At 69.8% G+C, this 55,998-nt stretch carries 52 protein-coding genes and 1 pseudogene (2 of these 53 running past the window's edge); 22 read left to right on the forward strand and 31 right to left on the reverse strand.

Going from position 1 to position 55,998, the window contains the following annotated elements:
* The 4 genes from D7X30_RS22840 to D7X30_RS22855 all read right to left on the reverse strand — a co-directional run.
* Positions 1–99 carry the start of a deoxyhypusine synthase family protein gene (locus D7X30_RS22840; protein WP_120565058.1) on the reverse strand. 924 nt of this gene lie to the left of the window's left edge, so only the first 99 of its 1,023 coding nucleotides appear in the window; its start codon is at positions 97–99; the stop codon falls past the left edge of the window.
* A 431-nt stretch (positions 100–530) separates the two neighbouring features.
* Complete coding sequence (locus tag D7X30_RS42020) at positions 531–677, reverse strand: hypothetical protein (RefSeq protein WP_158619335.1); 147 nt, start codon at positions 675–677, stop codon at positions 531–533.
* 172 nt (positions 678–849) lie between these two features.
* Complete coding sequence (locus tag D7X30_RS22850; RefSeq protein ID WP_120565060.1) at positions 850–1,404, reverse strand: hypothetical protein; 555 nt, start codon at positions 1,402–1,404, stop codon at positions 850–852.
* Between the two features lie 99 nt (positions 1,405–1,503).
* The gene (locus D7X30_RS22855; protein ID WP_120565061.1) at positions 1,504–2,658 is read right to left on the reverse strand and encodes a hypothetical protein; all 1,155 of its coding nucleotides are present in this window, start codon (positions 2,656–2,658) and stop codon (positions 1,504–1,506) included.
* 246 nt (positions 2,659–2,904) lie between these two features.
* On the opposite strand from D7X30_RS22855, the gene D7X30_RS22860 reads away from it, so the two are divergent.
* Complete coding sequence (locus D7X30_RS22860; RefSeq protein WP_120565062.1) at positions 2,905–3,810, forward strand: SMI1/KNR4 family protein; 906 nt, start codon at positions 2,905–2,907, stop codon at positions 3,808–3,810.
* A gap of 22 nt (positions 3,811–3,832) precedes the next feature.
* Here the strand turns inward: D7X30_RS22860 and D7X30_RS22865 are convergent, their stop codons facing one another.
* Positions 3,833–5,680, reverse strand: coding sequence for a M48 family metallopeptidase (locus tag D7X30_RS22865; RefSeq protein WP_120565063.1), 1,848 nt, complete (start codon positions 5,678–5,680; stop codon positions 3,833–3,835).
* A gap of 123 nt (positions 5,681–5,803) precedes the next feature.
* On the opposite strand from D7X30_RS22865, the gene D7X30_RS22870 reads away from it, so the two are divergent.
* Positions 5,804–6,715, forward strand: a complete 912-nt coding sequence (locus tag D7X30_RS22870) for a GNAT family N-acetyltransferase (protein WP_120565064.1) — start codon at positions 5,804–5,806, stop codon at positions 6,713–6,715.
* A 53-nt stretch (positions 6,716–6,768) separates the two neighbouring features.
* A complete protein-coding gene (locus D7X30_RS22875; RefSeq protein ID WP_233591726.1) occupies positions 6,769–8,199 on the forward strand; it encodes an SH3 domain-containing protein in 1,431 nt (476 codons plus the stop codon).
* 13 nt (positions 8,200–8,212) lie between these two features.
* Here D7X30_RS22875 and D7X30_RS22880 read toward each other — a convergent pair whose 3' ends face one another.
* Positions 8,213–8,995 (reverse strand): AraC family transcriptional regulator, encoded by a 783-nt coding sequence (locus D7X30_RS22880; RefSeq protein WP_120565066.1) that lies wholly within the window; start codon positions 8,993–8,995, stop codon positions 8,213–8,215.
* A gap of 109 nt (positions 8,996–9,104) precedes the next feature.
* On the opposite strand from D7X30_RS22880, the gene D7X30_RS22885 reads away from it, so the two are divergent.
* On the forward strand, positions 9,105–9,866 hold the full coding sequence (locus tag D7X30_RS22885) for an SDR family oxidoreductase (RefSeq protein WP_120565067.1): 762 nt from the start codon (positions 9,105–9,107) through the stop codon (positions 9,864–9,866).
* A 33-nt stretch (positions 9,867–9,899) separates the two neighbouring features.
* On the opposite strand, the gene D7X30_RS22890 is transcribed toward D7X30_RS22885, so the two are convergent.
* The 6 genes from D7X30_RS22890 to D7X30_RS22915 all read right to left on the reverse strand — a co-directional run bounded on the left by D7X30_RS22890 (position 9,900) and on the right by D7X30_RS22915 (position 12,985).
* Positions 9,900–10,346, reverse strand: a complete 447-nt coding sequence (locus D7X30_RS22890) for a hypothetical protein (RefSeq protein ID WP_120565068.1) — start codon at positions 10,344–10,346, stop codon at positions 9,900–9,902.
* Positions 10,347–10,357: 11 nt separating this feature from the next.
* The gene (locus D7X30_RS22895; protein ID WP_120565069.1) at positions 10,358–10,852 is read right to left on the reverse strand and encodes a hypothetical protein; all 495 of its coding nucleotides are present in this window, start codon (positions 10,850–10,852) and stop codon (positions 10,358–10,360) included.
* A 385-nt stretch (positions 10,853–11,237) separates the two neighbouring features.
* A complete protein-coding gene (locus tag D7X30_RS22900; RefSeq protein ID WP_120565070.1) occupies positions 11,238–11,642 on the reverse strand; it encodes a DUF1801 domain-containing protein in 405 nt (134 codons plus the stop codon).
* On the reverse strand, positions 11,635–12,072 hold the full coding sequence (locus D7X30_RS22905; RefSeq protein WP_120565266.1) for a DoxX family protein: 438 nt from the start codon (positions 12,070–12,072) through the stop codon (positions 11,635–11,637). Before D7X30_RS22905 ends, D7X30_RS22900 begins: the two co-directional genes overlap by 8 nt.
* Positions 12,073–12,083: 11 nt before the next feature.
* Entirely contained in the window at positions 12,084–12,650 is a 567-nt protein-coding gene (locus tag D7X30_RS22910; protein WP_120565071.1) for an SRPBCC family protein, read from the reverse strand.
* Complete coding sequence (locus D7X30_RS22915) at positions 12,647–12,985, reverse strand: helix-turn-helix transcriptional regulator (protein ID WP_120565072.1); 339 nt, start codon at positions 12,983–12,985, stop codon at positions 12,647–12,649. Before D7X30_RS22915 ends, D7X30_RS22910 begins: the two co-directional genes overlap by 4 nt.
* Positions 12,986–13,079: 94 nt before the next feature.
* Between D7X30_RS22915 and D7X30_RS22920 the strand changes: the two genes are divergently transcribed.
* Positions 13,080–15,566 carry an Ig-like domain-containing protein gene (locus D7X30_RS22920; RefSeq protein WP_120565073.1) on the forward strand — a complete coding sequence of 829 codons (2,487 nt, stop codon included), beginning with the start codon at positions 13,080–13,082 and terminating at the stop codon, positions 15,564–15,566.
* 4 nt (positions 15,567–15,570) lie between these two features.
* Here D7X30_RS22920 and D7X30_RS22925 read toward each other — a convergent pair whose 3' ends face one another.
* On the reverse strand, positions 15,571–16,176 hold the full coding sequence (locus D7X30_RS22925; RefSeq protein ID WP_120565074.1) for a glutathione S-transferase family protein: 606 nt from the start codon (positions 16,174–16,176) through the stop codon (positions 15,571–15,573).
* Between the two features lie 104 nt (positions 16,177–16,280).
* Between D7X30_RS22925 and D7X30_RS22930 the strand changes: the two genes are divergently transcribed.
* Positions 16,281–17,174, forward strand: coding sequence for a LysR family transcriptional regulator (locus D7X30_RS22930; protein WP_199724505.1), 894 nt, complete (start codon positions 16,281–16,283; stop codon positions 17,172–17,174).
* A gap of 3 nt (positions 17,175–17,177) precedes the next feature.
* Here D7X30_RS22930 and D7X30_RS22935 read toward each other — a convergent pair whose 3' ends face one another.
* From D7X30_RS22935 to D7X30_RS22945, 3 genes are all read right to left on the reverse strand, one after another.
* On the reverse strand, positions 17,178–17,612 hold the full coding sequence (locus tag D7X30_RS22935) for a serine hydrolase (protein WP_120565076.1): 435 nt from the start codon (positions 17,610–17,612) through the stop codon (positions 17,178–17,180).
* Positions 17,613–17,742: 130 nt separating this feature from the next.
* Positions 17,743–18,543, reverse strand: coding sequence for a LytTR family DNA-binding domain-containing protein (locus D7X30_RS22940; RefSeq protein WP_120565077.1), 801 nt, complete (start codon positions 18,541–18,543; stop codon positions 17,743–17,745).
* Positions 18,540–19,679 carry a sensor histidine kinase gene (locus D7X30_RS22945; RefSeq protein ID WP_120565078.1) on the reverse strand — a complete coding sequence of 380 codons (1,140 nt, stop codon included), beginning with the start codon at positions 19,677–19,679 and terminating at the stop codon, positions 18,540–18,542. The genes D7X30_RS22940 and D7X30_RS22945 overlap by 4 nt, the downstream gene beginning before the upstream one ends.
* A 129-nt stretch (positions 19,680–19,808) precedes the next feature.
* Between D7X30_RS22945 and D7X30_RS22950 the strand changes: the two genes are divergently transcribed.
* From D7X30_RS22950 to D7X30_RS22985, 8 genes are all read left to right on the forward strand, one after another.
* Positions 19,809–21,053 carry a hypothetical protein gene (locus tag D7X30_RS22950; RefSeq protein WP_120565079.1) on the forward strand — a complete coding sequence of 415 codons (1,245 nt, stop codon included), beginning with the start codon at positions 19,809–19,811 and terminating at the stop codon, positions 21,051–21,053.
* 173 nt (positions 21,054–21,226) lie between these two features.
* Positions 21,227–21,748: a flagellar hook-length control protein gene (locus tag D7X30_RS22955; RefSeq protein WP_120565080.1), complete on the forward strand. Its 522-nt coding sequence runs from the start codon at positions 21,227–21,229 to the stop codon at positions 21,746–21,748.
* Between the two features lie 56 nt (positions 21,749–21,804).
* Complete coding sequence (locus D7X30_RS22960) at positions 21,805–23,070, forward strand: hypothetical protein (RefSeq protein ID WP_120565081.1); 1,266 nt, start codon at positions 21,805–21,807, stop codon at positions 23,068–23,070.
* Between the two features lie 102 nt (positions 23,071–23,172).
* On the forward strand, positions 23,173–24,048 hold the full coding sequence (locus D7X30_RS22965) for a hypothetical protein (RefSeq protein ID WP_120565082.1): 876 nt from the start codon (positions 23,173–23,175) through the stop codon (positions 24,046–24,048).
* Positions 24,049–24,064: 16 nt separating this feature from the next.
* Positions 24,065–24,388, forward strand: coding sequence for a hypothetical protein (locus D7X30_RS22970; protein ID WP_120565083.1), 324 nt, complete (start codon positions 24,065–24,067; stop codon positions 24,386–24,388).
* An 8-nt stretch (positions 24,389–24,396) separates the two neighbouring features.
* A complete protein-coding gene (locus tag D7X30_RS22975; RefSeq protein WP_233591727.1) occupies positions 24,397–25,539 on the forward strand; it encodes a hypothetical protein in 1,143 nt (380 codons plus the stop codon).
* A 49-nt stretch (positions 25,540–25,588) separates the two neighbouring features.
* A complete protein-coding gene (locus D7X30_RS22980; RefSeq protein WP_370051557.1) occupies positions 25,589–27,811 on the forward strand; it encodes an RCC1 domain-containing protein in 2,223 nt (740 codons plus the stop codon).
* Between the two features lie 14 nt (positions 27,812–27,825).
* Positions 27,826–28,785 carry a VWA domain-containing protein gene (locus D7X30_RS22985; RefSeq protein ID WP_120565086.1) on the forward strand — a complete coding sequence of 320 codons (960 nt, stop codon included), beginning with the start codon at positions 27,826–27,828 and terminating at the stop codon, positions 28,783–28,785.
* Positions 28,786–28,843: 58 nt separating this feature from the next.
* Here D7X30_RS22985 and D7X30_RS43830 read toward each other — a convergent pair whose 3' ends face one another.
* The 4 genes and pseudogenes from D7X30_RS43830 to D7X30_RS23000 all read right to left on the reverse strand — a co-directional run bounded on the left by D7X30_RS43830 (position 28,844) and on the right by D7X30_RS23000 (position 32,495).
* Complete coding sequence (locus tag D7X30_RS43830) at positions 28,844–29,107, reverse strand: dockerin type I domain-containing protein (RefSeq protein WP_370051584.1); 264 nt, start codon at positions 29,105–29,107, stop codon at positions 28,844–28,846.
* A 306-nt stretch (positions 29,108–29,413) separates the two neighbouring features.
* Positions 29,414–29,848 (reverse strand): annotated as a pseudogene (locus tag D7X30_RS43835) (VWA domain-containing protein); the annotation flags it as partial.
* Positions 29,849–29,942: 94 nt separating this feature from the next.
* Complete coding sequence (locus D7X30_RS22995) at positions 29,943–32,090, reverse strand: WD40 repeat domain-containing protein (RefSeq protein WP_120565088.1); 2,148 nt, start codon at positions 32,088–32,090, stop codon at positions 29,943–29,945.
* 36 nt (positions 32,091–32,126) lie between these two features.
* The gene (locus tag D7X30_RS23000; RefSeq protein ID WP_147443279.1) at positions 32,127–32,495 is read right to left on the reverse strand and encodes a hypothetical protein; all 369 of its coding nucleotides are present in this window, start codon (positions 32,493–32,495) and stop codon (positions 32,127–32,129) included.
* A gap of 277 nt (positions 32,496–32,772) precedes the next feature.
* Here D7X30_RS23000 and D7X30_RS23005 point away from each other — a divergent pair, with 277 nt between their 5' ends.
* From D7X30_RS23005 to D7X30_RS23020, 4 genes are all read left to right on the forward strand, one after another.
* A complete protein-coding gene (locus D7X30_RS23005; protein WP_233591742.1) occupies positions 32,773–33,729 on the forward strand; it encodes an SGNH/GDSL hydrolase family protein in 957 nt (318 codons plus the stop codon).
* Between the two features lie 204 nt (positions 33,730–33,933).
* Positions 33,934–34,770 (forward strand): YdiY family protein, encoded by an 837-nt coding sequence (locus D7X30_RS23010; RefSeq protein ID WP_120565090.1) that lies wholly within the window; start codon positions 33,934–33,936, stop codon positions 34,768–34,770.
* 25 nt (positions 34,771–34,795) lie between these two features.
* Positions 34,796–36,385, forward strand: coding sequence for an AbgT family transporter (locus tag D7X30_RS23015; RefSeq protein ID WP_120565091.1), 1,590 nt, complete (start codon positions 34,796–34,798; stop codon positions 36,383–36,385).
* Positions 36,349–37,392 carry a type II asparaginase gene (locus D7X30_RS23020; protein ID WP_255424214.1) on the forward strand — a complete coding sequence of 348 codons (1,044 nt, stop codon included), beginning with the start codon at positions 36,349–36,351 and terminating at the stop codon, positions 37,390–37,392. The genes D7X30_RS23015 and D7X30_RS23020 overlap by 37 nt, the downstream gene beginning before the upstream one ends.
* A 12-nt stretch (positions 37,393–37,404) precedes the next feature.
* Here the strand turns inward: D7X30_RS23020 and D7X30_RS23025 are convergent, their stop codons facing one another.
* The gene (locus D7X30_RS23025; RefSeq protein WP_120565267.1) at positions 37,405–37,965 is read right to left on the reverse strand and encodes a hypothetical protein; all 561 of its coding nucleotides are present in this window, start codon (positions 37,963–37,965) and stop codon (positions 37,405–37,407) included.
* A gap of 143 nt (positions 37,966–38,108) precedes the next feature.
* Here D7X30_RS23025 and D7X30_RS23030 point away from each other — a divergent pair, with 143 nt between their 5' ends.
* On the forward strand, positions 38,109–39,665 hold the full coding sequence (locus D7X30_RS23030; RefSeq protein ID WP_120565093.1) for a leucyl aminopeptidase: 1,557 nt from the start codon (positions 38,109–38,111) through the stop codon (positions 39,663–39,665).
* A gap of 12 nt (positions 39,666–39,677) precedes the next feature.
* Here the strand turns inward: D7X30_RS23030 and D7X30_RS23035 are convergent, their stop codons facing one another.
* The 5 genes from D7X30_RS23035 to D7X30_RS23055 all read right to left on the reverse strand — a co-directional run bounded on the left by D7X30_RS23035 (position 39,678) and on the right by D7X30_RS23055 (position 45,455).
* Positions 39,678–41,021, reverse strand: a complete 1,344-nt coding sequence (locus D7X30_RS23035) for a DUF2254 domain-containing protein (protein WP_120565094.1) — start codon at positions 41,019–41,021, stop codon at positions 39,678–39,680.
* A gap of 31 nt (positions 41,022–41,052) precedes the next feature.
* Positions 41,053–42,534, reverse strand: a complete 1,482-nt coding sequence (locus tag D7X30_RS23040) for an aspartate ammonia-lyase (RefSeq protein ID WP_199724507.1) — start codon at positions 42,532–42,534, stop codon at positions 41,053–41,055.
* An 88-nt stretch (positions 42,535–42,622) separates the two neighbouring features.
* Complete coding sequence (locus D7X30_RS23045) at positions 42,623–44,497, reverse strand: bifunctional UDP-sugar hydrolase/5'-nucleotidase (RefSeq protein ID WP_199724509.1); 1,875 nt, start codon at positions 44,495–44,497, stop codon at positions 42,623–42,625.
* 71 nt (positions 44,498–44,568) lie between these two features.
* Complete coding sequence (locus D7X30_RS23050; protein ID WP_120565095.1) at positions 44,569–45,027, reverse strand: MarR family winged helix-turn-helix transcriptional regulator; 459 nt, start codon at positions 45,025–45,027, stop codon at positions 44,569–44,571.
* The gene (locus D7X30_RS23055; RefSeq protein WP_120565096.1) at positions 45,024–45,455 is read right to left on the reverse strand and encodes a hypothetical protein; all 432 of its coding nucleotides are present in this window, start codon (positions 45,453–45,455) and stop codon (positions 45,024–45,026) included. The genes D7X30_RS23050 and D7X30_RS23055 overlap by 4 nt, the downstream gene beginning before the upstream one ends.
* Before the next feature lie 213 nt (positions 45,456–45,668).
* On the opposite strand from D7X30_RS23055, the gene D7X30_RS23060 reads away from it, so the two are divergent.
* Together D7X30_RS23060 and D7X30_RS23065 are read left to right on the forward strand one after the other, a co-directional pair.
* Positions 45,669–47,093, forward strand: coding sequence for an RtcB family protein (locus D7X30_RS23060; protein ID WP_120565097.1), 1,425 nt, complete (start codon positions 45,669–45,671; stop codon positions 47,091–47,093).
* Between the two features lie 101 nt (positions 47,094–47,194).
* Positions 47,195–47,701 carry a DUF1993 family protein gene (locus D7X30_RS23065; protein ID WP_120565098.1) on the forward strand — a complete coding sequence of 169 codons (507 nt, stop codon included), beginning with the start codon at positions 47,195–47,197 and terminating at the stop codon, positions 47,699–47,701.
* Here D7X30_RS23065 and D7X30_RS23070 read toward each other — a convergent pair.
* On the reverse strand, positions 47,649–49,610 hold the full coding sequence (locus tag D7X30_RS23070; protein WP_120565099.1) for a 2,3-oxidosqualene cyclase: 1,962 nt from the start codon (positions 49,608–49,610) through the stop codon (positions 47,649–47,651). The two genes, D7X30_RS23065 and D7X30_RS23070, sit on opposite strands and share 53 nt — an antisense overlap.
* On the reverse strand, positions 49,610–50,656 hold the full coding sequence (locus D7X30_RS23075; protein ID WP_120565270.1) for a squalene/phytoene synthase family protein: 1,047 nt from the start codon (positions 50,654–50,656) through the stop codon (positions 49,610–49,612). Before D7X30_RS23075 ends, D7X30_RS23070 begins: the two co-directional genes overlap by 1 nt.
* A gap of 86 nt (positions 50,657–50,742) precedes the next feature.
* On the opposite strand from D7X30_RS23075, the gene D7X30_RS23080 reads away from it, so the two are divergent.
* Complete coding sequence (locus tag D7X30_RS23080; protein ID WP_120565100.1) at positions 50,743–52,152, forward strand: FAD-dependent monooxygenase; 1,410 nt, start codon at positions 50,743–50,745, stop codon at positions 52,150–52,152.
* On the opposite strand, the gene D7X30_RS23085 is transcribed toward D7X30_RS23080, so the two are convergent.
* The 3 genes from D7X30_RS23085 to D7X30_RS23095 form a co-directional block, all read right to left on the reverse strand.
* A complete protein-coding gene (locus D7X30_RS23085) occupies positions 52,092–53,282 on the reverse strand; it encodes a glycosyltransferase family 2 protein (protein ID WP_120565101.1) in 1,191 nt (396 codons plus the stop codon). The genes D7X30_RS23080 and D7X30_RS23085 overlap by 61 nt on opposite strands.
* On the reverse strand, positions 53,279–55,552 hold the full coding sequence (locus tag D7X30_RS23090; protein ID WP_120565102.1) for an MMPL family transporter: 2,274 nt from the start codon (positions 55,550–55,552) through the stop codon (positions 53,279–53,281). The genes D7X30_RS23085 and D7X30_RS23090 overlap by 4 nt, the downstream gene beginning before the upstream one ends.
* Positions 55,553–55,658: 106 nt before the next feature.
* Positions 55,659–55,998, reverse strand: partial view of a hypothetical protein gene (locus tag D7X30_RS23095; RefSeq protein WP_147443280.1) — the 3' portion only. The gene runs 1,055 nt beyond the window's last position; 340 of the gene's 1,395 nt are visible here — the last part of the coding sequence; its start codon lies beyond the right edge, outside the window; the stop codon is at positions 55,659–55,661.

Consider the following 55,998-nt stretch of genomic DNA (forward strand, 5'->3'; position numbering starts at 1 on the left):
CTCCCAGTAGGACAGGAGCGCGTCGCGCGTCGCGCGGGCGTTGAAGTTCTTGTAGTTCGTGAGGATGAACTCGAGGACGGGCAGTTCGGACGTGGACATGGGGCCTCCAGAAACAACGGGGTCATGACCCGGGAGGCGCCAGCCGGCGAATGCCACCCGAGGACACCCTACGGTCGCGACGAAACGTCGGACCGCCATCGGAGCGTCAAGTGGCTGCCGGCTGGGTACCACGGCAGGGGGCTCGCGGCTACGGCTTCCACGCAGGCGGCGGCCCACGGCGCCTTGAATTCGACGAGGCCCTTCGCCGCTACGGAAAGACCTGACCTTGCAGCGTGTCATTCGTTCCACCCATCAAAATACATCCATACCCGACCACTTCAGTTGCGCACCCGAGCGTCTTGGATTGTGGGACACACTGGGAGTGCCATCCCAGACGCCTCTCAACCCAAGGAGCATCAGATGCCGCGGACGCTTGTCTCCGGAGTTGCCCTGAGTTTTGCCTTCGTGGTGGGAATGGCTGTTTCCTCTTCTCAGCTTGCCCCGAGCGAGGTCGTGACGAACGACGAGGCCGTGCTCGTCTCGACCGCGCCCAGCAGCGCGGTTCCGGACGAGACCACGGACGAGTCCTCGCGGTTGCTCGGGTGCTGCACGGGTGATGGCTTGTTCTGCATCAACACGGCGGCATGTCAGGCCCGCGGGGCGGGCACCTGCGGCGCGCCCTGTAACTAACCCCCTGTCGCTGGACCGGACCTGAAGCAGGCGCTGGGGGCGTCCACGCGTCGTTGACGACCGTGCCCTGCCCCCAGCCCGTCGTGACATGACTGCCCGTGCGGCACACACTTCCAATGCCTATCTGCGCCGGGCGGTACCCTCGAGGTAGGTCCGGAAGCCGGCACCGCCGGGAGGGGCGATCTCGAACCTGACGTTGAGCGTTCCGTCTGTGTTCAGCAGATACGACAGGCGGAACCGGGGCGCGCCAGACGCCTCGTCGGTGACGAACTCAGCGCTCGCCGGGGAGCTTTCCGCACGGGCTGCGTACTGGATGACGTGCCCTTCGTTGTCGAAGTAGCTCGCACGCACCGCGCCCTGCGCTCCCGGATGGAGGACCATCAGGTCCTCGTGCCGCCCGCCCGGCGTGACGGATTCGTTCCGGCGGATCAGCACATGTCCCTGCACATCCGGCTGGAACGTGAAGGTTCCGGCGGACGCACCGGGCGTACCGCCGCCCTCCGCGTCCCAGGTCCCCATCAGGAAGGAAAAGGGCTTCAAGGCCTCGGTCAGCTCCGCCACGGCAGGGGCGGCAAGCGGCGGCTGCTCGTGACGCTGCGGGCCCGTGGCACAGGCGGAGAGCGCCTGGAGCACGAATGCACCGCGGAGGAGGGTTCGAAGAATGGACGTCGTCATGGGATGGGCAGCGCTCGAAGTACCAGGGGAGCGCAACCTACGAGCTGACCCATGACGACGCCAGGGAGGAACACCCGGACGGGGGGTATGCCCCGCGCATCACTCCCTGCCGAAGGCCTTGGCGAAGAGCTTCTCGATGCCCGACTTCTCCGGCTCGATGGCGATCGCGGGCGCGGGCACGCCCATCGCGCTGCCGAGGGCGGGGCGCAGGCCCGAGGCGATGCCCGGCTTGATGTGGTGACGCAGGTCGACCGCCACGTCCGACTTCACGTGGGTGCCCACGCCCAGGGCGGTGTTCACGTCCGCGGACTGCTTGAGGAAGCCATTCTCCAGGCCGAACTTCCCGCCCGCCTGGGCCGACGCGCCCGCCACCGCGCCCGCGGTGACCGAGCCGTGCACCCGGCCCACGTGCCCGCCCGCCGTGGCGTACGCGCCCGCCGTGGCGCCCGCGCCCACCTGACCGGAGACCATCGCCGTGGCCGTCCTCGGGTCCAAGGTGGCCACGCCCTCGGCGTAGGCGGAGGCGCCGGCCTTCGCCTCACCCTTCACGTAGCCGCCCACGTGCCGGTTGAAGTCGTGGTTCGCGCTCGCCGTGACGCCCACGCCCGTCTCCGCCTTGGCCGTCAGCGCGGCGGTGTAGGCGTGCGAGTTCGTGTCGGCCGACACGCCGGCCTGGGCCTGCGCCTTGAAGGTGTTGGCCTCGCCGGTGACCTGCGCGCTCGACACGCCCATCCGGCCCGCGTGCGACTTCTGCCACTCGTAGGAGGCGTTGGGCCCCTGGACCTCGGCCTGGGCCGAGTAGTGGTGCACGCCACCGCCGCTGTGGCTGGTGGTGGAGGCCTGCATCGACCCCATGTTGCCGCTCACACGGCCACCGCCGAAGGTGTCCTTCTGGTAGGGCGTGGCCGGCTTGTCGATGAACATGGTCTGCTTCGCGGCCGCGGGCGCCGTGAGCTTGTTGTCACCGCCGCTCACCGCCACATCCGTGCCTGAGTTCAGCGACCACGGGCTGTAGGACGGCTGTCCTTCGGGAGCCCCCGCGTGCTTCGGCGGCGTCGCCGTGTTCGCGGCGGGCGTCGTCGCCGTGGGCTTCGTGGCCGTCGCCGTGGGCTTGGTGGCCGTCGTCGCCGTGGGCTTCGCGGCCGTCGTCGAGGCGGGGAGCGTCGACGCGCGCGCCGGCGGCTTGGGCTTGGACGCCGTGGAGGTCGGGAGGGTGGCGGAGCGGGACAGGGACGAACCGATGCGACGGGCCATGGGAGGAACCTCAGGAGTACGTCGAAGGGGGGAGCAGTACAGCGATGCCCTGCCCTACTGCACCCGGCATGCCGAGCCCTGGTCGACCGGCGTGGCCAAAACCGGCCCGTGATTTCAATGAGTTGACGGGAGGGACCTCCCGGGAGGAAGCCGAGGGCTGGTGACAGCGGTCACCAGGAAGATGGCGCCAGTCACCATGGCGCCCGCGCTTGCCGCCCGGCGTGATTGTCCGGAAGCTGCCTGGGAATGATCGACCCACGCTTTCCCGCCAGACTCCTGGAAGACCTCTCCGAGCCGCGCACCATCGCCGGGCCGAAGACGCGCCTCGAGCTCGACAGGTGGGGCGATGAGAGCGAGGAACTGCCCTCCGGTCTGGTTCCCTTCGCCATGGATGGGGGCGGCGGCGTCTGGTACCTCGACGTCGAGGACCGTCTGAAGAAGGGCGTGGGGGCCATCTTCTACCTCCACATGAGCGAGACGTACGGCGATACCCGCTACATCGCGTCGTCCTATGACGAGCTCCTGCAGCGCGTCTCGGAGGGGCTGCATCCGGATGACCTGCCCACCTTCGATGCGCTCGCGTCGCGGCAGGCTCCGAAGGGTGTGCGAGTGCCGGGCATCGAAGGCCTGGTGGACGTCGAGCACATCCACGCGAGCACCGGCCGACCCGCGGTCGTGACCGTGCATGACAACGCGCGCTGCGAGGGAGGCTTCGTGGCCCGGGCGGGCACGTCCGTCTACATGACCGACGCGGGCCGCATCCACTTCGTCACCCTGGCCGAACGCGCGGTCGTGGACGGCATCCCGTGCGCTGGGGACACGGTGCTCGCCCCCCATCCGAAGACGGGACGCCCGCTGCGCTTCACCCCGGCCGAGCCCATCGTCATCGACGGCCTCCCGCTGGCCGCCTTCCACGAGGTCATGGTCGAGGATCCCATCTACTCCCCCAGCGTGTCCGGCGTGCTGGCCCGCGACCACGACGTGGAGGGGCTCCCCCTGGCCGCCGGCACCCAGGTGCATCTCCTCCGGGGGAAGCTCGACCAGGGAACGCTGCGCGCCGACGCGAACGTCGCGGGGACCCTGCTTCCCGCCGGCACGTGGTTCGAGCTCCTGAGCGGAACGCTCTACCGCACCCGCCCGCCGGCGACGTGACACCAGCGGGCGGAGCTCCTGCTCAAGCCGCCTGCGAGTCCGAGCGGTGCGCCTTCATGAACCGGTGTCGTCCCAGGTAGCGCTCGAAGGCCTCCAGCACCGCGTCCTGCTCCTTCAGCTTGCTCAAGCAGATGGAGCGCCCGCCCTTGAAGCGGCCCTCGCCGGTGACCTTCAGGTCCAGGTACTTCTTGAACATGCGGTCGGCGGTGGAGGCGGAGGCGATCCGCTCGAACTCGACGGGCTCCTCCCACTCCGAGCAGCTCACCTGCGAGTAGTCCATCCGCACCTCGTAGCCGGCCTCCTTGCCCTCGAAGACGAGCGCCGGGAAGAACTTCTCCACGTGCTGCCGCTCCTCGTCCGTGGACGGCTCGTAACGGCAGGCGAGCGCCAGGTCATGGGCCTGGGAGAAGCGCGCCTCGTAGGCGCCCCACAGCCGCGCCTCGATGGCCTCCGCGTCCTCGAAGGCCTCCGCCCACGAGGACTCCACGGGCTCCAGGAGCACCTGCGCCATGTCCGCGGGCTTCAGGTGGACGCCCACGTTCTCCATGCGCGCGCCCAGCGGCGGGTGTGAATCGAACGGATGGGGCGTCACGGCGCCCTGCAGGTCGTCGTGCACCGCCTCGGACTGGGCGTACTCGGAGAAGCCGTGCGCGACCCGCTGCGAGATGGCCACCGACTGGTGCTGCTCGTCCTGGGCGAAGAGCTTCGCCTCCACGCGGTCCCGGAAGCTCGAGTACGCGCCCACCTTCACCAGGGAGCGGGCGATGTCCTGCCCCGACGTGACCCCCGCCGCCAGCCGGTCCGCCGCGAGCTCACTGGCGCGACGGCTGCGGCCCAGGGACAGCTCGAACAGACCGCGGTAGGCCGCCATGAAATAGAAGACGGGGCGCGTGACGCCGCCTTCGTACAGCGTCTCCAGGTAGTGGCCGAAGTGCGAGAGCATGGGCGCCAGCCGCTTGCCGTGCCCGGTGTCGCCGCCCAGCAAGTGCCCCATCTCGTGCGCCAGCACGGCCTCCGCCTCGGAGCGCTCCAGCAGGCGCAGCAGGGACAGGCTCACGAAGAGCGTGCGGCCGGAGAGGATGCGCCCATCCACACGCACGTCGTTCTCCGTGACGAAGAAGTTGGTGTCGATGCCCGCGAGGATGTGGTCGGGCGGCGTCGTCTGGAGCCGCTCGCACAGCCGGCGTACGCAGGCCCACAGCTCCGGGGCGCGCGCCTCGGGCACCTCCTCCGCCTCCACGTCGAAGTCCATGGGCGGGCGTCGGAAGATGGCCACCACCACCAGGAAGACGGCGGCCGCCGCCAGGAGGGCCATGATGCCAATGAGCTTCGGGTAGTAGCGCTCGGCCCAGAGCGCGGTCACCCAGTAGGAGAGCCACACCAACAGCACGCCCTGCCCCAGCACCTGGATGGCGCTGGTGATGCGGAGCACGAGCCAGCCCACCACGAAGCTGCCGTACTGGAAGGGACGCGAGATGAACGCGGCCAGGCCACACAGGAGCGCGATCACCGTGGAGGCAAGCCCGAGCGCCAGCATGGCCCAGGAGGCCAGGTAGGCCCACCCGAACTGCTTCGCGTCCGAGCACGCCTCGCCAAGCCCCTTGCGGTAGCTCGCCAGCTCCTCGCTGTCGTTCTGACAGGCCACCGACGCGGGGACCCCGCGGTAGAAGGAGAGCGCCTCCTGACGGTCGGCCTCGCTCAACGTCGTGTCCCGGCCGATCTGCTTCTCGATGACTTCGAGCACCTGCGCGTCGAAGCGGTCGGAGGCATGACCGGAGAACCAGAGCCCGAACAGCGGCAGGGCGAAGAGCAGCAGCGCGGGCAACACGAAGCTGCGGACGAAACCAGGGGATTTCCGAGAGGAGGCCATGGGGATTGGTGAGGCAGCATAGCGCGCTCCATCCCATCCCCCTGATCCCTCCATGCGCGGCCTCCGGCAGGAGAGCCCGGCGCACCCTGACATCCAGGATCCCGAACGGAGTAGAGAGGAGGGATGTCCAGCCTCCGCCCCTATCGAGATGTGACCGACCTCGAAGCCATGGAGCGCCTCGTGGCGCGGGCCTGGGCGGAGCGCGGCCCCCATGTGGAGTGCGCGGTAGGGGATCTGACCTGGCGGATGCTGCGCAATGCCCAGGTGCGGCCGCGGGAGGAGATCATCCTGTGGGAGCCAGAGCCCGGGCAGCTTGCCGGCTTCGCGTGGGCCTACAGCAACGGCGACGTGGACCTGCTCGTCCACCCGCTCACGCACGCGGACGCCTTCGCGCAGGACGTGCTGCCCTGGGCGCGCGCACGCCCCGGAAACACCTCGCTGCCAGCCACCTTGTGGGCGCTGGAGAGCAACGGTCCGCTGCTCGCGGCGCTGCAGCGGCTGGGTTGCCGGCGCACCTCGGGCGGGTGCTACCTGCATCTCGAACTGCCGCTCCACGCGCTGCCGCCCCCGCCACCTCCGCTGCCCGCGGGCTACCGGGTGCGCGCGGTGCGCGGCCCGGAGGAGGTGGAAGCGCGCGCCCTCGTTCACCGGCGCGGCTTCGGCTCCGAGCGGATGACGACGGAAGTGTACGCGCGGCTCATGGAGGCGCCGCGCTACCAGCCAGCCTTGGACCTCGTCGCCGAGGCGCCCGACGGCAGCCTCGCGGCCTGCGTGCTCGGTTGGTTCGACGAGCTCAACGCGGTGGGAGAGTTCGAACCGACCGCGTGCGTCCCGGAGCACCGGCGACGCGGGCTCGTGCGCGCGCTCCTGTACGAGGGGCTGGGACGCATGCACGGGATGGGCGCCCGGCGCGCCATCGTGTACGCCTTCGAGGACAATCCGGCGTCCGTCGGCCTCTATCAGTCCTCCGGCTTCACGGTGGTGGACCGCAACCTGGGCCACACCCTGGAGTCCCCGCGAAATAGCCCCCACTGAGTGTTCGTTCTTCCGATAGGAGAGCAACCGACCCTCCAGCGGGAGCAGAACCCATGAGCCGACTGGCCTTCCCCTCTCCGCATCCGTGGCGAATGCGGGCGCTCTCGCTCGCGGTGATGGGGGCCGCGGCCAGCCTCGCTGCCTGCGCCGCGCCGTCCGCGCTCGCGGTGTCTCCGTCCGGGGTGCCGGCGTTCAGCGAAGACATGCTGACGCCCGAGTTCTGGATCCGCCGCGCGCCGTCTCCCGATGCGGTGCTGCTCGATGCCGGCCAGGTGGCGGAGAAGCGCCTGCGCGCGTTCGGTCCGGAAGGCGGCCTGATCGACCTGAAGGGCACCCCGGCCACGCTGACACGCGCACAGGTCGCCGGCTGGGTCAGGGCTGCGCAGCAGACGCCCATCCAGGCCGTCATCGACGAACAGGGCCGTCCGGTGACGGAAGCGATGCTCGACGAGCTTCGCCAGAACGCAGCGGCCGAGCACATCCCCGAAACCTCCACCGCGCGCTACGGCCTCAGCGTGCGGCGCACGCACCTGCGGTCGCTGCCGTCCGGCCGGCAATTCTTCGCTTCGGAAGACCTGCGCGACTACGAGAGCCTGCAGGCCGGCATCCTGTTTCCGGGTGAGCCGGTCGTCATCGCGCACCAGAGCGCGGACCAGCAATGGCTGTTCGTCCAGACGACGCAGGGGCCCGCGTGGGTCCAGCGCGGCGACATCGCGGAAGGCACGGCGGACGCGGTGTTCTCCTACGTGGCGAAGGCGCCCGGGCGCGTCGTCACGGGTGACCAGGTGCGCACGGTCTTCACGCCGGAAGCACCGGAAGTGTCCGAGCTCGATCTCGACATGGGGGTCGCGCTACCGCGGGCCGACGTGGCACCCGGCGAGCCCGTCAACGGCGCCAGCAGCTATGCATCGTGGCCGGTGCAGTTGCCGGTGCGCGAGCAGGATGGCTCGCTGGCCTTCCGGAGCGCGCTGCTGCGCCGGACCGCCGACACCGCGCCGGGCCATCTGCCGCTGACCCGCGCCAACATCCTCCGCCAGTCCTTCAAGTTCCTCGGCGAGCGCTACGGCTGGGGACACCAGTTCAATGCGCGTGATTGCAGCGGCCTGACCAGCGAGGTGTACCGCAGCATGGGGCTGGCCCTCCCGCCCAACTCCGGGATGCAGGGCAAGAGCGCGGCGCTGAACCACCGCCTCTTCACGGCGCAGGACTCGCACGCCGACCGGGTGCGCGCGCTGGAGCAGGCGCAGGTGGGCGACCTCGTCGTCGTCCCCGGCCATGTGCTGATGATCATCGGCCACGTGAACGGCGAGCCCTACGTCATCCAGGATGTCCCTTACGCCGTGTTCAAGGACCCGGACACGCAGCAGGTCCGCAAGACGAAGCTGAACCAGGTGTCGGTCACCCCGCTGCTGCCGCTGTACGCCGACGACACGACCCTGTACGTGGACGCGATGACGAGCCTCGTGCACGTCACGCGGCCATAGGCTCATCGAGCGGCTACACCTGGAGGCTCCGCTCCGGTCGTGTGTTCGCGTACCGCGCGGGCGTCGTTCCAACGATGCGCCGGAAGTGGCGGTTCAGCTGACTCTGGTCATAGAACCCGACGCGCGTCGCGACCTCCGACGCCCGGAGGCCGCTTTCGAGCAACACCTTCGCCCATGCGATGCGCAGATGCGTGAGGTAGGCGTGCGGCGGCATCCCCACCTGGGCGCGGAACGCGCGGCAGAGATGGAACTTGTCGTAGCCGGCATGGTCCGCGAGGTCATCCAGCGTGATGGCGTCCCCCACCCGCTCGCGGAGGTACGCCATCGCCCGTCGCACCGGCCGCGTGTGGTCTGGCGTGGCGCCCCTCAAGACCGTGAACGCCTCCACGGCTTCGACCACCGCGACCTCCAGCGTGAGGCGATCCGCGCCCGCGGCGACCGCGTCGTGGAGACGCTGGAAGGGAAGGCCCCGCTCGTCGCCGAGCTTGAAGTGGGGATGCGCGACGACCTTCCCCTCATGGCGGATGCGATCGATGTCGCGCTCGGGCAGCACGACGGCCTGGTAGGTCATCGGCCCATCGTGTGCGACGTCGCGGTGCACGTCGCCTGGCTGCTTCAGGTGGATGGCGCCGGGCCCGCCAGTCCAGACCCGGCCACGCCCCCACCACTCGCTGCGCCCGCGCTCGATGCGCATGGACGCGTGGAATTCCTTCATGCCAACGCGAAGCAGGTCGGTCGTCATGCGCACGGCCCGCAGGCCAGGGAGCGAGACCGGAATCGCGTCGATGGTGAACATCCCCTCAGTGTAAGGAGCTTCGGCGGCCCTGGCTTGGCGTTTCTTGGCACGAAATCTCCGCCAAGAAGCGCCAAGCGCGCGTGTCACCTGCCCTCGTATCTCCCCGGGCATGCACGACAAACAAGTCGCCCTCGTCACCGGGGCAAACAAGGGCATCGGACTTCAGATCGCCAAGGACCTCGCCGCGCACGGCTTCACGGTGCTCGTCGGCTCACGTGACCTCGCCCGTGGTGAGGCGGCGGCGAAGACCGTCGCCGGTGACGCCCGTGCGCTCGCGCTCGACGTCACGGACGCGAGTTCAATCGCGGCCGCGGCGGAGCGCATCCGCCAGGAGCTGGGTCGCCTGGACGTGCTCGTGAACAACGCGGGCATCGCCCGTTCGGGCAGGCAGGCGCCCAAGCCGGGCCAGCCGTTGGCGGAGCGCGCGAAGGCGGGCCGTGCGACCGTCGCGCCGCTCGACGAGTTCCGCACCGTGTTCGAGACGAACGTGTTCGGCGTGATCGCCGTCACGCAAGCGATGCTCCCGCTCCTTCGGGAAGCACCGGCGGGGCGCATCGTCAACGTCTCGAGCGGCGTCGGCTCGCTCACGAACAACTCGAACCCGGCGAACCCCTACCGCGCGATGTACGGCGTCTACTCGTCGTCGAAGTCGGCCCTCAACGCCATCACACTCGCCTTCGCCCTGGACCTGGAGTCGACCCGCATCAAGGTGAACGCGGTGTGCCCGGGCTTCACCGCCACGGACCTCAACAACTTCCAGGGCACCCGCACCGTCGAGCAGGCCGCGCGCGCGCCCGTGCGCATGGCGCTGCTCGGACCGGACGGCCCCACGGGCACCTACTCGGACGACCAGGGCGTCATCCCCTGGTGACGCGGGCTCCCCAACCCGGTCCACCCGCGCCCACTACAGGGGGCGCAGGGAGGCCCGGTCGATATCGACGGAGTCCTCGTCGTCCTCGTCATGGCCGGGAGAGGCTTCACTGGCCCGGAAGCGCTTGCCTTCGGGCGTGACGAGGAACCAGGAGGTGGCGACCGCCGGGTCGTCCGCGGGAGGCGAGACGAGGAGCTCCTCGCCGAGCAGGGCCGCGACCCGGGTGGCCACCTCCACCGATGAAAGGCTGGGGGCTCCGCGGGTGCGGGAGGCATCGACGTAGAGGGTCACATCCGTGCGGAAGCCGGAGGACCGGAGCGCGGTCTCGACGAGCACCGCCGCATCCGCGGGACCGTCCACGTCGAAGCGCGCCACACCTTCGGGAGGGAGACCGAGCGCGCGGCCGATGCTGTCGAAGAGGCGAGCTTCCTCCACGGCACCCCGCGCGATGAATCCGACAACCTGTCTTTCCGGCTGCATGGCTCTCCCTCTCAACCCGCTTTGTACGCCTTGAGCGCGGCGTTCCTGTCGCCCTGGGACGTGCCCATCTTGTCCAGGATCTCCTTGGCGCGCGGGGTGTCGTCAAACTTGTTGTAGACCCCCAATGCCTTGAAGGCCGAGCGGTTCAGCTCATGGAACCCGGTGCCACGGATGGGATACAGCGTACCATTGTCGTGGGCCCCATAGGTCCGCCCGCCAAGCGTCCAGGTCACGGTCCCCGAATCGCTGCCCTTCTTGGCCTTGCCGTCGTTGATGTCCTTCACATCCCGGCTGACATCGACCCGCGACTCGATGACGGTGTTCTTGTCCTTGGCGACGGAGGACTGGTCGACCTTGCGGATGTAGTGCCGGTCCGCGGGCCGTGACGTGGGCTTCGCGGGCTTCTCCGCCCAGGCGGGCGGCGCGATGAGCAGGACACCGAGCGCCATCAGCACGGTGGCCAGGGTCAACGGGATGAATGGCTTCGGGACAGCGGGACGAAGCATCGGAGGCGCTCCTGAGGAGGGTGATGCGACCGTCCGGTAAGCCTCTCACAGCTACTCCGGCGTTGGCTTGCGCTTCGCGCGCGAAGCCTTGGGCTTGCTCTTGCCCTCCAGCGCTACCGGGGCTCGGTGAGGAGAAACCGCGCGGTGAGCTCAGCCCAGGCCTCGGGGGACACCTCGTCCCTGGCGCAGACGAGCTGCTTGACGTGGGAGAGCGTTCGAGCCGGACGACGTCCCCGTCCCGGCGATGGATCATCAGCACGTCGCCGCGCCTCCTGGTTCTCCTGTCCGTCACTCATGCGCCTTCCTTTGGAACCGAGGGCTCTGTCCCATGGAATCCACAGTCCCCATGCCACGCGCTGGGCGTCCGAGCCCCTTGAGCCTGGCGCTACCGCTTCTTCGCCGACTGGCCATTCAGCGCCACCGCGGCCTTCACGAGCGCCTTGAACGCGCGCGCGTCCACCTTCTCCCCTTCCTTGATGTCGATGGCCCTCCGCGTGTTGCCCTCCAGGCTGGAGTTGAAGAGGCCCTTGGGGTCCGGGAGGTGGGCCCCCTTCGCGAACGTGAGCTTCACGGCCTTCTTGTACGACTCCCCGGTGCAGACAATCCCGTGGCACGACCAGACCGGGGTGGTCCACTTCCACTCCTCGGTCATCTCGGAGTCGGCCTCCAGGATGAGCGCCCGCATGCGGGCCAGGGTCTCCCCCCTCCAGTCCCCCAGGTCCTGGAGTCGCTGATCGATGAGTCGGGAAGCGGCTGCTCCGGTGAACTGCTCACTGCCGCTGCTACCCATGGACGGCCTCCAGCGGGCGGACAGTGACCTGCAGGCTGCGCCAGGAGCCGTACGAGAGCACCCAGAGCACGCTGGTGACCGCCGCGAAGGCCCACGCCTCCGGGCCATCTCCCACCGCGAAGTGGGCGATGAGCGCCGAGACCAGATTGATGGCGAAGCCGGCGTAGGCCCACTCCTTGAGCCGCCACGGCACCGGTGCGAGCAGCACCAGGATTCCGAGAAACTTGGCCCACGCCAGCTCCACCCGGAAGTAGCTGGGGAAGCCGAGCCGGGTGAACCCCTCCGCCGCATCTCGCAGGTTCAACTGCGCGTAGGCGGTGAAGCCCATCTCCAGGCAGAAGAGCGCGGTGGCGATCCAGAAGGTGATGGTCACGGCTTTGGGGGACGTCCTGGCGGCGACGAGCGCCGGCTTCGGCAGGGTCGATTCCATGGTGTGTTCCTTCACTCCTTCGAGTTGCTGGCCTTCCAGGTGGGACTCTGGACCCCGAACTGCTCCGCGTACTCGGAGTTCAAGCGCTGCCAGTCGTACTGCATCGCATCGGGCCCCACGATGCGGCCCATGGGGTCGCCTGAGAGGAGCTGATCGAGCACGTCGAAGCAGATGTGCCAGCCCGCGGCGCCCCACGAGATGAAGCCCCTGTCGATGTTGTGCCAGAGCGTGAGCCGGGTACCGCCGGCGTCCGTCGCCTCCAACTCCCAGCGGAGGTCCTGCGGCCCCCAGCTGTACTCGAGCAGCTTCGGCTCTTCCGCCCGCCTCACGGTGGTCTCGGCGACCTGCGGCGTCGGCGCACCGACCGTGGAGAGCTTCACCGGCCCCACGCTGGCCATGCTCCGGTCCGCGTCGAACGGCGCCCATTCAGACAGGTGCGCGGGGTCGGTCAGCGCCTTCCACACCTTCGCCGGGGGATGACGCAGGTCCCGGACGAGGACGAGCGTCCACTTGTCGCCTGCCTTCTGGACACTGGCTCCGGCCGCGGGGCCGGGCGTGTACTTCGCACGGTGGCTCATCGCTTCTTTCCCTTCTTGGGTTCGGGTTCCTGGTCCATCCGGTCGAGATGGCGTTCGAGCGCGTCCACGTGGGCCGCCCAGAAGCGCCGGAATGGCGCGAGCCATTCATCGACCTCCATGAGCGGCTCCGGCCGGATGCGATAGACGCGCCGTTGAGCGTCGATGCGCGCCTCCACGAAGCCGGCGTCGCGCAGCACGCGCAGGTGCTTGGACACCGACGTCTGGGGCATCCGCAGCTGGTGCTCGATTTCGCCGACGGAGTGCTCCGACGCAGCCAGCAGGCTGAGGATGGCCCGCCGGTTCGGCTCCGCGATGATCGCGAACGATGATTCCATGCCCCGTATATGCCCACTCATTCATATGCCCGTCAAGTCATATACGAACCCTGACGGTGCCCGCAGGGAGCAGGCCCCCTAGGATGGCGCGAACATGCTCCCTTGCCTGCTGGTTCGGACCCTGGTCGTCGGTGTGCTGCTTCTGGGCGCGGTCGGCTGCACCGGCACTGTCGGCGGTCCGGATGGCGGCGGCGGCGCGGACACGGACGCTGGCGTTGATGCGGGCTCCGATGCCGGCGTCGATGCTGGAGTCGTCTCGTGCGGAGAGCAGCCCACGCGCCCTGCCCCGCCGGCGAACCTCGCCGCGGCCAGCGTCTCTTCCTTCGAAGTCGCGCTGACGTGGGAGCCGTCGCCGGATGCGTTGGTCAAACACTACCGCGTGCTGCGGGGCCCGGCGCTGGTCGGTCAGGTGCTTCGACCGTCCTTCGCCCACCGTCCGGTCGTCCCGGGCGAGACGTACACGTACACCGTCACCGCGCTCACTGACGAAGGCGGCGAGAGCCTCCCGTCGAATCCGGTGACGGTGACGATCCCTGCGCCTCCGCCGGATGTGTTCTCCGCGCTGGCGGCGGGACACTGGTACGAGTTCCCTGCCTCGAACCTGCGGGCCTTCTCGCTGTCCCCTTCCCTGTACCCGTGGCTCGGACTGGGCGAGGGCATCAGCGGCATCATGGACGACTGGTCGAGCGGCGCCTTCGACACCCAGCGCGACCGGCTCTACATCTCTGGCGGCGGCCACAACGGCTACTACGGCAATGAGATCTACGGCTTCGACCTCCGGACGGGCGCGTGGGTGCGCCTGACCGATCCGGATCCCGTCGGCTCCGGGCAGGAGTGCCCCGACCGCGCGCTGGGGGTCAACTGCGCCATCCACACGTACGACGGGCTCGAGTACCTGCCGCCGCCCTTCGACCGGTTCCTCGCGATTGGTTGGGATGGCTGGCCGCAGACGGCGCTCAACCTCGACACGAACCGCTGGGAGAACCACCCCGACCTTCCGCAGCTGGGAACACGCACCGGCGCCAACAGCGCCTACGACCCCAACACGCGCGTCGTCTGGTACCACGCCGGCTCGCAGGCGCTGTCGTTCTGGGATCCTGTCACCGGCAAGTGGACGATCCGTGGCGAGGCGGATCAGCAGGGCTATTACAAGAACGCGGTCGTCGACCCGCGGCGCAAGCTCTACGTCGAGATTGGACAGGGCGTCACCGACACCACGGCCATCGACGCGCTGGGGAAGCTCGTTCCGAAGCGCGTGCGGCTCGCCACCACGGGGGCTCGGGAGATCGAGGACGGGGGCAACCCCGGCGTCGACTACGATGCGGTGACCGACCGCATCGTCGCGTGGAAGGGCGGCGGTGACGTCTACTCGCTGGACCTGGACACCCGCGTCTGGACGAAGCACACGGCGCTCAGCACGGTGGTGCCCGGCCCGGCCAACATGAACGGGACCTATGGCCGGTTCCGCTACGTGCCGAGCCTGAATGTCTTCGTGGTCGTGAACACCGTCGACACCAATGTCTTCGTGTACCGGCTCGATCCAAGGCCCGCTCGACTCTTGCGGCGCATCGACGTGACCGCGTCCACCGCGCCGGTCGAGGTGGGGATGGGTGGCAAGCTCCAGGTGACGGCGGTGTTCCAGGACGGGACCTCGGTCGCCGCCACTTCGGAGGTCACGTTCAGCTCGCTCGACCCGGAGGTGGCGACCGTGGACGCGGGCGGTACCTTCCGGGCCATCAACCCGGGCCGGGCCCGGCTGCAGGCCAGCTACACCGACCCGCTCACCCGGCGTGCGCTGGTGGGAGCGCTGGAGCTCGAAGTGGTACCGATGGCGGGCGACGTCGTGCTCGAAGCGTTGCAGGTCCAGCCGCCGCCGACGCTCAAGGTGGTTCGTGGCAGGTCGGCGGGCATCAAGGCCGTGGGCTCCTTCCATCGCGGCACCGACGTCTTCACCCGTGACGTCACCTGCGAGGCCACCTGGAGCTCCGACGCCCCGGCCATCGCCACGGTGGAGCACGGCACGGTCCAGGGACTCTCGGAGGGAACCACGACGCTCCACGCGAAGGTCGGGACGATCGCAGCCCAGGCAGCCCTGGACGTCATTCCGAATGCGACGCTTGAGCTGATCGCTTTGAACTTCCAGCCTCCCGGAGCGCCGCTGGTGTCGGGCTGGGCGGTGGCGGACGACTCCGCCTTCGATGCGGCACGGGGTTGGGGCTGGCAGGGCCCGGGCGGACTCCAGACCCGAGGCGATCGCAACGGCACCCAGGATCCGCGCCTCGCCAGCTTCGTGCTGACGACTGGCGCGAAGTTCCGGATCCAGGTCCCCGATGGCCGGTACCACGTGGCGGCCTCCGTCGGAGACAACGGCTTCGGCGTGGGCCTCGCGAGCGTGGAGTTCGCGGGCTCGGGCATCGCCTACGGCGTCGGCACGGGCAACACGGCGGGAGCCGGCATCGTCGAAGCCACGTCGGGACAGGGCCTCGTCTTCGACGTCGTGGGCGCCATCAACTGGCTCGCGGTCATGCGCGTCAACGGCCTGGAATTCAACGAGGCGCTCGCCGCGGCGAAGACCTGGTAGCGGATCACCCGGAGACCGCCCTGCGCACCGCGGGGCGTTGAGAGTGGCGCCTGACGTACTCCACCAGCCGCGGATACCCGTCCAGCAGCATCAGCGTGTTCGCGAGGTGGAGGATGGAAGCCATCACCACGTCGGCGGCGGTGAAGGCCTCACCCACGAGGAATTCACGGCCGCCGAGTCCCTCTTGGATGAGGTCGAGAGCGGCCGTGAGCCGGGTCCTGAGCTTCGCGGCCTCCCCTTCCGGGACTTCGCGCGCCACCGGCGACTGCGCGTCCCGGTAGAACTCCATCACCAGGGGGTCGAGGCTCAACTCAGCGAAGACCATCCAGCCGTAATAAGGACCGCGCTCCGCGCTCCCCACCGACGGCGCCAGATGCTTCTCCGGGAACCGGTCGGCCAGGTGCAGACAGATGGACAGGGACTCGAGCAGCGTGACGTCCCCATCCACCAGGGCGGGGAGGTCTCCCAGCGGATGCACCGCCAGGTATTCAGGAGTGGTGTTCTCCTGCCGGGCCAGGTCGAGCCTGACCAGCTCATAGGGCACGCCGAGTTCCTCCAGCAGCCAGCGGGGACGGACCGCCCGGGTCCTGAGGGCGAAGTAGAGCTTCATGGGTGGCACTCCTGTGGGTTGCGTGAGGCCACACCATGCGTCCGCCGGAGTGCCCGGACAATGCGGCCCCGGACGAACTCATTGTCAGGTTAATCTTGACGGCCATGATTCCACCGGCCGACATGCTCCTCTTCGCGACAGTCGTCCGCGAGGAGAGCTTCACCCGCGCGGCGCTCAAGCTCGGCATCACCAAGCAGACCGTCAGCGAGCGCATCCGCCACCTGGAGGAGCGGCTGGGCGTGCGGCTCCTGGAGCGGACCACGCGGCGACTGCGCGTGACGGGAGCAGGCGTGACGTACTCCGAGCGCTGCGCCGCCATCGCCGCGCTCATCGAAGAAGCGAACAGCGAGGTGCAGCAGGGCAAGGCGGATCCCACCGGCCTGATCCGGGTCTCCTCGCCGGTGCTCTACGGCCGGCGCTACCTCACGCCTGTCATCTCGAAGTTCCTCGGTCGCTATCCCCAGGCGCGGGTGGAGCTGGTGCTGGCGGACCGCCGGGTCCACCTCATCGAAGAGGGGTTCGACGTCGCCATCCACATCGGCCCGCTCAATGATTCGTCGCTCGTGGCGCGAAAGCTGGGAGAGGGCGCGGTCCGCTTCGTGGCGAGCCCCCGCTTCCTGTCGAAGCACGGCATCCCGGCCGCCAGGGAGCTTGGGTCCGCGCGCTGCATTGGATTCAGTGCGTTCGAGACGTGGGAGGCCGAGGGCGTGAAGTCCCGGATCGATCCGGTCCTGATGGTGAACGACAGCGAGCTCGCGTGCGATGCGGCCATCGCCGGGGTCGGCATCGCGCGGGTGCCGGACATCCTCTGCCAGGAGGCCATCCGGGACGGCCGGCTGAAGGTCCTCTTCGGCCCCCGGCCCGCGTCGATGCGGCCCATCCACGTCGTCTATCCCAGCCGACTGAACCTTCCCCCCAAGGTTCGGCTCTTCGTGGATGCCCTTGCCACCCTGGCCGAGCCGGCGCCGTCGAAGCCCCGTGGCCGGAAGCGGACGTAGGGCTCACCGGGGCGCGGAAATGAAGATCTCCCCCAGCTGCGCGGCCTGCTCCTCCGCGAAGTCCGCGTAGGTGTTGCCCAGCAGGGCCACGGCGGCGGTGGAGAGCACCTTGGACACGCTGCCTACGCGGAAGCGGGTCAGTGGCGTGACCGGGATGCCCTGCTCCAGGTCCGCGTAGCCAAAGCCTTCGGACCAGAGGACCTGACCGCGATGCGCGACGGCCACGGAGAGGCCCGGCAGCTGGAAGTCCTTGAGCAACTTCTGGGCGAAGGCCCGGGCCTGCTGGACCTGTGCTTCATGGCGCGAGGAGGCAGGCGGGAGCGGATACGACGCGTTCTGCGCGGCGCTCGCGGGTGCCACCGCGAGCAGCGTGCCCAGGACGAGGACGGACAACCTCAGGGCGCGCTGGCGCGGAGCCAGGGCGGATGACGCGGGCATGGAACACTTCCGTGGGGGATGGACGGAACGGACCGTGCCCGCGCGAATGGCTCGCGGGGAAAGTGTTCAGCCGATGGGGACGGCCTCGCGGCGAACCGGTCCGCTCGTGCGTCGAACGGGCCGCGCGGCTTCAGCGCAGGTGCTGGAACTTCTCGCGGTGGCTGCGGGCGACGCGCAGCTCCGCGCCGGAGGTGAGCACCACGACCATGTCCCTGCGGCCCTCGCTGCGCAGCTCGCGGATGCGGCGCGCGTTCACGATGGCCGAGCGGTGGATGCGCATGAAGCGCTCCGGCTCCAGGCGCTCCTCCAGGCTCTGCATCGTCTCGCGGTGGAGGTAGGCCTTTCCGCCCGCGTGAATCTGTACGTAGTAGTCAGCGGCATCGATGTATTCGATTTCGTCCACGTCGAGGAACACCACCCTGCCCGCGTCGCGGATGGCCAGCCGGCGCATCCACGGCTCGGGCGGCGTGGGTGATGGTGCGGGCGTGCTGTCTCGCTCGCCGTAGGTGGAGAGCACGGACATCAACCGTTGGCTTAGGTCGGACATCCGCGCCATGCGGATCTGCGCCTTGGCGCGTCCGATGGCGTCGTGGAAGCGGTCGTCCCGGAAGGGCTTGAGGAGATAGTCGAGCGCGTGGATGTCGAAGGCGCGCAGCGCGTACTGGTCATACGCGGTGACGAAGATGACGGCGGGCACTTCGCCAGCAGCCAGCCGCGCGAGCACCTCGAAGCCGTTGAGCTCCGGCATCTGCACGTCCAGCAGGACCAGATCTGGCCGGTGCTCGCGGATGAGGCGCACCGCCTCCGGTCCGTTGCCGGCCTCGCCCACCACGCGCACCTCCGGATCCGCGGCCAGCAGCAGGCGCAGTCCCTCGCGAGCCAGGGGCTCGTCATCCACGACGAGCGTGCGGATGGCGGCGGCCGTGTTCATGCCCCGAGCGCCTCCGGCACGGCGGCCTGGAAGGGCAGCTCCAGGCGGGCGCGCACGCCGCCCCCGGCGCGGTTCTCCAGCGTGAAGACATGGCGGTCGCCGTAGAGCTGTCGCAGGCGGTCGCGCACATTGGCCACGCCGATGCGGCCGTCCTGGCGGTCCCAGCCGGGTGCGAGCCCGGGGCCGTCGTCGAGCACCTCCAGCACCAGCCGCGTCCCCTCGCGCGAGGCACGCAGCTCCACGCGTCCCGCGCCGGAGCGGGTGCCGATGCCGTGCTTGATGGCGTTCTCCACCAGGGGCTGGAGGATGAGGCTGGGCACGAGCGCGCCAAGCGTGGCCGGGTCGATGGCGCGGACCACCTGGAGCCGGTCCTGGAAGCGGGTCTGCTCGATGTCGAGGTAGCGCTCCAGGAAGTCGACGTCCTCATGGAAGGGAACGAACTGGCGGCCCGTGGTGTGGAGGGCCATGCGCAAGAGCTCACTGACGCCGGTGAGCATGCGGATGGAGCCGACGGTGTCCTGCTTGCGCACGAGCACGGAGATGGCGTTGAGCGTGTTGAAGAGGAAGTGTGGATGGAGCTGGGCGCGCAGGGCGTCCAGCTGCGCGTGCGCGAGGCGCGTCTCCAGGTGGGCCTGGGCCAGCTCCCCCTCGCGGAAGCGGCGGTGGTAGTCCACGGCGTAGCCGATGGCGAGGATGCCGCCGTAGATGAGCAGGGACAGGACGCTGTACTTGGCCATCATCAAGGGCAGCATCCGCGCCCAGGTGCTCTCCGGCAGCCACGTCTCTCCCGTGGCCCGAGCGGCGAAGTAGATGATGCTCACGTAGGGGACCATGACCGCGACGAGCGCGGCCAGGAGGACCGCGAGGCTTCGGGGCCAGATGCCGCGCTCCAGGCGGAAGCGCTGTCCAAGCGCGAGGATGACGGGCGTGGCGAACGCCCAGTACTGCCATTGCGGCACCTGCACCAGCAGCGCCCGGCTGAGCGGGTAGCCCGGCTCCCGGGCCTGGGCATAGACCCAGGTGTGGAGCGCGGTGACGACGCCCGGCACCGCGCAGACGAGCATCAGCAGCGGCACGCGGCGCAGCAGCGGCAGCAGTACGGACGGCGCCGACGCGGAGGGAGAGGTGGATTCCACGGCCAGTGGAGTCTACGCCCGAACCGGGTCCACTTCCGGACGGGTGCAGCCAAAGGGCTCCGGGTTGCAGCGAACGGGACGACGGAGCCTCGCCAGGGGCCATGTATTCTCGCGACACCTCGCTCCGCCATGGCCTCTCCCCGTCCCTCCTCTCTCGCCAGGCTCGCGGCCGTGGCCGTGCTGGTCTCCAGCGGTGTGGCGCTCGCGGACAACCCGCCGCTCACCAGCTCGAACTACGCCATCGACGTGTATCAAGGCCCGGTGCTGGCGCCGGTGCGGGTGTCGGGCCTTGCCGGCGCGTACGCCCCCATCGCGGAGGGTGTCGAGGGCATCAGCGTCAACACGGCCGCTCCAGCGGTGCGCTCGCTCTATTCGTCCAAGCACGTCGACTACGACCTGTCGCTGGCCTTCACGTTTCCCAGCTCGCTGCGCGACAGCGACTTCGACAACAACGGCGCGGTGGGCTTCGCCAACGACGACTTCATCTTCACCCAGCTTGGCGGACTGATTCAGTGGGGGCCCTGGGGGCTGGGCGGCGCCGCGTCGCTGCAGACCTATGCACTGGGACAGGACGCGAATGGACAGCTCCTCAACCTGAGCATGACCCGCTTCCAGTTCCAGCTCGCTCGCGGCTTCCTCGATGGCGAACTGACGGTGGGCGTGGGGCTGCGCGCGGTCGTCCTGGAGATCAACACCGCCGAGGACCCGAACAACAAGTTCGCCAGCATGTTCGGCGGCAACGTGGAGGCCGGTGCCCTCTGGACGCCCATGGGCGTGCCGCTACGTGCCGCGCTGACCCTTCGGGCTCCCGTCCAGGGAGGGCTCACTCCAGGCGGCCCGACCACCGCCGATGATGCGGGCAACGTGAAGGTCGCCGGCCTCTACCTGCCCGCCTCCGTCAGGCTCCCCTGGGAAATCGAAGCGGGCATCGCCTGGCAGTTCGGCGACCGCCCACTCCAGCTTCCGTGGGGCCCGGACCGCGCGGAACGCTACAGGGCCCTGCCACGCTCGAAGCTGCTGCTGACCGGGTCCGTGCTCATCAGCGGCGCCGTGCCGGATGCCATCGGCTTCGACTCCTTCCTGTCGCAGCAGTTGGAGCGCTCGGGGCGGCGGCTCTCGATTTCACCGCGCATTGGCGCGGAGCTGGAGCCCATCGAGAACCGGCTGCAGCTGCGCGCGGGCAGCTACCTGGAGCCCAGCCGCTTCGACACCGTCGGGGCTCGCCTGCATGGCACCGCCAGCGCGGAGCTGCGGCTGTTCCAATGGTCCGTCTTCGGCTTGATGTCGCCCGACACCTCGTGGCGCATCAGCGGCTTCGCCGACGTGTCCCGCCTCTACTTCGGCTGGGGCTTCGGCGTGGGCACCTGGCACTAGACGCGCCCGCTCGTTTCCGCGGCGCTCTCGTGGCAACCCCTTACGCCAGTCATTTCGTGACGCTCTCGTGGCAATCCCTTACGCCATGACGCGCGGCCTCCACTCGCGGTGAACCTTTTCACAAAACGCGCAACACCCCCAAGACTTGACAATCCATCAACGGCAACCGCCTAATGCGAGCCCATACGAACACCGCCAAATACCCGACTTTGGCAAAAATCATGAAAAACAACTTCAAGGCAGTGATTGCCACCCTTGCGCTTGCGTTCGCGCCAGCGGCTGACGCTTCCGGTGGCCTGGGGATGACGTGGCGCAAGGCCAATCACGCCTCCGGCATCGACGAGGTGGGCTGCATGGATTGCGACGCCTACTTCGGGGACACGGTGTGCACCGCGCGGCTGCCCGTGCTGTGCATCAAGCAGGATGGCTCGCCGCGTCCCGCGAGCCTGCCTGGCCCCTATTACGCCGGCTGGGCGGGGGGAAACATCGCCACCACGCTCCCCGTGGCCGGAAACTTCCTGATGAGCCTGGCCCACGCCAATGAGACGTGTGTGCAGTTCTTCGGCCCGGGCTGGAGGATGGCGTCATTCCATGACGCCGGGGGATGGGGTTTCAACGCTTACGGCAACGTCCGCACTGACACGCGCTTCTGGGTCTACATCTGGGACCAACCCGCCAATTGCTGGAATCCGTAGCTGCTGTCGCGTCGCAGTCCAAGCACTCACACTGGCTGGAGAAGGAAGGCAAGCTCATGCGGAACTCGAAGGTATCGACCTTGGCTGCGCTCGCGCTGATCACAGGTGCCGTGAACGAGGCGGCCGCCGCGCCCATGTCCCCGACGGCGCGTCCCCCGCCCGGCATCTACTCCGCGCAAGTGGTGGCAGACTTCGAGCTGCTGGCGGACTCGGACTCTCCCAACCTGGTCTACTTCGTGCCCAAGCTCGGCAACCTGGCGGTGCAGTCCCCCCAGAGCCCCAGCCCCATCCCGCGCTTCCAGATCAACTCCTACTATCCACCGAACGGCGTCCTCATGGGCGAGGAGCTGACGCTCATGGGTGGAACGCTCTCGCCGACAGCGGACATCGGCGCCCTCCAGCGGCTGCAGACGGAGGCCGCCTTGCAGGGCATCCAGATCGCCCCAGCGCCCGTGAGGAGCGCCCGCACCACGTTCAACCTCTTCGCGCAGCAGGGGCTGACCGGACGCGTGGAAACCCAGTGCGTCATGGAGGAATACATCATCATCCTGCCCAACGGGAATCAGCTCAAGCAGCGGGTTCCCAAGTGCAAGGTGCTCGACCTGAACGGAAACTTCGTCGACTCGAACGTCGTCTACAAGTTCACGAGCAGCCCCGCGCCGGCGAACAGCACCGCCAACCAGAACATCTCCTTCCAGGCCATGCTGCTGCCGGCGTGGACGGAATCACTCAAGACCAGCATGATGTTCGGCGACCAGCTCGACGCGTCGCTGTCCGCCACCACCGAGTGGCAGATCTCCGCCAACACCCTGACCCGCCAGGCGCGCCTGACCATCAACTGGCAGTCCCTCTTCGAGCAGGCGAGCGCCTACACCGCGTTCCACCTCAACTCCTGTGTCGAGGTCGAGATCAGCGCCTTCTTCGAACGGCTCGCCACGTGCGAGGGCGGGACGCAGCCCTGCGGTGTCTACATCGAGTACCGGCAGACCGATGGCACCTGGTCCGATGACGCTCCCGAGGACGCGAGCTTCATCGCCATCGTGGAGGCGCTCCGGCAGTCGCTGGAGAAGGAGCTCTTCACGAAGGTCGAGGCGGTCAATGGCCCTGTCTCCACCGAGCCGACCGCCATCTTCACCCTGCGCGCCAACTACGAGAAGATCGTGACCACGCGCAACGAGGTCATGAGCATCGCCTACAACCAGGGCCCTGTCCCGTTCAACGCCAACACCACGCTGAACATCGACTGCGTCGTGGGCGGCTTCGGCTACCCCGTCGTCTACGACATGGACAAGCCGGCCTGCCGCGCGCGCGTGGGTCAGTGACGCGCTGAGCGCCCGCGCCTTCCCGTAGGGAGGAGGCATCCATCCCGGGTGCCTCCTCACTTCCGCCGTTCCCTTTTTCCCGCCCACGGGTCACCCAATCCCATGTCTGCCTATCGGATCCTCGCCTCGGCCGCGGTGTGGCTCAGCTCCGCCGTGGCGCTCGCCGCACCGCCGTCCTCCCCTCGCCTGGTGGCCTCCGCCGCGGGCCCCGGGCTCACGCTGGACTACGCGCGCACGCTCGAACAGTCAGGCATGGTCTTCGTGCCCTATGAAGAGCAGAACCGCGGGCCGCTCTATTACACGCAATACACCCAGGTCCCGACCGGCACCGCCAGCGTGGGGGACTTCCGGCGCATCATCGTGAACCTGCGGCCAACGGCCCAGGTCCAGGGGCTCTACCTGCCCTTCGTGAATCAATACGGCATCCTCGACGCCAACATCGGCCCCATCCCTGCGTATGGCGACTGTCAGCCCACGCAGGCCGTCAAGGACTTCCTGTCCTTCATGCCGGTGGGCTACCGGCCGGCGCTCGTCGCGAGCAGCCATCCGGTCGTCTGCGCCGTGAGCCTCTACTTCCCTTCCGTGTATGAGCAGACGGTGAAGGACTTCATCGCCGCGCAGCCGGTCCTCACCCTGGACGCCACGGTGCCGCTGTGCGAGCCCACCAGCCCCCGGATGGAGGTGAATGCCATCAACCTGGCGCTCCAGACGGCCGGAGTGCTCCAGGTCTCCGGTGCGGGCGTGTGGTCCGGGAACCAATGGGACGTCATCTTCGAGTCCGTCCGGCTCACGCAGACATCTCCGCAGCTCTTCGCGACCCAGGACCCCCAGGAGGGCTGGCGGACCTATGTCCAGCTCTTCCAGCTGGACCCGGTCGCGGAGACGGCGACGATGAGCGCCGCCAACGCCCAGCAACGCATCTTCATGTGCATCCCCAAACCCCTGCACATCCGGTTCGGGCAGGTCGCGGAGCCTTGAGCGGGAGCGGCACTGAATGAGTTTCTTCACGCGAGGATGGGCCCTCGTCACGGCGCTCGGAATGGTGGGCTGCCAGGACGCCCCGGCCCCTGACGACACGCGGATGCGGGAGCTGCGGGCCTGCGTCGTCGCGGACCTGCCGCCCCCGGAGCAAGCGGGTGGGGACTGGACGGTGTCCGCGTATGCCTTCGTGGAGGCCTACCAGCGCTGCCAGCAGGCGTCGGGCGCGGCCAGCGGCATGGACGACTTCCGTGCGCTGGGCCGCGACCTGGCCCGGCCCCTGACCGAGGACCCCTCGCGCGTCCGCATCACCGCGGAGCCGCCCGGAGGCGCGCCTTGAGGTGGGCCGTGCTGACACTGCTGCTCCTGGTGGGACTCGCGGCGCGGGCCCAGGGGGAGAAGGCGGCGGAGTGCACGGGCTGCCACACCGAGAAGCGCGGTGTCGCCCAGCAGCGCTTCGGCAACGGGCTGGGCCGCTGGACCGATGCCCAGTGCTACGGCTGTCACGCGGAGCTGAACGACGTCGCGGTGAAGCGCCAGCAACGCATTCGCGACCCCCGCTACGTCGCCGTTCCGGTGCGCGAGGAACGGCTGCGGAGCATGGCCACGACGTCGCCCCTGTCGTACATGAACGCGCCGGAGCGCGTGGAGCCCGGCGGGCCGGTGTCGCGCATCGCCCTGGAGCGGCTTGGCGACTTCCTGCGGCGCCCCAGCAGCCTCTCCCTCACGGAGGGCAGCAGGGTCCCCCGGATGATGGCGTACCCGGACCTCCAACCCCGGGAGCTCGCGGAGATTTCCCGCATGCTGGGCGTCAAGGCCCCAAGGGCCCGGGCGAAGACCGTCCCCCTGAGCGGCGCGGAGCGGCAGCAGGCGGAGTCGCTGTGGGCCACGCGCTGCCGGGCCTGCCATGACGGAGCGCAGCGGCTCGCCGGACGGAGCGCCGTGACGCTCGGGCTCTACACCGCCGAGTGGCTCCATGCGTACGCGAGCAACACGGTCTCCTCCCCCCTTCCGGAGGAGCGCACCATGCCCGAGGTGCCGCTGAGCCTCGAGGAGGCCCGGCTGCTGCACCGCCTGTTCGGCGAGATGCGGACCCAGGCGGAGCAGGAGCTGGACGCGCGCGTCGCGGAGCTGAAGCTGGAAGCCGGGCCGATGCCGGCCCAGCTGCCACCCGGCTTCCTCCCTTTTCTCTGGGGGCCCTTCTTCCGGACCGCCACCTGCGTGCACTGCCATGCCACCAGCCCCCGCGCGGCGCGGGCCTTCACCGCCACCGAGGCGGGCCTGAAGGAGTACCTGCGCGGCCACTCGGGGCGGGAGTTCTGGCTGCGGCTCGCGACGCGCCACGTGGAGGAGCGCCACGGACTGGTCGCGGCACGCCCGGGGATGCCCATGGCGGGCGCACCGATTCCGCAGGAGACCCTGGCGCTCATCGCGCGGTGGACCCTGGCGGGCTGTCCGGATCTCCAAGGCCAGACGTGGTGCCGGCCGTAGCCACCCCTTCGAAGAGGAGCTTCACATGGGCCCGAGGAACGACGGCGTGATGAGAGGGTCCTGGCGGGCCAGCCTGCTGGCCCTGGTGGTCCTCTGTGCCGCGTGTGGCGCGGACACCCCCGGGGCCACCGCTCGCCATGAGGCGACCGTCCGCCAGCGGGCCGGGGAACGCCTGCCTCCGGTCCGGTTGGCGCTCGGGCAGTACCACTCCCTGGCCGTGCACTCGGATGGAACGGTCTTCGCGTGGGGCTTCAACCGCCTGGGCCAGCTGGGCGACGGCACCAGCCGCGACAAGGCCTCCCCCGTCCAGGTGGCCGGGTTGACGCAGGCGACCTCCGTGGCGGCCGGGGATCAGTACTCCCTGGCGCTCGACGCGGAGGGAGCGGTCTGGGCCTGGGGGGACAACGCCAGCGGCCAGCTGGGCGATGGAACGCTCACGTCCCGCCTGCTGCCCCAGCGCGTGAGCGCGCTGTCCAACGTGGTGTCCCTGGCCTCGGGCTTCGCCCACGTGCTCGCGCTGCGCGCGGACGGCACGGTCTGGGCCTGGGGGGACAACCGCAACAACCAGCTCGGCGACGGGACGCTCACGCGCAGCAGCGTCCCCCTCCAGGTCCCCGGGCTCGGTGGCGTCGTGGCCGTCGTCGCCGGAGGTTCGTCGTCCCTGGCGCTTCGCGCCGACGGCACCGTCTGGGCCTGGGGGGACAATCGTTACGGACAGCTTGGGGATGGCACCACCGTGCGGCGGGTCACCCCGGTCCAGGTCGCGAGCCTGGACTCGGTCGTCAGCGTCTCCGCCGGCGCGTACCACGCCCTGGCGCTGCGCGCGGACGGCGCCGTCTGGGCCTGGGGCCACAACGCGTACGGGCAGCTCGGGGATGGAACGACCACCCAGCGGACACAGCCCGTCTCCGTCAGCCTGACGGACGTACGCACCCTGGTGGCGGGGAACTACCATTCGCTGGCCGTGCGCACCGACGGCGCGGTGTGGGCCTGGGGGGACAACCGCTACCGGCAGCTCGGCACGGGCAACCTCACCAGCAGCCCGCTTCCGCTCCAGGCGGGCATGACGGGCGGAGTCACGCTGGTGGCCGGCTACAGGCACTCGGTGGCGCTGGGCGCGGACGGCACGGCCTGGTCCTGGGGCGACAACGTCTTCGGCCAGCTGGGGGACACCACGTTCGAGCCCCGCATGGCCCCCGTCCAGGTGACGGGGCTCGCCCTGGGCAGGGTGGACGTGACCTCCGGCCAGCTCCACACCGTCATGCTGGGGGCGAACGGGGGGCTGTGGGCGTGGGGGGACAACCAGCAGGGGCAGCTGGGCAACGGGAACCAGGAGGACAGCTCCCTGCCGCTCGTGGTGAACCTGACCGGCGTCACCGCCGTCGCCTCGGGATACCGGCACACCGCGGCCCTCCGCTCGGACGGCACGGTGTGGACGTGGGGAATGAACCGCTTCGGCCAGCTTGGCGAGGGCACCGTCACGGACCGCCCCACGCCCGTCCAGGTCGTGGGCCTCACGGGCGTCACGGCCGTCGCGACCGGGGACTACCACTCGCTCGCGCTGCGCACGGACGGCACCGTGTGGGGCTGGGGCTTCAACCGCTATGGCCAGCTGGGTGACGGGACGACGGTGGACCGGCGGCAGCCCGTCCAGGCCGCGGGGCTCACCCACGTCGTGGCCATCGCCGCGGGGGGAAGCCACTCCCTGGCGCTGCGCTCGGACGGGACGGTGTGGGCCTTCGGCTACAACTTCGACGGCCAGCTGGGGAACGGTACGCGGACCTGGACGATCGTTCCGGTCCAGGCCGTGGGGTTGGGGAGCGTGGTGTCGCTGGCCGCCGGCAGCATGTATTCGCTGGCGCTGCGCGCGGATGGAACCGTCTGGGCCTGGGGCTACAACGCGTCAGGGCAGCTGGGCGTGGGCACGACGCAGGGGAGCGCGGTCCCCCTCCAGGTGCCAGGGCTGAGCGCCATCACCGCCATCGCCGCCGGCAGCTACCACTCGCTGGCGTTGCGCTCGGACGGCTGGGTCTGGGCGTGGGGCTTCAATTTCGAGGGCCAGCTGGGCAATGGCACCAGCGCCAACCGCCTCACCCCCGGACTGGTCGTGAGCATGACCCACGCGGTGGCCATCATCGCGGGCGACCAGCACTCGCTCGCCATGAAGGCGGACGGCACCGTCTGGGCCTGGGGGCTCAACAGCCAGGGCCAGCTGGGAACCGGAAACACCACCGAGGCCTGGTTCCCGGTCCAGGTGCAGGGCATCCACTGACAAGGAGAGACACCATGTTGCCACGCTTTGCCTCCAGGCTGGCCTCGCGCGCCCTCCGGCGGGCCGGCCTCGTGATGACGTTGCTGGCCGGCGGCACGGCGCAGGCCTTCACGGAAGAACACGTCATCGTGCTCATCGACCGCAGCGGCTCCATGCTGACGACGCGCGGCTCGGGGCTGACGCGCTTCCAGGAGGCGCTGTCCCTTGCCCGCAACTACGTGGGCCTGAGCAACGACCTTCCGCGCAAGTTCGCCGTCTGGACCTTCGAGGGCACCGGCTACCTCAAGGAGCAGGGGTTCGCGGACGAGGCCACGACGCTCCAGACCTTGAACCGGTTGACCGTGGGCCTGGGCACGACCCCGCTGGCCCACGCCGTCTGCGATGCCGCCGACGAGCTCCTCTGGTTCGAGCCCGGCGTCGACGCCCGCAAGCGGGTCCACCTCATCTCGGATGGGGAGGAGAACAACTCTCCCGTGACCGCTCCCTGCTACGGGCCGCCCAGCACGACGCGCTACCCCGACCTCGAACAGGATTCGTGGCAGTGGAAGGTCCGGAACATGCTCAAGACGGGTGACCCGCTGCGCGACAGCGAGACCTCCTATGCGCTCGTGTTGGACGCGAATGTCTTCCACAACTACGTGACGTTGACGTCCCAGGCCGCGCCGGCCCCCTCGCCCTTCCTCGCGCTGCTGGAGGGGCTCGCCCGGGAGTCAGGGGGCGTCTACACCGCCATCAGCGACGCCCGCCCCGTGCCCTACCCAGGCGACGCCGACCAGAGCGGCTGCGTGGACATGACCGACTTCTACTTCGTGCTGGAGCACTACGGCGTGAGCGTCCCGCCCGCGCCTCCGCGGGCGGACATCAACCAGGACGGCGTGGTGGACCTCACCGACTACAACATCGTGCTGAACAACATGGGCACCGGATGCGCCGCCAGCGTCCGGACCGCGCCCGTCCCTCCCGTCCGGAAGTGAGGGACGTCCCGGGCCCGGCGCGGGGACTCGCGCCGGGCCGGAAGAGGCGACGGAGCGACTACTCGCCCCGAAGAGGCAGGGCGCACCTTCCGCCCATGCCCCAGTTGGCCATGACGACGGCGTAGTCGCCGTAGTCCACGGTCCGGTCCTCGTTCACGTCGGCCCTCGCGTCCCCCGGGGGCACCGTCAGGCCGAAGTTCTGGATGACCGTGTCGTAGTCCCCCATGTCGACACACCCGTCCGCGTTGACGTCTCCGTACACGGGGCGGGGCGCGGTGTCGTCCAGCACGCGCATCTTCCCGCCCGACTCCTCGGCCAGCATGCGCAGGTAGGTGACGAAGGGGCCTTCCACGGGAACCGCATACCCCGCCGGGACGGGGCGCTGCCCATTCCCGAGAATCTCCTGGAGGGTGGGTTCCGCCACGAAGCCGGGCTGGAACCGGAGGAAGCTGCCGAAGAAGACAATGTCCGAGACAATCGCATACGGAACCGCGTTCTCGTTCTGGGCGTTACCGGTCCGCAGCTTGTTGCGGACCTTCCACTGCCAGGACTGGGAAGCCATCGTGGGACTGTCGGCGCCCTGGCACTGCGAGCCCATGGGGGAGCTGTTCTCCTCGCCATCCGAGCTGAGCTGGATGCGCTTGCGAGCCAGGATCTGGGGCCGGAACAAACGCAGCTCATCCACGGCGGCGCACGCGGCATAGGCCAGCGGCGTGACGCCCTGCCCCACCTGGATGGCATTCAGCGTGTTCAGCACCGCCTGGATGTCCTGCGTGAAGGCGAGGTGCTTGGCGTAGGTGCTATCCTCGAAGGACCAGACCGAGAAGTACCTGGGGAGGTTGTCGGGACTGGTGAATTCCACGGTGTCCCTCGCCATGACGATTCCCGCCTGGAAGCGCGTGCTCCCGTCGGTGCGGGTCGAGGTCATGGAGCCGCTGCGGTCGAGGAGGATGACGACGTGCTCCTCCTTGAACGAAGGCTGGGCATCCGCCACTTCGGGGAAGGCCAGCACGAGCAGCCCCAAAGCCGCCATCAGCCGCACCCATCCTTGACACGTTGTCATATGTGCACCCTTTCAGAATCGAGCTCCACCGGATGCAATACCATCAACCTATCAAGACAATGAATAGCGGAAATCCCCGACAGACAAACCCATTCTAACCATCGGTTGAATGCAGGTGGAGCGGCACCGCCGGTCCAATCCAGAGGATGTCCCGGAAGGACAGGAGCCGCTCTCGGTACGAGCCGATGGGAGCGCGAGGGTGGAGGAGGATTCCCTCGTCGGAGACCTCGAGCAGGGTACCCAGGGCGTACCACGTCCCGTATTGCGTCTGGCGCAGCATCACCCCCTTGCCGAGATACGGCGTGAGGTTGGCGCGGCTGATGGCGGGACCGTGCGTGAACACGGGTTCGGCCTTGTAATGATTCAGGGGCCGCGTGGGGGCCTGGTATTGCCTCAGGAAGCCCCACTTCCCGTGCCGGGCGTCTCTCGCCTCCAGCGTCTCGCCTTCGGGCACGGGGACGCGCCGTTCCTCGAACGCGGCCTCCGCCTGGGGCTCGACGAGCGAAGGCGCCCCGTCCGCCCAGCGCGCATGCCGGGTCCCCTCGGCCCACCGCCAGGGCCAGGCATGGCGCCCCCCCACCGAGAACATCAGCCGGGGCTCGAGCTTCTCCCGCGACCCCGGAGGACACTCCACGGTGCCGTCCGGCTGTGCTCGCGTGAAGTCCCAGCCGAGTTCGGTCGGAATGAAGCGTGCGACTTCGTCCGGCCAGGGGTTCCAGTCGCTCGGGGGTGGCACGCGGCCCGGCTCCAACTCCAACGAGGAGCGGAAGCGCTGCTCTCCGGTGTTCACGTCCCAGAAGGCGATGGTGTGGGGCCCCGTTCCCACGAGCATGCCGTCCGCGCCCCAGGCCAGTCCGTCGATGCCGCTGGCACCCTCGAGCCGCCGGAGCATCTTGGGCGAGGGCCCCACCTTCCACAGCTCGACCTTGATTCCCTCACGCTTCCACGGCTCGGCCATGCCTCCCTCACGCAGCAGGCATGCGCCCATGGAGCCATCCGGCGACCAGGCCCAGCGGCCCAGGTCGCCGCTCTTGAGGGACAGGCCGAACGAACGGCGCTTCAGGTCCATCTGGCACAGGAGCTTGCCGGCCTCGAAGATGAGTACCTGCGGGAACTCGTAGCCGTTGATGAGCACGGCGAGACGCCGGCCGTCGCTGGACCAGACGTATTCCACGACCGCGAGAATCCGAATGTCGACGTCCTTGCTCGGGACGGACATCGCCCGGCCGGTGTGCCCGTTGGCGAGCCGGGGCGACTCCTCTCCGTAGGCCAGGCGGGCACCGTCCGGTGAGAACGCCACCGGCAGCTTCAGCTCATCGAAGCGGTACTCGAGGTCGCCGCTCCGCACGTCGATGGCGGAGGCGGACGGATGGGGTTCCGGCTCCGGGTCGGTGTGCGGTTCAAGCACGAACTCCTGTTTGCAATAGCCCTGGATGCGTGAGCCATCCGGGCTCCACCGCACCCAGGTATGCGGGCGCGACTTCGAAGGCTGTCCGTCCAACCGGGCCGGGCACCAGCGAATCCCTTCACTGTCCTCGTTGACCCGGGTGCCCTCCCGGAACGGGACGATGCAGCCCAGCGCACCGTCGGGCCCGGGGGTGGAGATGAACAGCTGGGTTTCATCCGGAGACCAGCACCAGGCGGGCAGGTGCCCCGTGTTCTCCACGGTCTTGGGATTGATGACACCCCACCCCGGCGGCGAGCCCCAGCGCCGGGTGACGTCCACGGTGAAGGAGGGCAGCATTCCAGCGAAGGCCCGCAGCACGCCGATGACCACCTGGTCCAGGATGACCCCGAGCCACTGCCCCGACGGCGACCACTGGAGGCAGGAGGGCTCCCGCGTCGAGCCGACCAGCGTCGTCTCGAACCCGACAGCGTCGACCACGCGCCCCGTCGCGAGCTCCCAGATGCGCACGTCTCCCCCGTGCGATTCGTCGAGGCGGTTGCTCGCGACGGCGAGGTGGCGTCCATCCGGACTGAGCGCGAAGCTGTGTTGCATGCCGATGTAGCGCGGGGTCTCCACGAGCCGTGCCCCCGCGGCCAGGACCTTGTCGGAGACGCGCCGGTGGACCTCCGTAAGGCCGCGCTCACGCTCCAGCCGGAGGAGCCGTTCACGCAGCGGCGGCAGGTCCCGGCCGGGCTCGAGGTTTTCGAAGTCGGCCTGCTCCAGCAGCGCTTCGAGCTCCGCGTCGGAGCATTGGACCAGCTGGGTGAGGTTCACGAAGGGTGCTGGCATCGGCATGGAATCACTCCTTCACCCAACGATACCGCACGTCGCTCATGGACGGATGAGCGCTCCTGGCGGCAGGCCGACGCGCAGCAGCGTGCACTCGACGTGCTGGAACCCCAGCGCCAGCGCCCGCGCGGCGGCCCGGGTGTCGCGGACCTCGAAGGTGCCCTGTTCCCTGCCCTCCTCGAAGATGGCCGTCAGCAGCGCGACCTCGCGAGCCCGGGGACGGGCGAGCCGCGGCTCCACGAGCGGCAGGAGCTCCCGCAGCGCCCGGGGCGTGACGCGCAGCTGCTGGACCATCCGCTCCGCCATTCCCTGGCGCACGTCGATGAAGGTCCGCATCTTCTCCGCGGGCGTCCACGCCGCGCCCACGGCCGCCGCCAGCTTCGCGAAGGCCTCATCGCAGATGTCGTCCACCACCGCGTCGAAGAGTTCCTTTGTGTGTACGCTGGGAACCGCGTGCCCGACCGCTCCCTCATCGCTGGCGTCTGCCTTGGCATGGGCCTGTCGCTGGCCGCGTGCAGGGCTCCCTCCCCCGCACGTGAAAGCCCTTCCATGACCTGGGTGAGCATTCCGGCCGCGGACGCGCGGGTCCAGTACGTGGGCCGGACGTACCGCTCCAGCACCGGGGTCGTCTTCTCCCATCCGGGCGTGACGGTTCGCGCGCGCTTCCAGGGGGACGGACGCCGTGCGGATGCGGCTCGACGACGCGGGCCAGGGCGGAGACGTGGGGACCAACCACTTCGACGTGGTGGTGGACGGGGCACCTCCCAAGCTGCTCGCGGTGCATCCCGGTCAGGGCAGCTACCTGCTCGCCAGTGGACTCCCCGTGGGCCTGCACACAGTGGAGCTCTTCAAGCGCACCGAGTCCCTGGTGGGTGCCAGCACGCTCCTGGCGCTGGAGGTGCAGGGTGAGTTCCGGGAACCGCCCCCGCAGCACACGGGGCTCAAGCTGGAGTTCATTGGCGACTCCATCACCTGCGGCTACGGCACCGACGTCACCTTCGTTCCGGAGACGTCCTCCTCCAAGGTGCCCACCTTCACGTCGAAGCACCAGAATCCCAGACGCGGCTACGGCTGGCTCACGGCCCAGGCATTGGGCGCGGAGGCCACGTTCGTCTGCTATTCGGGGCACGGCGTGTACCGCAACCTGGACCTGTCCACGTCCGGGTTGATCCCCGCCATCTACGAGCGCGCCGTCCCGGACCACCCCGCCGCCTGGGACTTCTCCAACGGTTCGCCGGATGTGATTGTCCTCAACGCCGGCACCAATGACACGTTCGCGGGCGCGGGCACCGCCGCGTTCCTCCCGGACGAAGCGGCGTTCAAGTCCGCCTACCGGTCCTTCCTCGAACGGCTCCGTGCGCTGCATCCCCGCGCGCACATCGTCTGCACGCTGGGCAGCATGACGGATGGCTTCAAGAGGAAGGAACAGCAGGGCGTGGTGACGTCCGTGCACGTCGGCGATTGGATTTCCCAGCTCGTGGCGGAGCGACAGCGCCTGGGCGACGCCCGGGTCCACCGCCACGTGATGGCCATGCAGAACCCCTTCGCTGACGGCGTCGGCGAGGACTGGCATCCCTCCGCCGCCACGCACCAGAAGATGGCGGAGTCGCTGAGCCGGTTCATCCAGGACGTCGTGCGCCCCTGAGCCAGGGCCCGCGAATCCAATCCCTCATCACGTTCTGACGGGCAAAGGCACGAGGGAGCCATCCCCCGGCATGCCGGCCTGTGATTGCCGTACGCGCGGTGCGTGGCGAAGGTTGCGTGGAACGCGAGGAGGCCTTCAAGCACCACCGAGGCCGCCCCTCCCTCATCACCGGGACAGGCAGGCGCCTCCTTCCCCAAGGCACGTATGAGTCCACTCTTCATCCTCTTCGCGGCCATGGCCCAGACACCCACGCCTCCTTCCGAAGCGGCGGATGCCTCCTCACCGGCCTCCGTCGCGGCAGCAGCAGACGAGGACGAGGACGAGGACGAGGACGAGGAGGAAGGGCCCTGGACGGGCTCGGCCGGGCTCGGCGCCTCCTTCTTCGCCGGCAACGCCCGCACCTTCACCATCACGGGCGATGCCCTGGCGGAGTACGAGTCGCCGGTGTGGGCGCTCACCCTGGAGGCGGATGGCGCCTATGGAAACGCGGCCACCGAGGACGAGGAGGAGCGGGAGGTCACGGCCCTGACGCTCGGCGGCTGGGCGCGCGGCGACTACCGCTTCACGCGCCTGCTCAGCGCCTACACCTTCCTGGGCGTGGAGACGGACCACCCCGCCAGCCTGGAGCTGCGCACCGAGGTGGAGCTGGGAGCCGGCTTCACGCTCCTGGAGCGCAAGAAGAAGTCGAAGGAACTCTTCCTGCGCACGTACCTGGGCGCGGGCTACACCAAGGACCGCCGGTTCCAGTACACCCCCACGCGCGAGAACCTGCCGGATGTGACGCAGTGGTCGCCCGCGGTGGGCCTGGCGTTCCGCTATGACATCAACGAGAACGTGTACCTGCGCGAGGACGCCGTGCTGCTGCCGGACATCTTCGGCGACACGCGCATCCTGCTGGACTCCACCACGAAGCTGTCCGTGGACCTGACGGACCGCTTCGCGCTCACCACGTACTTCGAACTGCAACACGACAGCGCACCCGCGGCGGGCAAGGTCCGGACGGATACCTCGCTCTCCGTGGGGGCCGAGCTGGAGCTCTGAGGGATTGGAAAGGAGCAGCACTCCCATGGCCAAAGCGGCTCATTTCGACGACGTCCAGGTCCCAGGCGAGACAAAGAACAAACAGCGCACGCCGCCGAAGAAGAAGGGCATGGAGCGGGTGCTCGACGCCATCGAGCGGGTGGGCAACAAGGTCCCCCACCCCGCGGTCATCTTCGTCGCGCTGATTGCCATCGTGATGGTGCTCTCCCACCTCTTCTACAGGCTGGGGGCCAGCGTCACCTACGAGACCATCAACCCGGACACGCACCAACTGGAGGAGACGACCACCGCCGCGAAGAGCCTGCTGACGGGAGAGGGCCTGCGCTTCATGTTCGCGGGCGTCGTCCAGCACTTCATGGACTTCAACGCGGTGGGCGTCATCATCGTCGCCATGCTGGGCGTGGGCGTCGCGGACGCGGCGGGCCTGGTGGGCGCGCTCATCCGCAAGCTGGTGGCGGTCGCTCCGGCCCGGCTCCTCACGTACATCCTGGTGTTCGTGGGCATCCTGTCGAGCATCGCCGCGGATGCCGGCTACCTGGTGCTGATTCCCCTGGCGGCGGCCGCCTACCTCACCGTGGGCAGGCATCCCCTGGCGGGACTGGCGGCCTCGTTCGCCGGTGTCGCCGCGGTCTTCACCGTCAACATCCTGATCAAACCGCTGGACGGCATCCTGACGGAGATCACCAACGACGCCATCCACATCATGGCGCCGGACCGCTCCATCGACCTGACGGCGAACTTCTGGTTCTCCGTCGCGTCGGTGGTGATGCTGACCGTCATCGTGTCGCTCATCAGCGACAAGATCATCGAACCCCGGCTGGGTGCGTACCAGGGGGAGAAGCCGGCCACGACGGGCGCGAAGCTATCCCCGGAGGAGTCGCGGGGGTTGAAGTTCGCGTTCTGGGGGCTCGTGGGCGTGCTGGTGTTCTTCGGCCTGCTGGCGCTGCCCCCGGGGGCTCCGCTGCGCAATCCGGAGACGGGCGCGCTCATTGGAGACTCGCCGTTCATGAACGGCCTCATCGTCGCCATCACCGTGCTGTTCCTGGTGACGGGGGCCGCCTACGGCGTCGGCGCTGGGACGATGAAGAACAGCGTGGACGTCATCAAGGCCATGGAGAAGGCGGTCGCCGGGCTGGGCGGCCTCATCTTCCTCTTGTTCATCATCAGCCAGTTCATCGCCCTGTTCACCTACACGAACATGGCGACCATCGCGGCCGTGAAGGTGGGTGATGCCCTGGAGCACGCGGGCCTGGGGGCGCTGCCGCTGCTCGTCGGGTTCGTGCTGGTGGTCGCCGTCCTGGACCTCATCATGACGGGCGCCATTCCGAAGTGGGCCATCTTCGCGCCGGTGTTCGTGCCGCTCTTGATGCGGCTGAACGTGGCCCCGGAGGCCGTGCTCGCCGCGTACCGCGTGGGTGACGGTCCGTTCAACGCCATCTCACCGCTGAACGCCTACTTCGCGCTCATCGTCACCTTCGCGCAGAAGTACCAGAAGGACGCGGGCGTGGGGACGGTGGTGGCCTTGATGCTGCCGTACGTCATCGTGGTCTTCGCCGTGTGGATTGCCCTGCTGGTAGCGTGGCAGGTGCTGGGACTGCCCTGGGGTCTCGGGTAGGCGGCTCGGGAGACACAACCATGTCGAGGGTCCACCTTCTGGCCACGGGCGGAACCATCGCGGGGAGGGCCGGCTCCGGCGTGGAGCCGGGCTACCGCGCGGGCGAGGTCGCCGTGGAGTCGCTCATCGACGCCGTCCCCGGCCTGCGCGCCCTGGCAACGCTCCGGGGCGAGCAGGTGGCCCAGGTGGGCAGCCAGGACATGGACGACGGCCTCTGGCTACGGCTGGCGGCCCGGGTGAACGCGCTCTTCGCTGGCGACGAGGCCGACGGCATCGTCATCACGCACGGCACGGACACGGTGGAGGAGACGGGCTACTTCCTCCACCTGGTGGTGCGGAGCGCGCGGCCGGTGGTGCTCACCGGCGCCATGCGGCCCGCCACGTCGCTCAGCCCGGACGGGCCGCTGAACCTCTACAACGCGGTCGCCGTGGCCGCCGACCCGGAGGCCCACGGCCGGGGCGCCATCGTCGTCCTCAACGACGACCTGCACTGCGCGCGCGACGTGACGAAGTCGAGCACCACGGACGTGCAGACCTTCATCTCACCGGGGCCGGGCCTGCTGGGCACCGCGCGGTACGGGCGCATCCGCTACTTCCGCCAGCCCACGCACCGGCACTCCGCCGCGTCCGGGTTCTCCGTGGACGGGCTCGAACGCCTGCCCCGGGTCGACATCCTCTATGCCCATGCCCACATGCCGCCGGACCTGGTGCGCGCCAGCGTCGCGAACGGGGCGCGCGGCATCATCGTGGCGGGGATGGGCAACGGCAACGTCTCCACGGAAGCCGCGGGCGCGCTCTCGGAAGCGGCGGAGGCGGGCGTCGTCGTCGTGCGCAGCACGCGGGTGGTGAGCGGCGACGTGGGCCGGAACATTGAAATGGACGACGACACCCTGGGCTTCGTCGCCGCGGACCAGCTCAACCCGCAGAAGAGCCGCGTGCTCTTGCAGCTCTGTCTGGCGCGGGGAATGGATCGCCTCGCGGTACAGGAGGCGTTCTACCGACACTAGGGCGCTCGACGCTCAGCGCCGCGAGTCGCGCTGGGTCTGGGTCCGGCGGCCCCGGGTCGAGGCATGGACCTGACGCTTGAGGGCGGGAAAGCGCTCCTGCTTCAGGGCCCCTCCCTGCTTCTTGCGGGACGCCTGCTTCGAGGCGGGGGCCTTCGCGGTGCGGCCGGCGGCGCGTGTCCGGCGCGCGGGCTTGCGTCCTCCCGTCGCCGCGCGCGTCGTCCTCCGGGGGGCCGGACGGCTCGCGGCGCGGGTGCGGACCTGCGCCTTGCGCTCGAGCAGGGCGAGCCGCTTCTCGAAGCGCTCCAGGGTGACGGCGAAGTACTCGGCCTTGCGGAGGGTGTTGCGGTTGCCCTCGGCGCGGCGGGAGCGGGAGGGCACCTCCTTGCGGAGCGCCTCCCTGCGCTGCCGCTGCGCTGCGTCCTGGTACTTCTCCATCAGGCGGCGCGCTCGCAGGATGCGTCCGCGCAGCTCTCGTGGCGAGAGCTCCGCCAGGTTGCGTGGGGCGCTGGACAGGACGAGCTGGGCTTCGCGCTCGGTGAGCAGTGACATCCGCTTCGACGGCAGTGTGCGCATGGGCTTCCCCTTCATGGGATTGCGTGGCGGAACATCCACACCTTCCATCCGCCGGCAAACCGCTCCCGGAGGCAGGGGCGAGTGACCTTCTGGATGTTGCACCCTCCCGCCGCCGTGCCCAGTTCCTCCATCAGGAGGCTTCCATGTTGACCTCGTTTCATTCACGCGCGCAGGCCGAGTTCCACCCCGCTCCCTCCATCGAATCCCCGGAGGAGACGAAGCTCGCCGTAGCGGCCACCGTGCCCACCGACGCCGGTTGTGTCGGCACGTTCGTGGGAGCGGACGAAGAGGTGAAGGCTCCCGGACTCGACCGCGCGTTCCTGAAGGCGGCGGGCTTCGAGGGCAAGGCCGGTCAGACGCTGCTCATTCCCCGCAAGGAGGGCCCACCCCTGGTCGCCGTCGGCCTGGGGGCGCGAGCACAGCTGGATGCAGGCAAGCTCCGGGATGCCGCCGCCGCGTTCGCGCGGGCCGTGGGCCAGCAGAAGCGTGTGGCGCTCCAGGTCCCGGACACCGGGAGCGTGCCGGTGGACCTCGCCGCGCAGGCCCTGACCGAAGGCGTCCTGCTCGCCCGCTACCGCTACCGGCCCTACAAGCGGCAGTCGGAGCAGGAACCGCCGCTGGAGACCCTGACGCTCGTCTCGGGTTCGAAAAACACCGAGGAGGTGGAGCAGGGAGTGATGCGCGGAGGCATCCACTCCCGCGCCACGGCGTTCGCGCGCGACCTCGCCAATTCCCCCGCCACCCTGCTGACCGCCGCTCGCATGGCGGAGGTGGCCGAGTCCCTGGCCAAACGCTGCGGCCTGGAGGTCGAGGTCTTCGACGGAGAGGCATTGGCCAACCTCGGCTGCGGAGGCCTGCTGGGCGTCAACGCCGGCAGCACGGAGCCGCCGCGGATGATCAAGCTGACGTACACGCCCAAAGGCAGCCGGGGAGAAGCCGTCCAGCCCGTGGGCCGGATCTCGCTGGTCGGCAAGGGCATCATGTTCGACTCGGGCGGCCTGGGCCTGAAGCCGAACGACCTGGTCCACGCCACCATGAAGGGCGACATGTCCGGCGCGGGCGCCATCCTCGCGGCGATGACGACGCTGAAGTCCCTGGGCTGCAGGACGGCGGTGACGGCGTACCTGATGTGCACCGACAACATGCCCTCCGGCACCGCCATGAAGCTGGGGGACGTGCTGACGGTCCGCGGCGGCAAGACGGTGGAGGTCATCAACACCGACGCGGAGGGCCGCCTGGTGATGTCGGACGCGCTCGTCCTGGCCACCGAACAGTCGCCCCGCCCCGACGCCATCGTGGACCTCGCCACGCTCACCGGGGCGTGTCAGCGCGCGCTGGGCGTGCTCAGCGCGGGGGTCATGGGCAACGACCAGCCCCTGGTGGAGCAGGTGAAGGAGTCGGGGGAGCGCACCGGCGACACCGTGTGGCAGCTCCCGCTGGACCGGCGCCTGCGGCAGGAATTGGAGTCGGAGGTGGCGGACATGAAGAACGTGGGCGGAGACAACGCCGGAGCCATCACCGCGGGCCTCTTCCTTGAGGAGTTCGTGGACGGGCTGCCCTGGGCGCACATCGACATGGCGGGGACCGCGCGGGCCGAGCGTGACCACGCGTGGCGCAGCAAGGGCGCCACGGGCTACGGCACCCGCCTGCTCATCGACTTCCTCGTGGGCTTCAAGCCCACCCGCGAAACCCGCCACTGAAAGCCCGCGCTTTCAGTCCGGGAGCCAGTCCGCGCGTCCCCGTTCGACGCGCGTCCGGCGCTCGCCCTGGAAGGAGGCCTGGACGCGCTCCGCCTGGGCGAGCAGGCGGTGGAAGCGATCCTTCTCCGTGGAGCCCTGGACGTCCGCGAGCACGCGAGCGAAGAGCGCGTGCGCCGCGGCGCGGTCCTGTGCGTCGCGCGCGAGCAGGCCCACGGTGAGGGCGATCTGGAGCACCTCCTCCAGCACCTCCGGGTCGCCCCCCGCGTAATGGAGCGGGCCATCCACGGCGAGGAAGAGGTAGTCGCGCAGCCGCATGGCCACCAGTGACACGCGCGCCCGGCCATCCGGGTCGACGACGTTCCAGTCCCCCAGGGGCAGGCCCGCCAGCCGGCGCATCACGGAACGGATTTGATGGAGCGCCTGCCGGGCCGTGTACGGGTCGTTCGCGGACGAGGACAGGGCCCGGTTCGCGACGTCGACGAGGATGCGCAGCCCCAGGGCGGGGTCGCAGTCTGGCTCGCGCGCCGACTGGATGCTCAGCGTGGCGGCGAGGTCGTTGAGCACGTGGGCGTCCACGGGCCCCCCTCCGTCCGCCACCACCCAGCCGATGACGTCCTCCTGGTCGATGTACTCGCCCACGGTGATGCAGATGCGGACCCGCACGCCCCACTTCCGGGCGTGCCGAGTGAGGTCCTGGAGGTCGACGTCCGCGAGGTAGCCCGACGATGCAGCCAGGAGCGAGGTGGCATCCGCCGGCAGCCGCAGGACCGCCGCGGGGTCCAGTGGGAGCCGCTTCAGGCGGGCCTGGATGCGGCGCTCCGTCGCGGAGACAATCAGGTCCTGCACGAGCCCGAGCACGCGCTCCACCCGCAGGAAGCGGAAGGTGCGGGCCAGGAAGACGATGAGCACGCAGAGCGCCACCAGCACCAGGATGATGGCTCCCGACAGGACGGGCCGGGGCCTGACGCCGGCGTCCTCGATGACACCCAGCTCCCGGATGGCCGTGAGGATGTAGCTGATGGAGAGGGCGAAGAAGGGAATGGCGCGGCGGAGCGGCGCGCTCTTCAAGTAGATGGGGACCAGCCGTGACGAATACTGGTTCGCCGCGGACTGGATGACCGGCGCGTTCAGGGACAGGACGATGGTGAGGATGGTGATCTGCAACCCGAGCAGCGCCCCCAGGGCGCCCCGGGTGTCGTCGACGTCCCCGGGCCAGGCATGCCCGAACAGCGCTGGCGCGGTGTCCGTCTGCACGCGGGCGAGCGCGATGCCGAGCGCGCCCCCGACGACGACCAGACCGCCCAGGACCAGCCAGGGGGGATCGCGGAGGAACCTGCGCAGGCGGCGGATGGACATTCGGACCTCGCGCTGAAGGGGCCGCCTGGTGCTAGCCCTCTTCCTCCCGGGCCTCCACCGCCTGGCCCCGGGTCAACCGCTCCGGCGAGAGCAGCTCGGCCAGCTGTTCGCGCGTCAAGAGCCCGGCGGACACCACCAGGTCCGCGATGCTGGCGTTCGTGGCCAGGGCCTCCCTCGCCAGCCGCGCCGCTGGCGCGTAGCCGATGTGCGGCATGAGGGCGGTGATGACGCCCACGAAGGACTCGACCTGGCGCGCGAGCCGCTCCTTGTTGGCGGTGATGCCCCGCACGCAGTTCACGCGCAGCGTCGCCATGGCGGCGGTCATGTACTTGAGGTTTTCGAACAGCACGTGGGCCATGACCGGCCCGAAGGCGTTGAGCTGGAGCTGCCCCGCCTCGGCGGCCATGGTCAGCGTCACGTCTCCCCCGGCGACCACGAACGCCACTTCGTTCACGACCTCCGGGATGACCGGGTTCACCTTGCCCGGCATGATGCTGGAGCCCGCCTGCATGGGCGGCAGGTTGATTTCGTTGAAGCCTGCCTGCGGGCCAGAGCCGAGCAGCCGCAGGTCGTTGCAGATCTTCGACAGCTTCATCGCGGTGCGCTTGAGGGTGCCGGACACCTCCATGAAGACGCCCACGTCGGTGGTCGCTTCAATCAGGTCCGGCGCGGTGACGATGGGGCGCCCGGTGATGTCCGCCAGGTGCGCTCGCGCGGCCTCCGCGAAGCGCGGGTCCGCGGCGATGCCCGTTCCAATCGCCGTCGCCCCCAGGTTGATCTCCCCCAGGCGGCGGGTGACGTCCTTCAGGCTCGCGTGTTCCTCCGCCAGCGTGACGGCGAAGCCTTCGAACTCCTGCTGGAGCGTCATGGGCACGGCGTCCTGGAGCTGCGTCCGGCCAATCTTCACGATGCCCGCGAACTCCTGCCCCTTGTCGCGGAACGCCTGCTCCAAGAGGTGCAGCTGGGCCAGCAGGCGCTCGACGGACAGCATCAACCCGACCTTGAGCGCCGTCGGGTAGGTGTCGTTCGTGCTCTGGCTCCGGTTCACGTGGTCATTCGGGTCCAGGTGCGCGTAGTGGCCCTTGGGGTGGCCGGCCAGCTCCAGGCCCCGGTTGGCGATGACCTCGTTGAAGTTCATGTTGGTGGAGGTGCCGGCCCCGCCCTGCATGACGTCCACGACGAACTGGTCGTGCAGCCTGCCGGCCTTGATGTCCTCGCAGGCCCGGTCGATGAGCGAGGCCCGCGTCGCATCCAGCCCCCCCAGCTCCGCGTTCGCCCGCGCCGCGGCCTGCTTCACGCAGGCGTAGCCGAAGAGCAGGTCGGGATAGACGGAGATGGGGCGCCCGCTGATGGCGAAGTTGTCCAGCGCGCGGCTGACGTTGATGCCCCAGTAGGCGTCCGCCGGGAGCTGGCGGGAGCCCAGGCCGTCGGTCTCCGTCCGGGGCGATGCCCCGTCCGTCGTCAGCGTGTGGATGCTCTTCTGGAACGTCTCTTCCGCGCGTGGGTCGGCCATCGCGGGCAACGTAGGAACGCGGGAGGCCCGGTGGGACGTGCCCTCAAGGGAAGAGGGCTGTCCACCGGGCGTCCCTGGGTCTCCTACGTCACTGCACGACGGGCGCGCACTTCGCCGGGCCGAGCGTGGCCTGGAAGTAATGCGCGTAGAGGTCCGGCGCGAGCGTGAAGTTGCAGGTGTTCACCGCGTCCGGCGACAGGTTCTGGTGCTCCTGCATGTAGCGCGCGACGTAGTCCCGCACCCCGTCCGCGGAGGACCACAGCATGCGGCCTTCCTTGAACATGCTGTACCCGCCTCCGCCACCGCCGCGGTAGTTGTTCACGGCGATGCGGAAGAGCTGCTCGTCCTTCACGTCCTCGCCCTTGAAGCGCAGGTGCGTGAGCCGCGAGCCCGCGGGCTTCGTCAGGTCGTAGCCGTATTCGATGTGCGAGTAGAGGTCCCAGTTGTAGTCCGCGACGACGGGCGTGGTGGCCTTCGCGTCCGCGGGCTTCGCAGGCAGGTTCGCCGCGTCCAACTGCTTGAAGTACAGCGTGTTCATCTCCAGCGCGCGCCGGAGGATGGAGCCGGTGATCTCCATCACGTACAGCGTGTTGTCGTAGATGTAGACGCTGTAGGCGTCACGCAGGGTGACGTCCCCCTGCGGCAGCGCGACGTCATTGGAGAACAGGGCGGTCGCGGACAGGTCCACGGGGAAGCCGGCCTCCTTCGCGGCCTCCTCCTGCACGATGTTGAGCAGGTCCGACAGGGCGCTGTCCACGTAGCGGCCGGGGAAGCCGCCCGTGAAGGCCGCGGTGGTGCTGCCAATCTTCTGGTTCACGTAGGCCACCGTGGTGTCGTGGGCGGCCTGGGTGAGCTGCTTGACGTTGGCATCCTCCGCCACCGTCTCGTCCACCGCGTGGAGCTGCGAGTCGTGCGCGTCCACGCCCCAGCGCTCACCGCTCCAGGTGACGTTGAGCTGCACGTGGGCCAGGTGGCTGCCCCAGCGGTTGGGCTGCGTGAGGAGGACCTCACGGCCATCCTGCTGCTTCAACAGCATCTTCGGGATGGGCTGGTGGGTGTGGCCGGTGAGGAGCACGTCCACGTCCGCCACCTGCTGGGCAATCTGCACGGCCGGGTTCTCACCGGGGAGGTTGCCGCGGTCGGTCCACTTCGTGGCGTCCTCGTAGTCCGCGAGCCACGAGTCGGGGCTGGTCGCGCTGCCCGTCGGCTGCTTGTCCGGGCCGCCGTGGATGGCCACCACCACCACGTCCGCGCCGGCCTGCTTCATCTTCGGCACGTACGTCTTCGCGATCTCCAGCGGGTCATCGAAGCGCAAGCCGGTGATGTTGTCCTTGCGCTCCCACGTCGCCACGCCCGGCGTCACCAGTCCGAGGATGCCGACCTTCACGTCGCACACCGTGGTCATCACGTACGGGGTGAAGGCCTCGGAGCCGTCCGCGGCCTTGCGCACGTTGGCGCCCAGGAGGGGGAAGTTCGCCTCGCCCTTGAACTTGTTGAGGACGTCCTGGCCGTAGTTGAACTCGTGGTTGCCCATGGCCATGGCGGCGTAGCCCAGCTCGTTCATGGCGGCGGCCATGGGATGCTTGGACGCGTTGTCCACCTGGGCGTAGTAGGTGCCGAGCGGCGAGCCCTGGATGGTGTCACCGGTGTCGACGAGCAGCGTGCAGTCCGGGTTCTTCGCGCGCTCCTGCTTGATGAGCGTGGCCACCTTGGCGAGGCCGCGCTTCGCGTCCGGCTTCCCGGAGAAGTAGTCCCACGGGAAGATGTTGGTGTGCAGGTCGCTGGTCTGCAGCAGCGTCAGCGTGCGCGGCGACCTGTCCACCGGAGCCGGGTCGACGGGGGGATCATCGTTGGAATCACAGGCGGTCATCAGCGAGCTGGCGCCCACGAGACAGAAGGTGCCAGTGCGCAGCGCGCGCATCAGGATGGAGGAGCGGTTCAAGGGGCCTCGACCTTGTGCCATGCCGGGAGGAAATCTTCCGGAGGGGCGCGCACCCTACAGGACCCCTCTGACGTTCTGGGAATGGATGGCGCTCAATCCCCGGATGGCGGCTCCAGGTTGTCCACCACTCGGCGCAGGAGCGTCATGAACGTGGCGCGCTCGCGGTCGCTGAAGCCCGCGGTCGCCTGCTCCGCGACGTCCTCCAGCTGCTCCTTCGCCTGGGGCAGGCGCTCCCGGGCCTTGGCCGAGAGCGATATCCGGGTCGCGCGCTTGTCGTCCGGGTGCGGCTGACGCGCGATGAGCCCATCGCGCTCCATCCGCGTGAGGAGCGCGGCCATGGTGGGTTGCTCGACGTGGGCGTACTCCGCGAGCTGCTTCTGCAGGAGCGGCCCGTGCTCCTCCAGCGCGATGACCACCGGCAGGTAGGCCATCCCGAACTCGAGCGGCCGCAACCGCTGCTCGAAGTGGCGCATCAGCAACCGGGACGCATGGTTGATCCAGAAGGTCGGTACGGCTTCGGGGTCCCAGCGGGGGGCGGTCTTCGCGCTCATTGGAGGTTGCCCGAGGAGTCCTCCAACTCCTCCTCGGCGGTCGGGTAGGCGGAGACGGCCAGCGCGATTCCCTGGTCCGCGAACCACCGGACGTCGTCGGGTGGGAAGTGGATGGAGCTGGTGAAGTGCCGCGCGGTGCCGACGAACAGCCCGAAGTCCACGACGCAGGGGACGGCCTGCTGGCGCAGCTCCGCGAGCAGGGGGGCCAGCACCTCCAGTTGCCTGCGGGCGGCGGCGACGGGGCCGTGCAGCGTGCCCTCGCCGTCCTCCACCAGGGTGAGGTTGAAGCCAGAGGTGGAATGCCTTCCCTGGCGCTGCAGCTGCTCCCCCTGGAGCCAGACGGCATCCGGGTGGCAGTCCGGGAAGCGGTCCAGCACGGACGCCACATCGAACTCCGGGGCCTGGGCCCGTAGGACCGCCACCGTCATGACACCGCTCCGTTCCCCTGCTTCGACACGTCCATGGGCCCATCCTCGACTGGAGCGGATCTTTTCGCGAGTCCGTCAGGTGCGGTGTGTTGGATCGTCCAGGGGGTCGCGGACGCTCCGGCGTCCCGACCGCGGCTGCTGACCCGAGGTCTCGAACCCATCGCTCACGTCCCCCGGGCCGCGAATCCGCCCGGGTCAGATTCCGAGAAGGTCATGCAGCCGAAACTGAACCGGCTCCTGCGGGCACTTGCCCGCGAGGGGCTCGATGTTGCTTACGACGGTCGTGTCTACACGGTCCGCCTCCAGGCGGATCCCCATGCTCCCCCCGCCGAAGTCCTCCTTCCGCCGGACCTGCCGGTGGAGGGCAAGGCGCTCCAGCAGCTCGCGGCGCTCGCCGCGCTCCATCACCCCGACGGCGGCCGCGTGAAGCAGGTGCGCGCGACGCCGGACTTCCATCCGGGCGACTCCGGGGTGGCCATCGGGTCGGTGGTCCACACGGAGGGCCTGGTGGTCCCCGGCGCCGTGGGCACGGACATCAACTGCGGCATGCGCCTGCATGTCGCGGACATCCCCGTGGACGCCTTCCTCGCCCGCCGCGACGCCTTCGTCGAGCGGATGAAGGGGCACTATTTCTTCGGCACGCGGGACGTCGCCCAGGGCTCGCGCGCCCTGGAGGCGCTGCTGCGGGACGGCCTGCCCGGCTGGCTCCTGGAGACGGAAGGCCAGCCCCTGGGCATGGCGGCCCGGATGGACCTGGGCCAGCTGGGCCGGGAGTCCGGCCGCGTCCATCTGGGCGGGGCGCTGGAGGGCGACCCGGCCTGGGCGCCCACCGGGCTGCGGCGGGAGGGCGTGGTGCGTGACCCCGGCCTGGCCACCATTGGCGGAGGCAACCACTTCGTGGAGGTGCAGCGGGTGGAGGCCGTGGTGGACCGCGCGCGGGCGTGGGCCTGGGGCGTGCGGGAGGGGCAGCTCGCGTTCATGGTGCACTCCGGTTCGCGGGACATGGGCAAGCACGTGGGGCGCACCTGGCAGGAGCGGGCGCGCGCCGCGTGGCCCACGGGAGCCCCGCACCCGGCGAGCGGCATCTTCCCGCTCGCGGACCCGGCGAAGGTGCGCGAGTACCTGAAGGCGGAGGCCACGGCGGCCAACTACGCCTTCCTCAACCGGCTGCTGCTCGCGGAGCTGGTGCGGCAGACGCTGCGGGAGCTGTTCGGGGACGTGGAGGCGCCGCTCGTCTACGACGTGCCCCACAACATCACCCTGCCCTGGGAGGGCGGCTGGCTGGCGCGCAAGGGGGCCTGCCCGGCGGAAGAGGACCAGCCGGTCATCATCCCCGGCTCCATGGGCGCCACGTCCTACCTGATGCGGGGCCTGGGCAACACGAAGGCCCTGGCGTCGGCCTCGCATGGGGCGGGGCGGGCGCACTCGCGCTTCTCCATGTCACGGGGCGGCGCGAAGCACCGGGAGGAGGACCTGGGGCTGACGGGGGTGGACTGCATCGCGCTCAGGGCCGAGCGCCGCATCGAGGAGGCCCCCGCCGCCTACAAGCCCATTGGCCCGGTGGTGGCCTCCCAGGTGGACGCCGACATCGTCCGGGAGGTGGCCCGGCTGCGGCCCTTGATGACGTTCAAGGCGTGAGCGGAAGGCCCGGGGGTGACGCAGGGCGTCTGGATTCGTGGATCCAGATGCCCTGGCGATTGGCTCGCGCGCCAATGGCTGTCCCGTTAGCTTGCGCGCCCATGTACTTCGAGACCTTTTCGCAGATGAAGAAGCAGCTGGGGCAGTTGGGCAAGTGGTTGGAGACGGCCGCGGCCCATGCCAAGGCGAAGTCCTTCGACCCGAACCTCTACCTGAACTTCCGGCTGGCGCCGGACCAGCTCCCGTTCGTGCGGCAGGTGCAGATCAGCTGTGACGCCGTGAAGCTGGCGGCCTCGCGCTTGTCAGGCAAGGCCGCGCCGTCCAACCCGGACACGGAGCAGACGCTGGAGGAGCTCAGCGCCCGCGTCCAGTCCACCATCGCGTACCTGGACACGTTCACGGCGAAGGACTTCGAGGGCGCCGCCGGACGCGTCGTCACCCACCCCCGGTGGGAGGGGCAGGTGATGAACGGCGCGGACTACTTCCTGGAGAACGCGGTCCCCAACTTCTTCTTCCACGTCACCCACGCGTACGCGCTCCTGCGTCACAACGGCGTCAACCTGGGCAAGATGGACTACCTGGGGTCGCAGAGCCTCCGCGCGCCTTGAAGCCTCCGGCCTGTCGCTCCGCGAGCGACAGCGCCCACAGCGGGAAGATGCGCAGGTAGGCGTCGTAGTGGATGGCGCAGGTGCGGCTGAACACTCCGGCCAGCGGCTCTGGTGGCCACTGGCCCTCCGCCTCCTGCGCCGCGCGCAGCCACGCCACGCCCCGGCGCGTGGCCTCCGCGTTCGCGTCGCCCGCGGCCACCAGCGACAGCACGGCCCAGGACGTCATCACCGCGTGGCCCGAGCGCCCCGCCACCCAGCGGCGCTCGCGGCAGGCCTGGATGGTTTCGCTCCATGAGCCGTCCTCGCGTTGGTGGGCCTTCAGGAACGTGACGGCCTTGCGCAGTGCGGGGTCTCCGGTCCCCGCGCCCGAGGCCACCAGGCCGGTGACACCGAACCACGTGCCATAGCTGAAGCACACGCCCCAGGAACCCTCCCAGCCGCCGTCCGGATGCTGCTGGCGGCGCAGGAAGTCCGCGCCCCGCGTGATGGCGTGGCCCACCGGGGCGTCCGTGAAGGCCTCGCGCCACGCGGCCAGCGCCTGGATGCAGGCCGACGTGCACTCCACGTAGCTGGGGTCCACCATGATGCCGGCGAAGACATCCGAGGGATTGAACCGCTCCAGCCAGCGCGGCCCCCGCTGCCGCTCATAGGTGGCCCAGCCGCCATCCCGGTTCTGCAAGGACAGGATGAACGCCACGGCCTGCTCCAGGCGCTCGCGCGGCACGCGATTGAGCCCGAGCGGCTCCAACAACAGACACGCCTTCAGCGCCTCCGCCGTGCAATCGCTGATGGGCCAGCCGTGCGCGCGCGTGCTGAAGGGCCACCCTCCCCGGCTGGGATGCCGGTGGTGTCTGGCGGCGTCTGGCGAATCCTCCAGCACCTGCTGCGCCTCCAGGAAGCGGCCCGCGCGCGCCAGCGTGTCCCGCGCCCAGGCGGACTCTCCGGAGGCCACCAGCGCCTGCACCGCGAAGGCGGTGTCCCAGAGCTGGGAGGAGTTGTAGCCGTTCACCGTGATGCCTTTCCGCGTCTGCTGGAGATAGTCCGGCAGGCGCTCCAGGTGGGCCCGCACCTCCGGACCGTCCGGCCGCGCCACGTGCCACACCACCATGTCGAGCACCTTGTTGATGGGCCCGATGCAGACGAAGTGCGTCGCTTCGTCCTCGCCGCGAATCAACGCCAGGGACTCCGCCAGCGCGCGTTTCCGCAGCCGCTTCGAGTGGAACCGCTCATACAGGCCCAGCACGCGGTGCACGGCGCGCAATCCCAGACCGTGGGGGCTGTAGGCGTCCGTGCGGGCCACGCGTCCACGCGCCGCCTTCCAGTCCACGTCCGCGTAGGGTTGGGGATACAGCTCGCGCCGCAGCTCGGCCAACAGCGGTGTCTCCGTGGCGCGGACCCGGCGGCCGTAGAGCCAGCCCATGGGCAGGTACACCATGCGGCAGTGGCACCAGAGCCGGGAGGGATGGAACGGCAGGCCTCGCGGCAACAGCCAGAGCTCGGGAGGCACGGGCGCGAGGCCCTCGTATTCGTAGAGCCCCAGCAGGGCGAGGATGAACTTCCCCCAGGACGCACTGCCCAACGGACCTCCCCGGGGAAGGAACCACGCCCTCGCGCGGACGAGCCCCGGGTCGTCCGCGCGGATGCCCAGCAGCCGCTGCGCGACGTAGTTGAGCACCGACGTGAAGACGAGGCTGGGCGACTCCACGTCCAGCCCCCAGCCCCCATCCGGGTTCTGGTGGGCCCGCATGTGGGCGACCATCCCGTCGCGGACGGACGCCTCCGGCGTGCGCCCCATCACATACAGCCCGGCCACGTACACCGGGCCCAGGAACAGCGGGCCGCTGTAGTCCCCCTTCCAGGAGCCGTCCGCCGCCTGCGTCCCGGCCAGTTGGTCTCGGGCCCGCCGCATCAGCTCCAGGCCTCCGCGCCGTCCCGGGGCGCCCGCGAACCGCTGGCGTAGAGCGCCCGCAGCGCTTCATCCGAGCCCACCCGCTCCTGCGTGAGCCGCATCAGCGTCGCCACCGTCTCCCGGGGAATCTTCACGGGCTCGGGTTCGAACACGGCGGGGTTGCCCTCCACCGCGTCGAGCGTCGCGGCCGCGAAGAAGAGCGGGTAGAGACAGAACAGCCGCAGGCCGGGCTCCTCCACGGGAAGCGCCAGCGAGTATTCGAGCGCGACGTCCAGCTCCCGGCGCGCCACCGCCACCAGCTCATCCATCAGCGCCACGGCGTTCGCACGGAGCGAAGGCAGGGCCAGCGTGGCGGGCGTGAGGCCATGCGCGGCCATGCGGTCCCTGGGCAGCCAGCAGCTTCCGCGGTCCAGGTCCTCGCGCACGTCCTTGAGGATGTTGGTGAGCTGCAGGGCCCGGCCAAAGGCAGGCGCCCGAGTCATGAGCCGCGCCTCGCGCCAGGCGACCCGGGGAGCGCTGGCGACAAAGAGGCCGGTCAGCATCTCGCCGACAACGCCCGCCACGTAATAACAATACATGAACGTCGCCTGAAGGTCGGGCAGCCCCATGACCTGCCCGCTCCCTCCATGCATCCGCTGTATCTGATTCATGCCGCCGGTCATCGTGCGCACGCATCGCGCGATGGGCGGGTGGACCCAGGAGGGAAGCGAGGCCAGGGTTTCGAGCACGGCCGGTGTCTCCGACACCAGCTCGGCCTCCGCGGGTGGCACCTCGTCCCGCAGGGCCAGCCGCGCCCTTCGCGCGAAGGAGCGGGCACGGGCCTCCCAGCCCGGCTCCAGCGACACCAGGGCTCCCAGTTCGTCGAGCAATGCACCGTGAGGTGCCCCGGGGGCCTCGTCCTCCAGCGTGTCCGCGATGCGGCACAGCAGGTAGGCCACCGTCACCGCCAGGTCCAGGGGCTCGGGCAACAGAGGGATGTTGAGCGCGAAGGTCCGGGAGACCTGGGGCAAGAGTGTGCGACAGAATGATGCAACCTGCACTTTCATGCCTGCCTCCTCCGCGTGCGGCACGGCGCTTCAATGGATAATTCGTCAATGCCAGACATGGCGTCTGCGAACCGAGCGGGGGCGACGTGGGGGACACCGAGGTGGTGATAGCCGGGGGCGGGCCCGCGGGCTGCGCGGTGGCGGCGGCGCTCTCCGAGCTGGGGTGGTCCGTCCTGCTGCTGGACGCGGGCGTGGACCGGCACAAGCAGCTCGCGGGCGAACTGCTCCACCCGCCCGGGGTGCGGGACCTGCGCGCGCTGGGTTTCGGGGACGTCGTGGATGGCTGGGCGGCCCATCCCGTGAGGGGCTTCGCGGTGCGCTTCCATGCCCCCGCCCGCACGCTCGTCCTGCCCTACGGTCGCGGTGTGACAGGACTGTCGCTCGAACACGCCGCCCTCACCCTTCCCCTGCAGGAGTCGGTGTCGCGGCGGCGCGGAGTCACCGTGCGCGTCCGGGCCCGCGTGACGGCCGTGGAGCACAACTGCGAGCGCGGCGTGCGCCTGCGCTATTCGCACGCGGGCACCGAGCACACCGTGCACGCCCGGCTGCTGGTGGCCGCGGACGGACGCGCGTCGCCCGTGCGGCGGATGCTGGGCATCGCCGAGCACCACCAGCGCCTGTCCACCATGCTGGGCGTGACCGTGGACAGCGCCTGCCTCACCCACCCTGAATACGGCCACCAGTTCGTGGGCGGCGCCGTGCACGCGCTGGCGTACACCATCCAGCCCGGCGTGGCGCGAGTGATGGTGGACCTGCCCCTGGGCAGCACGGCCCAGACGCTGAAGGAGCAACCGGAGTTGCTGCTCGCCCTGCCCTCGCGGCTGAGGGAGGCCGTCATGCAGGCGCTGGAGCAGCGGCCCGCGGTGCGCATGGCCTCCAACGACGACTGGCTGGCGGAGACCGTCTGGATGGGGAGCGCCGTGCTCGTGGGCGACGCCGCCGCGTGCTGCCACCCGCTCACGGCCAGCGGCATGGCGTCGTGCTTCCACGATGCCCGCGCCCTCCAGGAGTCGCTGCACCGCTACCCGGACCACGTCGCCCGCGCGTTGGAGCACTACGCGCACGCACGGCGGCCCGCGCAGCGCACCCGCGTCGCGCTCGCCTCCGCGCTCTACAGCGCCTTCGCCGGGCAGGATGAAGGCATGCACGCGCTGCGCATGGGCCTGCTGCACTACTGGGAGCACAGCCCCGGTGGCGCGCGCGCCTCCATGGCCCTGCTGTCTTCGGAGGAGCCCCGCATGCGGGTGATGGCCCGCGAGTACCTGCGCGTCGTCGCCCATGCCTTCGCCGCGATGCTCTCGCCGGACGGACCCGGGGGCAGCCTGCGGTCCGCCGCGCCGCTGTTGCGCTCCGCCGGGCCGCCCTTGCGAGGCACCATGGCGAGCGCGGTGGAACAGGTGGGGAGCTGGCTGCATCGTCGCGTCCGCCGTCCCGTCTACACGCTGGCCCGGGCGGGCTGGGCCTCACCCAGGCGCGCCTTCGCATCCAAGCGATAGCCCCGGCCGCGCCAGTCCACCTCGCGAGACAGCCGCGCGGACAGCGCCACGCCGGCCCCCAGCAGCGGAAGGACTGCCGGCACCCAGTAGTGCCGGGGCGCGACCTCCGGCCCGTGACAGGCCCGCTGGAGCCGCAGCTGGCTCCACACGGAGAAGCCGATGGGCGCCACCGACAGGAGCGCCGCGCCCCAGGCCCTCCGCGCCACCGCCGCCGCCAGCGCGCCCCACGACAGCCAGCTCACCGCGCCACGAACCCAGTGGGGCCGCGCGAAGGTCCCGGGGATGCCCGCCTCCGAGAAGAGGATCCACCGCCGGAAGATGCGCAGGAAGGCGCCCAACTCCAACTGTCCCGTGACGACGCGCAGGGGCGCGTGGACGACGCGGTTCTTCCACCCGGACTCGTGCAGCCGGCGCCCCAGGTACATGTCATCCACGAACTGCCCGGCGGCGCAGCCCACGCCCCCGATGGCCTCCAGCGCCTGGCGCCGGAACACCATCAACTGCCCCATGATGAAGGGCAGCGCGCCATCCGGCGCCGCGGTGCACGCGACCGACGCGCCGTACCACGCGTTCACCAGCAGCCCGTAGCCCACGTCGCCCGCCAGGGGCGCGTCCGCCGCCGCGTAGATGGGCGCGAACGTGGCGCCCGTCCCGCCGTCCTCCAGCAGCGCGCCCACCAGCGCCGTGAGCACTCCGGGCGAGGGCCGCGTGTCCGAATCGCTGAAGGCCAGCAACTGGCACCGGGAGCGGGCCACGCCCACCTGCATCGCGTTGAGCTTGCCCGTCATCCCCGCCGGTGGCTCGCCCGCGACAATCAACTCCACCCGCTTCGCGCGCGTCGGGCGGGCGGCCACCTCCTCGCGGGTGGGGAGGAACGCCGGGTCGTCCTCGCTGTCGAAGACGAAGAGCACCTCCCACTCGCCGGGATAGTCCAGGTCCAGCAGCGCGCGCACGTTCTCGCGCGCGTCCACGTCCAGGCCCCGGATGGGCCGGATGACCGTCACCGAGGGCGGCTCGAAGTACTTCACGGGCGGAGCCGCGCGCCGCCGCAGACCGGCCATCAGCTCCCGGTGCCCGTGCACGAGCACGCCCAGCGCCGCCGCCGTCCATGCGAGGTTCCGTGCGTTCATGGCCGCACCTCCGTCCCTTGCGCTCGTGGATGTGAGCGCCTCCAGTGGCCGGGCCCCCACCAGTTCAGGTCCCCCATCAGGCGCATCATCGCGGGGACGATGAGCACCCGGACCAGCGTCGCATCCAGCGCGACCGCGATGGCCATTCCCAATCCCATCGCCTTCACCACGACCACGGACGCCAGCGTGAAGGCCGCGAACACGGCCACCATGATGGCCGCCGCGCTGGTGATGAGGCCGCCGGTCCGCTCCAGTCCTTCAGCCACCGCGTGGGTGTTGTCGCCCGTGCGCAGATACTCCTCGCGGATGCGGCTGAGCAGCAGCACCTCGTAGTCCATGGACAGGCCGAACAGCGCGCAGAACAAGAGGATGGGCAGCGACGGTTCGATGGGCCCGGGTTCGAAGCGCAGCAGCCGGTGCAGGTGCCCCTCCTGGAAGATCCACACCAGGGCGCCGAACGAACCGGCCAGCGACAGCAGGTTCATCAGGAGCGCCTTCAAGGGCAGCACCACGGAGCGCAGGAGCACGAAGAGGACGATGCACGTCATCCCCATCACGAAGCCCACCGCCGCGGGCGTGTGCTCCTTCACGAAGGCCGCCGCGTCCACGTCCGTCGCCGTCTGCCCTCCCACCAGCCACCGGCCGTCGCCCACCGTGCGGTCCTCGCGCAGCGCGCGGACCAGGTTGCGCGCCTCCAGGCTGCTGGGCGCCGAGGACGTCAGCACCTGCATCACCGCCACGTTGCCGGTGACGTACGCGGCCCGCGCGGCCTGGAGCTCCGGTGGAAGGAATTGGGGTGGCGCCGCGGCCATCCGCTGGACCGTCGCGCGGTCCATGCCGGGGCCCAGGTCCACCGCGCTCTCCACGCCGACCACGCCGGACAGCGACGCCACCCGGCGGCTGGCGTCGTAGAGGGCGCCCGCGCGCTCTGGCGTGAGGGGACTGCCGCTTGGAAACTCCACCGCCACCAGGACGCGGGTGGCGGCCTCGCGAGGGAACAGGCGGGCCAGGGTCTCCGCGCCCTGGCGTGCCTCGGTGCCCTCGGGCAGCGCGGTGATGTCCGTGGCCGCCAGTTGCAGCCGCCGGAACGGCAGCCCCATGGCCAGGAGCAGCGTCAGCGTGGGCAACAGCACCCACCAGGGATGCCGCATCACCCAGGTGGCCAGCGCATGCCAGGCGCCGCCGCGGCCCTCCTTCAGAGCGAAGGGCAACCGTCCCCGGTCCACCCGGGGCCCCAGCCAGGCGAGCAGCGCGGGCAACACCGTGAGCGCGAAGAGGACCGCGAAGGCCACCACCAGCGCGCCGCCCAGTCCCATGGCGCTCAGGTACGAGCCCCGGAAGAAGAGCAGGCCTCCCAGCCCCACCGTGACGGCCAGCCCCGAGAACGCCACCGCCCGCCCGGCGGTGTCCAGCGTGCGCATCAGCGCGTGCTCCGTGCTGAGGCCCAGCGCGAGCTCTGAGCGGAAGCGGCTCACGATGAAGAGCGAGTAGTCGATGGCCACGCCCAGGCCGATGAGCGACACGACGTTGAGCGTGTACTGGGCCATGTTCGTGGCGTGCGACAGCAGCATCACGCCCGCCACGCCGCAGAGCACCGCCAGGCCGCCCACCACCAGGGGCAGCATCGCCGCCACCACCGTCCGGAACACCCACAGCAGGACCACCAGCGCCAGCGGGAATGACAGCAACTCCGCGCGCAGCAAGTCGTGCTCCAGCAATTCATTGAGCGCGGCCAGGAAGGCCACCTTGCCGGTGAGCGTCGTCCGGAGGTCCGGGTTCTCCAGCGCCGCGCGCACGGCGGGGAACGCGGCGGTGGCCTCGCGCTCGCCGCCCTTGAGCCGCACCAGCGCCAGCAGGTCGTGGCCCGTCCTCGCCACGAAGCGGGCGCGGAAGGCCTCGGGTGCACCGATGGGCGACACCACCGATGCGACCTCTGGCAGCCGCTCCACGCGCGACAGCACGGACGTCACCGCCTGGGCGAAGCGCGGCTCGTCCGTGGTCCATTCGTCGTGATGGAAGATGACCGCCAGGGTCTGGTCGTTCGACCCCGCGGCGGCACCGCGCGCGAGCGCTTCGGCCCTCGCGGATTCGATGCCTTCGATGGTGCCGGTGGTGAGGTGCCCACCCCGGAGCAGCGCCCACACCGCCGCGGCGAGGAGCAGCAGCGCGCCCACCAGCACCCGGCCCCGGTGCCGGAACACGCCCACCGCCAGCCGGGCGAACAGGGACGGCTCGCCCCCCACCGGTGAGTCGTCCCCCTGCCCCGCCATGCACGTCCCCCCGTTCGCACGCCCCGTCCGTCACCAGGGAACTGGTGACGGAGGGAGCGCTTGGACAGGGGCTTCACCCCTTGGGGCCATCCGTCAGTGGTCGGCCTTACTGGAAGGTCACCTTGCCGTCCCGCTGGAAGCAGACATGCGGCACGCCATCCGTGGGACGGATCGCCACGCTCGGACGGCTGTTGTCCTCCACCGTTCCCAGCTGCGTGTACGTCCAGAATCCCTGCGCGTCCGTCGTTCCGAGCGTCAGCGCCGTCCCATTGCGCAGGACGACGACCGGCTTGCCTCCGCCGTAGGCCAGGGCTGACGAGGCGTACTTGTAATCCACCGTCGAGACCCTCCGGGTGCTGGACGCGGCAGGCGTCCCGACCGTGATGTCCTCGATGGCGTTCCATTCGCCTTCGGAGATGCCGTTGGAGAGCGCCAGGAAGTGCGAG

The sequence above is a fragment of the Corallococcus sp. AB011P genome (assembly GCF_003611605.1).
GTDB lineage: Bacteria > Myxococcota > Myxococcia > Myxococcales > Myxococcaceae > Corallococcus > Corallococcus coralloides.

Coding starts and splice junctions, on each gene's coding strand:
- D7X30_RS23070 (WP_120565099.1), bottom strand. CDS start 49,610: ATGCGGCGGGCCCGAGACCAACTGGCCGGGACGCAGGCGGCGGACGGC.
- D7X30_RS22970 (WP_120565083.1), top strand. CDS start 24,065: ATGAGTTTCTTCACGCGAGGATGGGCCCTCGTCACGGCGCTCGGAATG.
- D7X30_RS22860 (WP_120565062.1), top strand. CDS start 2,905: ATGATCGACCCACGCTTTCCCGCCAGACTCCTGGAAGACCTCTCCGAG.
- D7X30_RS22980 (WP_370051557.1), top strand. CDS start 25,589: ATGAGAGGGTCCTGGCGGGCCAGCCTGCTGGCCCTGGTGGTCCTCTGT.
- D7X30_RS23035 (WP_120565094.1), bottom strand. CDS start 41,021: ATGTCCATCCGCCGCCTGCGCAGGTTCCTCCGCGATCCCCCCTGGCTG.
- D7X30_RS23030 (WP_120565093.1), top strand. CDS start 38,109: ATGTTGACCTCGTTTCATTCACGCGCGCAGGCCGAGTTCCACCCCGCT.
- D7X30_RS22950 (WP_120565079.1), top strand. CDS start 19,809: ATGGCCTCTCCCCGTCCCTCCTCTCTCGCCAGGCTCGCGGCCGTGGCC.
- D7X30_RS23085 (WP_120565101.1), bottom strand. CDS start 53,282: ATGAACGCACGGAACCTCGCATGGACGGCGGCGGCGCTGGGCGTGCTC.
- D7X30_RS22940 (WP_120565077.1), bottom strand. CDS start 18,543: ATGAACACGGCCGCCGCCATCCGCACGCTCGTCGTGGATGACGAGCCC.
- D7X30_RS23090 (WP_120565102.1), bottom strand. CDS start 55,552: ATGGCGGGGCAGGGGGACGACTCACCGGTGGGGGGCGAGCCGTCCCTG.
- D7X30_RS23050 (WP_120565095.1), bottom strand. CDS start 45,027: ATGAGCGCGAAGACCGCCCCCCGCTGGGACCCCGAAGCCGTACCGACC.
- D7X30_RS22875 (WP_233591726.1), top strand. CDS start 6,769: ATGAGCCGACTGGCCTTCCCCTCTCCGCATCCGTGGCGAATGCGGGCG.
- D7X30_RS22930 (WP_199724505.1), top strand. CDS start 16,281: ATGATTCCACCGGCCGACATGCTCCTCTTCGCGACAGTCGTCCGCGAG.
- D7X30_RS22870 (WP_120565064.1), top strand. CDS start 5,804: ATGTCCAGCCTCCGCCCCTATCGAGATGTGACCGACCTCGAAGCCATG.
- D7X30_RS23040 (WP_199724507.1), bottom strand. CDS start 42,534: ATGGCCGACCCACGCGCGGAAGAGACGTTCCAGAAGAGCATCCACACG.
- D7X30_RS22895 (WP_120565069.1), bottom strand. CDS start 10,852: ATGCTTCGTCCCGCTGTCCCGAAGCCATTCATCCCGTTGACCCTGGCC.
- D7X30_RS22910 (WP_120565071.1), bottom strand. CDS start 12,650: ATGAGCCACCGTGCGAAGTACACGCCCGGCCCCGCGGCCGGAGCCAGT.
- D7X30_RS23045 (WP_199724509.1), bottom strand. CDS start 44,497: ATGGCACAAGGTCGAGGCCCCTTGAACCGCTCCTCCATCCTGATGCGC.
- D7X30_RS22850 (WP_120565060.1), bottom strand. CDS start 1,404: ATGACGACGTCCATTCTTCGAACCCTCCTCCGCGGTGCATTCGTGCTC.
- D7X30_RS23015 (WP_120565091.1), top strand. CDS start 34,796: ATGGCCAAAGCGGCTCATTTCGACGACGTCCAGGTCCCAGGCGAGACA.
- D7X30_RS22935 (WP_120565076.1), bottom strand. CDS start 17,612: ATGCCCGCGTCATCCGCCCTGGCTCCGCGCCAGCGCGCCCTGAGGTTG.
- D7X30_RS22900 (WP_120565070.1), bottom strand. CDS start 11,642: ATGGGTAGCAGCGGCAGTGAGCAGTTCACCGGAGCAGCCGCTTCCCGA.
- D7X30_RS23075 (WP_120565270.1), bottom strand. CDS start 50,656: ATGAAAGTGCAGGTTGCATCATTCTGTCGCACACTCTTGCCCCAGGTC.
- D7X30_RS22855 (WP_120565061.1), bottom strand. CDS start 2,658: ATGGCCCGTCGCATCGGTTCGTCCCTGTCCCGCTCCGCCACCCTCCCG.
- D7X30_RS23065 (WP_120565098.1), top strand. CDS start 47,195: ATGTACTTCGAGACCTTTTCGCAGATGAAGAAGCAGCTGGGGCAGTTG.
- D7X30_RS22885 (WP_120565067.1), top strand. CDS start 9,105: ATGCACGACAAACAAGTCGCCCTCGTCACCGGGGCAAACAAGGGCATC.
- D7X30_RS22955 (WP_120565080.1), top strand. CDS start 21,227: ATGCGAGCCCATACGAACACCGCCAAATACCCGACTTTGGCAAAAATC.
- D7X30_RS23060 (WP_120565097.1), top strand. CDS start 45,669: ATGCAGCCGAAACTGAACCGGCTCCTGCGGGCACTTGCCCGCGAGGGG.
- D7X30_RS22865 (WP_120565063.1), bottom strand. CDS start 5,680: ATGGCCTCCTCTCGGAAATCCCCTGGTTTCGTCCGCAGCTTCGTGTTG.
- D7X30_RS43830 (WP_370051584.1), bottom strand. CDS start 29,107: ATGCTGGCCGAGGAGTCGGGCGGGAAGATGCGCGTGCTGGACGACACC.
- D7X30_RS22985 (WP_120565086.1), top strand. CDS start 27,826: ATGTTGCCACGCTTTGCCTCCAGGCTGGCCTCGCGCGCCCTCCGGCGG.
- D7X30_RS22890 (WP_120565068.1), bottom strand. CDS start 10,346: ATGCAGCCGGAAAGACAGGTTGTCGGATTCATCGCGCGGGGTGCCGTG.
- D7X30_RS22920 (WP_120565073.1), top strand. CDS start 13,080: ATGCTCCCTTGCCTGCTGGTTCGGACCCTGGTCGTCGGTGTGCTGCTT.
- D7X30_RS22965 (WP_120565082.1), top strand. CDS start 23,173: ATGTCTGCCTATCGGATCCTCGCCTCGGCCGCGGTGTGGCTCAGCTCC.
- D7X30_RS22905 (WP_120565266.1), bottom strand. CDS start 12,072: ATGGAATCGACCCTGCCGAAGCCGGCGCTCGTCGCCGCCAGGACGTCC.
- D7X30_RS22880 (WP_120565066.1), bottom strand. CDS start 8,995: ATGTTCACCATCGACGCGATTCCGGTCTCGCTCCCTGGCCTGCGGGCC.
- D7X30_RS22915 (WP_120565072.1), bottom strand. CDS start 12,985: ATGGAATCATCGTTCGCGATCATCGCGGAGCCGAACCGGCGGGCCATC.
- D7X30_RS23025 (WP_120565267.1), bottom strand. CDS start 37,965: ATGCGCACACTGCCGTCGAAGCGGATGTCACTGCTCACCGAGCGCGAA.
- D7X30_RS22960 (WP_120565081.1), top strand. CDS start 21,805: ATGCGGAACTCGAAGGTATCGACCTTGGCTGCGCTCGCGCTGATCACA.
- D7X30_RS23010 (WP_120565090.1), top strand. CDS start 33,934: ATGAGTCCACTCTTCATCCTCTTCGCGGCCATGGCCCAGACACCCACG.
- D7X30_RS23005 (WP_233591742.1), top strand. CDS start 32,773: ATGCGGCTCGACGACGCGGGCCAGGGCGGAGACGTGGGGACCAACCAC.
- D7X30_RS22995 (WP_120565088.1), bottom strand. CDS start 32,090: ATGCCGATGCCAGCACCCTTCGTGAACCTCACCCAGCTGGTCCAATGC.
- D7X30_RS22925 (WP_120565074.1), bottom strand. CDS start 16,176: ATGAAGCTCTACTTCGCCCTCAGGACCCGGGCGGTCCGTCCCCGCTGG.
- D7X30_RS23055 (WP_120565096.1), bottom strand. CDS start 45,455: ATGACGGTGGCGGTCCTACGGGCCCAGGCCCCGGAGTTCGATGTGGCG.